Genomic DNA, 57671 nt, shown 5'->3' on the forward strand with positions numbered 1-57671 from the left:
GGCCCCTGGTGGCCGAAGGCAACAATGACCGCCGCCCCATGCCTTATCGGGATGCGCAGGGTCAGGATCGCATCGCGTTCCTGTCGGATCGCGACGGCACCTACAACCTGTGGTCCGTCGCGGCGGATGGGTCGGATCTGCGTCAGCACACCCATCATCAAGGCTGGGACATCCGCCATGCCAGCCTGAGTGGACGGCAGGTGGTGTATGCCGCCGGTGCGGACCTGTACCGGGTGGATCTGGACGCCACCCACAGCACCATCCACAGCACCACGAGCAGCACCCGGCTGTCCTTCACACTGGGCAGCGACCATGACCAGATGCGCCGCCGCTGGGTCTCCAAACCGCAGGATTTCCTGACCGATGTGGCGCTGTCCCCCGATGGCGAGCGGGTGGTGCTGACCAGCCGTGGCCGCCTGGCCACGCAGGGGGTCGGCCCGCTGCGCCGCGCCGAGCTGACAGTCCCTCAAGGCCTGGACCAGGCCGGCCGCTGCCGCGACACCACCTTCAGCGCCGACAACCGGTCGGTGTTCTCACTCTGCGACTTCAGTGGCGAAACCGAGATCTGGCGCCTGGCCGCCAACGGCACCGGACAGCCGGAACAGATCACCCGTGACACCCGCGCCATGCGCCAGCATCTGCTGCCCTCCCCGGACGGGCGCTGGATTGCGCATGACGACAAGGAAGGCCGCCTCTACCTCACCGATCTGCAAGCGCGCGACACAGCCGCCGCCACGCGGGAGATCGACCGCGACAGCACCGGTGACGGCATCCAGCAGATGCGCTGGTCGGCGGACGGCAAGGCGCTGGCCTATGTCCGCAACACGTCGAATGTCTATCGCGCGCAACTGATGCTCTACAACATCCCCGAGCAGCGTGTGGTGCAGCTCAGCAGCGACCGATATGCCGCTGCCGCACCGAGCTTCAGCCCGGACGGCCAGTGGCTGTATTTCCTCTCCCGTCGCAGCTTCGTGGTGACCGCCAATGGCGCGCCCTGGGGCGACCGCAACATGGGCCCGCAGTTTGATCGCGGCTGGAAGGTCTATGCGCTGGCACTGCAGCCGGGCTTGCGCTTCCCCTTCGCGGCGCCAGATGAACTGCAGTCGGCGCGGGCGGACAACAAGCCGGAGGAGAAGCCATCGGACAACAGGCCTGGGGCCAAGGACGGCGCCAACCCCTCGTCCGCTTCGTCCGGGCCCGCTGCCAGGAGCGGCACCACCACCGAGCGCAAGAGCAAGGCGACGCCCGCCATCCAGCTCAACGGACTGGCCCAGCGGCTCTACGAAGTGCCACTGGCCGCCGGCAACTATGACGACCTGCGCGTCGACGCCAAGCGCTTGTATCTGCTGGAGCGCAAGGTGCTCAAGCAGTTGCCCATCGGCCCGCAGGAGCAAAAGGCCGAGACCGTGGCGGAGCAGGTCCAGTCCTTCGACCTCAGCGCGGACGGCCGCAAGCTGATGGTCCAGAAGGTGGCCAGCGCAGGTGCCGCCGCCGAGCTGCTGATCGTGGATGCAGGCCCCAAGCTGCCACCGGACCTGGACAAATCCCGCGTGCTGTGGAGCGACTGGCAGATCGAGATTGATCCCCGTGCCGAGTGGCGGCAGATGTTTGCCGATGGCTGGCGCATGCAGCGCGACTACGTCTACGACAAGGACCTGCACGGTGTGGATTGGCCGGCCATGCGCCGCAAATATGCACCGCTGGTGGACCGCGTGACCGAGCGTGGTGAACTCAATGAGGTGATGGCGCAGATGGTGGGCGAGATCAGCCTGCTGCACAGCGCGGTGCGCCCTGGGGATGTGCGCCAATCCAGCGGCGAACCGGGTTGGGCGGGGCTGGGGGCCCTGCTCACGCGCGAGGCCACAGGTTGGAAGATCAACCGCATCTACAGCGGTGATCCGGAGCTGCCGTCCGAAGCGGGTCCGCTCGCGGCACCGGGCCTGAACATTCCGCTGGGCAGCGTCATCACCGCAATCAACGGCCGCGATGCCACACGGCTGCCGGACCCGACCGAAGGCCTGCGTGGCCAGGCCGGCAAGCAGGTGCTGCTGCAATTGCGTCAACCGGACGGACAGACCCGCAGCGTGGTGGTCACGCCGGTGGATCTGCGCCGCGAGGCGCGCCTGCGCAGTGACGACTGGCGGTATGGCAAGGCCCGCACGGTGGACCAGGCCAGCGGAGGACACATCGGTTATGTGCATCTGCGGGCCATGGGCGGTGAAGACATTGCGGACTTCGCGCGGGAGTTCTATGCACAAAGCGATCGGGATGGACTGATCATCGACGTGCGGCACAACAATGGCGGCAACATCGACAGCTTCATCCTGGAGAAGCTGTCTCGCCGGGCCTGGGCCTTCTGGCAGCCGCGCTCTCCGGCCGATTCCAAGCCCTATCCCAACATGCAGCAGACCTTCCGCGGGCATGTGGTGGTGCTGGCCAATGAAGAAACCTATTCCGACGGTGAGACCTTCACGGAAGGCTTCAAGCGACTTGGGCTGGGGCCGGTGATTGGCACCACCACCTCCGGCGCCGGGGTCTGGCTGTCCGACAACAACTGGCTGATGGACAAAGGCATGATGCGCGCGGCCGAAACCGGCCAGATGTTGATCGACGGCAGCTTCATCGTGGAAGGCAAGGGCGTCACCCCGGACATCCGCGTGGACAACCCGCCTCGCGCCACGGCGGCGGGACAGGATGCGCAGCTGGACGCGGCCTTGGCCTGGCTGAAGAAGCGAATCCAGGAAGCCCCGGTGGTGACCCCCAAGCCGGGGCCGTATCCGCGACCTGTGAAGAACTGATCCTTCCGGTAAGGCGACGTCCGCAGCGACGTCCCGGCGCGCGCCCTCATGCGGACAGAACGCTGGACCTCGGTCCTGCGTTCTGGTTGGCTTGGGTTCGATTCAACGGATCAACGCACGGCAGCACAGTCACCGGCGCCTCAGTACGGCATGCCGATTGCCCAGCGGCGCTGCGCCTGACCCGCGCCAGAACTGATTCCACCCGCTGACACACGGCTCACGCTTGGAAGCAGTTGCTGACCACGCCGCAGCTGCACGCGTCCTAGCATGGTGGGGTCACCTCGCCTGGCAGGCTGCGATCTGCCGTGCCGCATCGTGCCGCGTCGTGCCGCGTCGTGCCGTGTCGTGTCGTGTCGTGCCGTGTCGTGTCGTGCCATGTCCGGAGAATCATGTCCCTGCGCCCTCCTCAAGACCGAGAAATCATCGGCCTGCAAGCCCTGCGAGCGGCGGCTGCGCTCGCGGTGGTGTTGCACCATGCCCTGCGCGCCACCCGTCTGAATGCGCCCGCAGACCTGCATCTGGGCAGCACCGTGGTGCCTGCCTGGCTGATCGAGGCCGGGGCCGGCGGCGTGGATGTGTTTTTCATCCTGAGCGGCTTCCTGATGGTCTACATCTCGGGCAGCTATGTGCAGGGGCGTCGTCCGGTGTCGCATTTTCTGCAGCAACGGGTGCTGCGCGTGTGGCCGATGTATGTGCTGGTGACGCTGTTTGCGTTGAAGCCTGCGCTCATGAAGTGGTGGGCCACCGGCGAGCGAGGGTTTGATCTCTCGGCGGAACGGCTGGGCGGGCTGCTGCTATTGCCTTCCTTCAACGAGCAGCACTACATCCAGCCGATCGTCGGTGTGGGATGGACCCTCAGTTACGAGGCGCTGTTTTACCTCTGCTTTGCGGCCGCCATCCTCGTTGCACGGCATCATCTTTTTGTTGCGCTGTGTGCCATCGTCGCTGCGGCGTTTGCCTTCGGCCATCTGCTGCCGGAATCCAGCGCTTGGCATGGGTTCCTGTCCGACACCATCACGCTGGAGTTTCTCTACGGCGCCGCGATTGCGAGCTTTGTGCAGTGGCGGGGGCGGGGCCGGCTTGGCTCGTACGCGCTGATCGCCGCAGGCGTGCTGGTGTTGGGGGTGTCCAGCCATCTGGGCGTGATGACCACGGCCTGGCGGCCCGTGAGCTACGGAGTCGCCGCAGCGCTGGTGTTTGTGGGCGTGCTACGGCTGGAAGGCCTGGTGACATGGCCTCGCTGGGTGGTGCTGCTCGGCAATGCCTCGTATTCCATCTATCTGGTGCATGTGCTGGTGATCTACCAATGGATGATGCCGTATGCGGAACGCGGGCTGCGCAAGTACGACATCGCCATGCAGGGTGATGTGTTGGCGCTGATTCTGGCGGGCGGTGGCGTGATGGTGGGTGTCGCCTGCTACTTCCTGCTGGAGCGCCCCCTCACGGCGGCCCTGATGCGCAAGCGCCCGGCCCCACGGTCGGTGGTGGCACCGGTGCCTGCTACACCGCCCTGAGACATAGGCCTTCGTGTCAACTTGAGCCGAACGAAGCGGATGCAGGTCGGGCAGGCCTTGACCGTCTTGTGAGCTCCGCGTGGGCTTGCTGAGCTTGTCGGTCATGCCGGAGACGCCCGAATAACTCAGTGGCGGAGGGCTACCCCGACTCTGCCGCGCCGCAGTATGCGGTGCGGGGCTTGCCTTATGAGTACTGCGCCCCGCCTTGGCGCCTGGGACCCTCGAGTACAACGATCGTCGCATATACACGACGATGGGCGATTAAAATCTGCATCCACCTCACTCCAGGTGACCCATGATCCGATTTCGAATACGCGAGCGCATGGCCGACATGTCCTTCCAGACAGGCCGGCGCATCACACTCGAGCATATTGCCGAAGAGACGGGCATCCATAGGGCCACGTTGTCAAAGCTGGCTTCGCCGAAGTCATACAACACAACGACCGACAACCTCGACAAGCTGTGCAAGTTCTTCGGATGTTCGTGGGCGGAGATCGCCGAGTACCTTCCCGATATCGACCCTTCAGCCAAAGATTGACTGCTGCTCTAAGCGCTGAACGTCACGCGCAGCGTCGTAGCGATCAATCCGGAACACTCGCCGAGTCATTCGCTTCGCTGGCGCAACAAGATCCTCCAGGACCCAATCATGAAAATCGAATCGATTCGACTGAAGAACTTCAAGGCATTTCGTGATGTACACCTGAAAGATATCCCTTCTTTTTTAGTCGTCGTGGGTGCTAATGGGTCGGGCAAGTCCACCTTGTTCGACGTCTTTGGTTTTCTGCATGACTGCCTGAAGGGCAATGTGCGCCAAGCACTCGACAAGCGAGGGCGCTTTGCCGAAGTACTTAGTCGCGGTTGTGATCAGGCAACGGACACGATCCTCATCGAGGTGCAGTACCGGATGGAGCTCACGGGTGTCGAACGCTTAGTCACTTACTCGCTGGAGATCGGCGAGCGCAACGGCTCACCCGTCGTGAAAAAGGAGTTGCTCAGATACAAGCGTGGCCGATATGGAAGCCCGTATCACTTCCTCAGCTTTGCCAATGGGGAGGGCTATGCCATCACCAACGAAGAGGAGTTCAACACTGCCGACGAAGAACTCGATCGCGAGACTCAGAAAGTGGCTGCAGATACCTTGGCCATCAAGGGCCTTGGGCAGTTCGAGCGCTTCAAGGCAGCCAATGCGTTCCGGCGGCTGATCGAGAACTGGCATGTGTCGGACTTCCACATCAATGCGGCGCGCGGCCGGAAGGACGCTGCGGGAGATGCCGAGCATCTTTCCGAATCCGGTGAGAACCTACCCTTGGTCGCTCGCTATCTGCACGAGCAGCATTCGGAGGTATTCACCGGAATATTGCAGGCTATGGCGCGACGTGTTCCGGGCGTGGCGTCCGTTGAGCCCAAACTGATGGACGACGGCTACCTCACTTTGCGCTTCCAGGACGGTTCGTTCAAAACGCCGTTCCTTGATCGCTATGTGTCGGATGGCACGATCAAGATGTTTGCCTACCTTGTGCTCTTGCACGACCCCAAGCCACACCCCCTCTTGTGTGTAGAGGAACCTGAGAACCAGCTCTACCCGCAGTTGATGCCCGAGCTGGCCGAAGAGTTCCGCAGCTACGCGACTCGCGGCGGTCAGGTTTTCGTGACGACACACTCCCCAGATTTCCTCAATTCGCTGGAGTTGGACGAGGTCTGCTGGCTCGTCAAGCGGGACGGGTGCACTGAAATCCATCGCGCCAAGGACAACGGGCAGATTGCCGCATATGTCGCCGAGGGTGATCAGCTCGGATACCTGTGGAAGCAGGGTTTCTTCGATGGGGTCGATCCGCAATGAGGGAGCTGGTGTTTTTGCTTGAGGAGCGGTCTGCAAGTGCCATGCTTGACGCGCTGTTGCCGCGTATGCTGGATGAAAGCATCGCTGTCCGCTGCGTTCCGTTCGAGGGAAAGCAAGACCTTGAAAAGCAGTTGACTCGCCGAATTCGTGCTTACCAGAACCCAAGAGCGCGCTTCATCGTGCTCCGCGACCAGGACAGCAACCCGGACTGCGTTGCAGTGAAGCAGCGCTTGCTTGCGCTGTGTGCAGAGTCGGGCAAGGCGAATATGTGCCTGGTTCGAATCGCTTGCCGTGAACTGGAGACGATCTATCTGGCAGACCTGCGAGCGGTCGAGCAGGCTCTTGCGATGCAAGGCCTGACACGCCAGCAACAGGTTGGGAAATTCCGCGACCCGGACAGACTAGGCAGCCCGAGCCAGGAGCTCAGAAAGCTGACAAAAGGCCGATACGAAAAGGTCGCGGGGTCGAGGCTCATTGGACAGCACCTGGATCTCGGAAACGGGCGTTCTCCGAGCTTCCGCAACCTGATCACCGCGATCCGACGCATGGAGCATGAACTGCTCCTCGAGCAAGCATGAATACCTTCGCTCTCGGTCGGAACGTCTGGAGTTTCTGCCACAAGCCGCGCGACGACGGCGTGAGCGATGGCGCCCACCTGTTATTCCTCAGCTCACGGCACTTGAATGCATGGGCGTGCTCAGACCTGACTCGCCACCTCTAGATCTGCGAATCCCACGGCCTGGACAAGCGCATCGCCCCATTGATGATGCCCACCATCGAATAGGTCTGCGGGAAGTTGCCCCACAGTTCCCCAGTGACCGGATGCGTGTCTTCCGACAGCAGGCCCAGAGGGTTGCGGGAGGCCAGCAGCGCTTCAAAAATCTCCCGCGCTTCCTCCGTCCGCCCGATGCGGGCCAGTGCATCAATGCGCCAGAACGCGCAGATGTTGAAAGCCGTTTCGGGTCGCCCGAAGTCATCCGGCGCCTCATAACGACGCATGTGCGGCCCATCGCAGAGTGAGGCCTGCAAAGCATCAACCGTGCTGACGAAGCGCGGGTCCTTGGGGTCGATGAATCCGACTTCGGCCATCAGCAGCACGCTGGCGTCGAGGTCCTTGCCGCCGAAGCTCTCCACAAACGCCTGACGGTGATCGCTCCAGGCATTCTGCAGAATCTTGTTGCGGATGATCTCCGCCCGCTCCCGCCACAGGGCTGCCCTCTGCGGCACTTTCAGCACGGTGGCAATCTTGGCCAGCCTGTCGCAAGCGGCCCAGTTCATCAGCACGGACGAGGTGTGCACCCGGGAGCGGGTCCGCAACTCCCACATGCCGGCATCGGGTTTGTCGTGAATGGCATAGGCCTGCTCACCAATGCGCTCCAGCAGCGCAAACTCATTGAGGCCCGCGCGTTGATGCAGGCGGTGATCAAAGAAGGCCTGGGCCGAGCCCAGCACGATGTTGCCGTAGACATCGTGCTGGAAATGCTCATACGCCTGATTGCCCGCGCGTACCGGACCATTGCCCCGATAGCCGCGCAGATGATCCACCGTCTGCTCGGTCAGGCGATGCTCCAGCCCAATGCCGTAAAGCGGCTGCACATGCCCATCCCGGGATTGCGCCACCACATTGCGCAACCAGCGCAGGTAGTCCTCCATCGTGCCGGTCTCGGAAAGGCTGTTGAGGGCGCGCACCACAAAAAATGCGTCTCGCAGCCAGCAGTAGCGGTAGTCCCAGTTGCGCTGGGTGCCGGGAGCCTCCGGCACGCTGGTCGTCATGGCGGCCACGATGGCGCCGGTCTCCTCATACAGGCACATCTTCAGCGTGATGGCCGCGCGGATCACCGCATCCTGCCATTCCAGCGGAATCGCCAAGCGCCGGGTCCAGTCCCGCCAATAGTTGATCGTCTGCTCCTCCAGGCGGCGGGCGGTGTCTTCCACGCCACCGTCCAGTGTCTCGTCCGGGCCGAAGATGAAGCTCATCGGCATGTCCAGCGAGAACTGCGTTTCGTCGAGGATGTAGGTGAGCGGTGCGTTGGAGGTCAGCCGCACCACAAAGCGTGGGCCGACAAAACGGATGTGATTGCTGCCCCGGGTGCGCACCGGCCGCGCGGCCCCCCAATCCACCACCGGACGCAGCACCACACGGATCTGCGGACGGCCTTCCAGCGGGCGGATGCGCCGCACCAGCATCATCGGGCGGAAGGGCCGGTCGTGCAGGAAGAAGCGCGGCATGAAGTCCGTGACTTCAATCGCATTGCCGTGGGTGTCGTAGAGGCGCGTGCGCAGCACGGCGGTGCCGTGATCGTAGGCCTGCTCGCTGTGGGAGAAGTCTTCCAGCATGATCTGGAAGGTGCCGTCCGGCACCACGCCCTCGGGAGAATCGATGAGCGCATGGAACATCGGGTCGCCATCAAAGCGCGGCGCACAGGCCCAGACCACTCGGGCCTGATCATCAATGAGCGCGCTGACCGCGCAGTTGCCCACCAGACCCAGCTTCAGCGATGCCACATCCATAACCCTATCCCCTTGTCTGCCCGTTCGGATGAAGCACCAGACGGCAGGAAACGTGCCATGGGTACCTGCCCCCCACGGGGCCGCACCGGCGGCGAAGCGTGGGGAGAGGCCTGCGCAGGCCGAGATTGGATGTGTATCGCGTTGTTCGGCCGCTTTCAAGGCGGCGGAACCACGGGAGGACCTGGTGGGGTCAGGTCAGGGTGACACGAGCAAACTTGCGCTTGCCGACTTGCACCACCATCTGGCCTGCGTTGAGCTTCAGGCCCTTGTCGGTGACGGTATCGCCGTCAATCTTGACGCCGTTCTGCTCAATCATGCGGTTGGCCTCACTGGTGGAAGGCACCAGTCCAGCTTGCTTGAGCAGGGCGCCGATACCCAGCGGCGCGCCGCTCAGCGCCACCTCGGGGATGTCGTCGGGAATGCCACCCTTGGCGCGGTTGTTGAAGTCGGCCTCGGCTTCATCGGCCGCCTGCGTGCTGTGGAAGCGGGCCGTGATCTCCTTGGCCAGCAGCACCTTCACTTCCTTCGGATTACGGCCGGCCTCGACCTCGCGCTTCAGCACCGCAATCTCGTCGATGCTGCGGAAGCTCAGCAGGTCATACCACTTCCACATCTGCACATCGCTGATCGACAGGATCTTTGCAAACATGCTGTTGGCCGGCTCGGTGATGCCCACATAGTTGTTCTTGGACTTGGACATCTTCTCGACGCCGTCCAGCCCTTCCAGCAGTGGCATGGTCAGGATGCACTGCGGCTCCTGGCCGTATTCGGCCTGCAGATGGCGGCCCATCAGCAGGTTGAATTTCTGGTCGGTCCCGCCCAGTTCCAGGTCGGACTTCAGCGCCACCGAGTCGTAGCCCTGCATCAGCGGGTAGAGGAATTCATGCACCGAGATCGGTGTGCCGGCGGCAAAACGCTTGGTGAAGTCGTCCCGCTCCATCATGCGAGCCACCGTGTATTTGGCGGCCAGCTGAATCATGCCGCGCGCGCCCAGCGGGTCGCTCCATTCGCTGTTGTAGCGGATCTCGGTACGGGCCGGGTCCAGCACCAGGCTGGCCTGCTTGTAGTAGGTCTCGGCGTTGTGCTTGATCTGCTCGGGCGTGAGCGGCGGGCGGGTGGCGTTGCGGCCGGATGGGTCGCCGATCATCGACGTGAAGTCGCCGATCAGGAAGATCACCTGATGCCCCAGATCCTGCAGCTGGCGCATCTTGTTGAGCACCACGGTGTGGCCGATGTGGATGTCCGGTGCGGTCGGGTCCAGGCCCAGTTTGATGCGCAGGGGCACGCCGGTGGCTTCCGAACGCGCCAGCTTTTTCAGCCACTCGTCTTGTGGCAACAGTTCTTCACAGCCTCGCAGCGATTGCGCCAGGGCCTGCTGAACGCGATCGGTGATCGGAAATTCCGGTTTGCTGGAAGGACTGGACGGCTGGGTTCGGGCATCGGACATGGAGCTACATCACCCGCACGGGGCTTACATAAAGTCTTGATTTAGCGGGTTTTCTAGCATGCTGCGAGAAGCCCCGCCGCTATACTTGCCGCAGTTTTGCAGGGTGGTGCTGGTGGCAATTACCGTTCCCGCGCTGGTCTTGCAAAAGTTGCCGAGAGAAGTTGCCGAGAGAGTTTGCCAAGAGAGGTTGCCGAGAACGGCTGCCGATTCTAGGTCATCCGATCTCTCGGTCAGCCGGCAAACCCGCTGTATTCGACCGCACGCGTCCGGCGCTTTCTGCGCGGTGTGTTGTGTGGATTCCGTCACCCACCGTCTGCAGGATGTCTCGCGCGTGATGAATTGGTCTGAGGAATGGAAGCGCATTCAGCGCTCGCTGGTTCGCGTGGAAGGCTTTGCGGCTCGGCATCCACGTGCCCTGACAGGAACGGTGGTGGGTCTGCTGGGGGGCTTCGCGGTCACCGCGTTCGGCATTGCCCCGCTGGCCCCCGATGCGGCCGACCTGAATCAGCACGAAATCACTGAAGCCATCGTCCCGCAATCGCTGGACGAGCAGCTCGCTCAACTGGCAGCGTTCGATCCCGGCCTGTCGCGCACTGACGTGACCCGCGCCGCCGATACGGCTGACACCCTGCTTAAGCGCATGGGCGCCTTTGACCCTGCCGCCGCACTGTTCCTGCGTCATGACCCCACCGCCAAGCGGCTGCTGCAAGGCCGTGTCGGCAAGCGTGTGCAAGTCGTGGCCACTGCCAGTGGTCAAGTGCAAAGCATCGTGGCCCGCTTCCAGGCCGAGAAGCCTGAACAGCAGGATAGCTTTTTCACGCGGCTGAGCATCACCCGCGAGGGTGATCACTTCGTGTCCAAATGGGAGACCGCTCGTTTGGAAAGCCAGGTGCGCCTGGGCAGCGGCACCATCCGCAGCTCGCTGTTTGCCGCCACCGACGAAGCCAACATCCCGGACGCCATTGCCTCGCAACTGGCGGACATGTTCTCCGGCGACATCGACTTCCATCGCGAACTGCGCAAGGGTGACCGCTTCACCCTGGTGTATGAAGTCCTGACCGCCGACGGCGAACCGATCAACTGGGACGGCCGTGCCGGCCGCCTGCTGGCATCGGAGTTCGTCAACAACGGCAAGAGCTACCAGGCCGTCTGGTTCAAGGACAGCGCCAATGGCAAGGGCAGCTATTACGGGTTTGACGGCGAAAGCAAACGCCGTTCGTTCCTGGCCAGCCCGATGGAGTTTTCGCGTGTGACCTCCGGTTTCGCGATGCGCTTCCATCCCATCCTCAAGACCTGGCGGCAGCATCAAGGCATCGACTACGGTGCCCCGACCGGTACGGCGGTTCGCACCGTCGGCGACGGCACGGTGGCCTTTGCCGGATGGCAAAACGGCTTCGGCAACGTGGTCCAGATCAAGCACAACGGCGACCGCATGACGGTGTATGGGCATCTGAGCCGCATCGACGTCAAGCGCGGTGAGCGGGTGGAACAGGGCGAGAAGATTGGTGCGGTCGGCGCGACCGGCTGGGCCACCGGCCCTCATCTGCATTTTGAATTCCGCGTGAACGGCAAGCAGGTGGACCCGCGTGTGATCGCCCGCGCTTCGGAATCGGTGGCGCTGCCGGCAACGGCCCGTGCCGCCTTCCAGACGCAACTGGCGGCCGCGAAGACCCAGCTGCAGGCAGCCGCCACGCTGGGTGACGGCGTGGTGGGCGAATAAGCCAGCCGGCAGGCTGCCAGCGCTTGATGCTGACCCTGGCGGATGATCGCTTGATCCGCCAGACTGCGACTTTGGCCACCGAGCAATCCGGCGGCGCCTGAGCAGGCACCGCCCCGGATCTTTCACACGACCACACCGCCCCGCCCCTCTCTATGGCCGTCGATCTCTACATCGGCCTGATGTCCGGCACCTCCCTGGATGGGGTGGATGCGGTGCTGCTCAGCGTGGACGGTGCCGGCCACGTCCAGGCCCGGGCGCATGGCCATCATGCTTTTAACCCCGAGCTGAAAACCGAACTGCTGGCGCTCAATACGGCGGGCGACAACGAACTGCAGCGCGCCGCACTGGCCGCCAATGCGGTGGCGCGAGCCTATGCCAGCGTGACCCGCGAGCTGCTGCTGGCACAGGGGCTGGCTCCTCGGGCCATCCGGGCGCTGGGTGCGCACGGTCAGACGGTGCGCCACCGCCCCGGTGAATTTGACGGCGTGGGTTTCACGCTGCAGTTGCTCAATCCAGCCCTGTTGGCCGAACTGACCGGCATCGGTGTGGTGCACGACTTCCGCAGCCGCGACCTCACCATCGGCGGCCAGGGCGCACCCTTGGTGCCAGCCTTTCATCGCGCCGTCTTTGGACAGGCGCACACCGACGTGGTGGTGCTCAACATCGGCGGCATCAGCAATGTGAGCCTGCTGAATGCCGACGGCTACAGCGGTGGATTTGATTGCGGCCCTGGCAACTGCCTGATGGACGGCTGGATGCAGCGACATCAAGGTGAAGCGTACGACGCCGGTGGCCTGTGGGCGGCTCAAGGTCAGGTGCTGCCGGGGCTGTTGACCGATTTGCTGGCCGAGCCCTTTTTTCACCAGCCGCCACCGCGCAGCACAGGACGCGACCTCTTCCATCTGCAATGGCTGGACAACCGTCTGGCCACTCATCCGGGCAGCCGCCCGGTGGATGTGCAGGCCACGCTGCTGGAGCTCAGCGCCCGTTGCGTGGCAGACAGCCTGACGCGTTTTGCCCCGGGACAATGGCAGCAGCTGATGGTGTGTGGCGGGGGCGCCTTTAATGAACGTCTACTGCAGCGGCTGCAGGCCCTGCTGCCCACGCTCAGCGTGACCACCACTGAGAGCCAGGGCCTTCCACCCATGCTGGTGGAAGGGGCCGCCTTCGCCTGGCTGGCGATGCGCTGGGTGCGGCACCTCAGCGGCAATCTGCCGGCCGTCACCGGCGCCAGTGGCGAACGGGTGCTGGGCAGCTATACGCCGGCCTGAATCCCATCAGGTGCGGAGCAGCGCGGAACGACGGCGCGGAACGGCGCGGAACGGCGCGGAGCAACGCGGCATGATGCGGAAGAGCCTGGCAGATCCAGAAGGCACAGCTTCACCCGGCTGACCCAAGTTCGCCTGGGTCTACCAGGTTGCCCAGGCCCACCAGGTCTGCTAGGTCCGCCAAGTCTGCCGGATCTGCCAAGTCTGCCCAGGTGGACAAGATAGCCCCTATAGCCTTGTTCGCGCAGACGGCCTTGGTGGCCCAGAAATGACAAAACCGCCCGGAGGCGGTTTCTCACTTCGGCGCAGGGCCGTGGGGGCGTCGGTCAGACCGAGAAGCTGGAGCCGCAACCGCAGGTGGTCGTGGCATTGGGGTTCTTGATGACGAACTGGGCGCCCTGCAGGTCTTCCTTGTAGTCGATCTCAGCGCCCATCAGGTATTGCAGGCTCATGGCGTCGATCAGCAGCGTGACGTCGTTCTTCGTCATCTGCGTATCGTCGTCATTCACAGCCTCATCAAAGGTGAAGCCGTACTGGAAGCCGGAGCAGCCACCGCCCTGCACAAACACGCGCAGCTTCAGCTCGGGGTTGCCCTCTTCCAGCACCAGCTCGCGCACCTTCTCAGCCGCAGAGTCGGTGAAGACCAGCGGCGCCGGCATGCCGTCGGTGGTGAGAGCGGCGGTGGATTCGAGAACTGCAGTGCTCATGCTGGATCCTGGATGGATAAGTCCGGTGAATTGGAGGGATTATGACAAAGTGGGGCGCCAGGCGGGGTGCCACCTTGCTAAAGCCCTGCTGGCAATGAGGCAGGCCGCACAGTTCGAAGCAGCTCCGAGGCACTTTCGCGAAGCACTTCTCCAGGCTGATGCGGAGGAGGTTCCTCAGCCCGACTCAAGCGGGCGCGCTGCCCCGCCCTGCCCATCAATCACATGGCGCCGCTTGGTTCCAACCAGGCCCAACGGACCCAACGGACCCAACGGACCCAAAGGGGCAAAAGGGGCAAAAGGGGCAAAAGGGACCAAAGGGGCCAAGGGGGCCAAGGGGGCACAAATGAAACCAAGCGCCCAAAAACAAAGGCCGCTGAAACAGCGGCCTTTGTTGAAGTGGAACCTCCGCCAAACGTAGAGTCTGGCAGCGTCTGGCAGAGTCTCGCAGACGTTGCCAGAGGGTTCCAGGAAGTTCGATCAGCGCTTGCTGAACTGCTTCCGACGACGAGCACCGTGCAGACCGACCTTCTTACGCTCGACTTCACGCGCATCACGCGTGACGAAGCCGGCGCGGCTCAGTTCGGGCTTCAGGGCTGCGTCATAGTCGATCAGCGCGCGGGTGATACCCAGACGCACTGCACCGGCTTGACCGGATTCGCCACCGCCGTGCACGTTGACCTTGATGTCGAAGGCCTCGCCGTTGTTCGTCAGCATCAGTGCTTGACGAGCAATCATGATCGAGGTCTGACGGCCAAAGTACTGCTCGATGGAGCGGCCGTTGACGATGATTTGACCCGTGCCCTTCTTGATGAAGACGCGAGCCACCGACGACTTGCGACGGCCGGTACCGTAGTTCCAGTTTCCGATCATCACCGCTCCTTAGATTTCCAGCACTTGGGGCTGCTGGGCGGTGTGCGGATGCGTGTCGCCCGCATACACCTTCAGCTTCTTGATCATCGCGTAGCCCAGAGGACCCTTGGGCAGCATGCCCTTGACAGCCTTTTCCAGGGCACGGCCCGGGAACTTGGCTTGCATGTCCTTGAACTTCGTGGCGCGGATGCCGCCCGGGTAGCCGGTATGACGGTAGTACACCTTGTCATTGGCCTTGTTGCCGGTCACGCGCAGCTTGTCTGCGTTGATGATGACGATGAAATCGCCGGTATCCACGTGAGGCGTGTAGATGGCCTTGTGCTTGCCGCGCAAACGGAGTGCCACTTCGCTGGCAACACGTCCGAGCACCTTGTCGGTGGCGTCAATCACAAACCACTCGTGCTTCACTTCGGCCGGCTTGGCGCTGAAGGTCTTCATGAGAGTCTTTCAAAATCAGGCAAATCAGCAGTGCCGCGCCTACCCGCCTGCCCAAGCCCATCAGCGCTAAAAGATCAGCGCTAAAAGCTCAGAACCCGGCTGCAAACGCGAGCCACCGCACGCTGGGCCAATGCCCCACCCTGTTCGGTGCCGCTTATTGACGTGAGCCCAACCAGTCAAACCAACTGGTAGCGCCACGCGGTGCGACCTCTCACAAAAGTGCCCCACGGCTGCCATGAAACCGGGGAAAGCCCGCGAGTCTAGCAGAAGGCGGCCAAAAACCAAATGGCCCAGACCCCGTCGAAGCGCAGGCGATGAAGATTCCGCACACGACGACCTCGGAATCGTCACACTTGCGGCAACTCGCCCACAGTCGCCCAAGAATCCGCTTGGCGAAATCCGCACTTTGGCTACGATTCGGGTAATTACCTAGAAAGCCATGAACACCACCCCGCCTCCACCGCCTGGCCCCGCCGCTGATCCATCTGCGGAGGGTGCAGCCAAGGGCGTCGCCGTGGCGGGCGGTGTTGTGCCTGGCGTGTCCGCCAGCCCTGTCAAAGCGGGCAAGCCGCCTCGTCCCGCCCAAGCCTCCCGTGGTGCGGGTGCCACCCGCTGGAGCCTGCCGGCGCTGTGGCGCCGCTGGGCGGACTGGGTGCCCATCCGTGCCCTGGGTCGGCGTCACCGCCGACGCATTGCCCAGCATCTGCTGTCGCTGACTGAACGCGACCGTTATCTGCGCTTTGGTTACGCCGCGCGGGACGAACAGATCCAGAAGTATGTGGACGGGCTGAACTTCTCGCGCGACGAGGTGCTGGGCATCTTCAACCGCAAGCTGCAGCTGATCGCGGTCGCCCACCTGGCCTACGAACCCACCCCGCAGATCAAAGGTCGGGCCGCCATGGCCGAATTCGGCGTGTCGGTGCTGAACACCGCGCGGGGCCGCGGCTTCGGAGGCCGCCTGTTCGAGCGCGCTGCGCTGCACGCCCGCAACCGGGGCATCGACACCCTCTTCATCCACGCCCTCAGCGAAAACGGCCCCATGCTGGCCATCGCCCGCAAAGCCGGGGCCAAGGTGGAACGTGACGGCAGCGAATCCGAAGCCTGGCTGCGCCTGCCGCCCGATTCCGTGTCCTCTCACGTGGACGAAGCCATCGAGCGCCACATGGCCGAGGTGGACTTCCAGCTCAAGCGTCATCTGCGCAACTTCGGCTCCTTCATCGACGGGGTGGCCGAAGTGAAGTCCAAGCTGAGCAACAAGGCGGCCGGCAAATCCGCCAAGCAGTAAGAACAGACCTCCCACACCGGTCCCGCCCCGTCCGGGCACGGGCCCACCCGATCCAGGGGGGGGCTGTGGACGCATCTTGTAACGACTTTCAGCTACATTCGCGCCGATCCGGGCACGACTCAGCGGTGCGTTCCGTCACAGCGACGGCGGCAGTGCCCACCAATTGCTCTCCAGGGACATGCACAACACACTGCCGTGGGTGATTGCTGGGCTGTGCGGGCTGGCCGTGCTCAGCCTGCTGCTCGCCACGCTGCTGCGTCGCCCGCAGCGGCGCCGCAAGCCGCTGCCCACCGAATGGTCACTGACCGCCCGGCCGGTCTTCAGCGCGGATGAACGCCGTGTCTTCCGCCTCCTGCGCGAGGCGCTGCCTCATCACGTCCTGATGGCCAAGCTGCCGCTGGTGCGTTTCTGCCAGCCCACAGAAGCCAAGGATGTGCGCTACTGGTACGACCTGCTTGGGGGGATCAGCGTCAATTTCGCCATCTGCAGCCCGAATGGCCGGGTGCTGGCCGCTGTGGACCTGGACACCGAGCGCCCCGGCAGCGCCCGCAGCCTGCAGATCAAGCAGGAAGTGATGGCGGCCTGCCGCATTCGCTACCTGCGCACGTCGGTGAACAACATGCCGACGGTGTCGGAACTGCAACTGCTGGTGCCCTTCAGCAACCAGACCGCCCGCAGCCCGCAACCGCTGCAGCCGCGGAGCCTCTCCCGCGCGGCCGCGCCGTCGCCCGCCCCGGCCACGCCGCTGCGGCGGCCTGCGGCACGCAACACGCTGTGGAACGACTCCCCGGTGTTCAGTGATTCCTTCTTTGCACCCGACAGCCGCCTGGACGGTTTCAGTAGCCCGCCCGATGCAGGGCCGACGCTCAGCGGGGAACAACGCATGCGGGGTTATCGCCCACGCGGGACGTCCGGTGGGGACTCCTCACTGTCGCCGCTGGATTCCCAGTTCGGGGACGAGTCCGACAGCGACATTGCCGGCGTCGTGGTCGATGCGCCGCGCCATTTGCGGCGCTAAGCTAGCGGCTTCTGACTACCGGATCAACGGCGCGTGAGCGCCGTTTGTTTTTTGATGCCCACAACCACGGCCGGTTTCGGTCACCTCACGCCCGAACGGATGCTGGATGCGCTGGAGCATGCCGGCCTGCGTCCCGACGGCCGGCTGCTGCAGCTCAACTCTTACGAAAACCGCGTGCTTCAGGCCTATCTGGAAGATGGCAGTGCGGTGGTGGCCAAGTTCTACCGGGGCGGGCGCTGGAGCGATGCGCAGATCCTGGAGGAGCATCAGTTCGCCCGCGAGCTGGTGGAGGCTGAAGTCCCCGTGGTGGCACCGATGGTGCTGGAGGTCGACGGCCAGCCCACCACGCTGGCGCATGTGCTGGGAGACCGTTTTGCGGTCTCGCCTCGCCAGGGTGGGCGAGCGCCCGAACTGGAAGACCCCGAGGTGCTGCGGTGGATCGGCCGTTTCCTGGCCCGCTTGCATGAGGTCGGCCAGCGCCAGCCCTTTGCGCACCGCGTGTCCTGGAACAGCGCCCAACCGGCACGCGAAGCACGCGACTGGCTGCGCGACCACGACACCCTGGCACCCGACGTGGCCCCCCAATGGCACGACGCCGCCCAGCGTTGCATCGACGCCATCCAGGCGGCCTTCGACCAGCAGCCGCATCTGCGCAGCCTGCGCCTGCACGGCGACTGCCATCCCGGCAATCTGCTGTGGACGCCGGACCGAGGCCCGCATTTTGTGGACCTGGACGACGCCATGCAGGGCCCGGCGGTCCAGGACCTGTGGATGATGCTGTCCGGAGAACCCGATGCCGCCCGTCAGCAGCTGGATGCACTGCTGGACGGTTATGAAAGTGTTCGGGAGTTTGACTGGCGGGAGCTGCGCCTGATCGAGGCGCTGCGCACCCAACGCATGATCCATCACAGCGCCTGGCTGGCGCGGCGTTGGGAAGACCCGGCGTTTCCGATGGCCTTCCCGTGGTTCGGCACGCCCAATTACTGGAGCGACCAGGTCGTCAAGCTGCGAGATCAGCTGGACGCCATGCAGGCCGAGGCCAACAAGGCGTCGGGGCTCCCCGCCTGGGACTGAAGAAGCCCGGCAAGGCCCAGGGCTCGGGACCCGACACCGGCAGTTGGGCTGCCGGTGCCGGGCATCGCTCATCAGGCCAGCAGCAGCGCGTTGACCCGCTTCACATAGGCCGACGGATCTTCCAGCGAGCCGCCTTCGGCCAGCAGCGCCTGATCAAACAGCACCAGGGCCAGATCCTTGAAGCGTTCGTCGGTGCCTTCCTGCTGGCTGATCTCCCCGAGCTTGCGCACCAGCGCATGTTCCGGGTTCACCTCCAGCGTTGGCTGAGACACCGGCGCTGTTTGCCCCGCCTGCTTCAGCATGCGAGCCAGGTGGCCGCTGATGTCGCCCTCTTCCACCACGATACAGGCCGGCGAATCGACCAGACGCGTGGTCACCCGCACATCCTTGGCCTTGCCGTCCAGCGCGGTCTTGAGCTTGTCCAGCATCGGCTTGAACGCTTCGGCGGCTTCTTCGGCCTTCTTCTTCTCTTCTTCGTCCTGCAGCTTGCCCAGGTCCACCGAGCCCTTGGCCACGGATTGAAGCGACTTGCCTTCGAACTCGTAGAGGTGGGAGAGCATCCACTCATCCACACGGTCCACCAGCAGCATCACCTCGATGCCCTTTTTGCGGAAGACTTCCAGCTGCGGGCTGTTCTTGGCGGCTGCCAGGCTGTCGCCGGTGATGTAGTAGATGACCTCCTGGCCTTCCTTCATGCGGCTCACGTAGTCCTGGAAGCTCACCCCTTCATCCGCATGGGTGGAGGCAAAGCGCAGCAGTTTGACCAGGCGCTCCTGGTTGGCGTGGTCTTCGCCCACACCTTCCTTCAGCACCTGGCCGAAGTCCTTCCAGAAGCGGGCGTACTTGTCCTTGTCGGACACATCCTCGCTGTTGGCCAACACTTCCAGCATGGACAGCACCCGCTTGGTCGAACCTTCGCGGATGGCCTTCACATCGCGGCTTTCCTGCAGCAGCTCGCGGCTGACGTTCAGCGGCAGGTCGGCCGAGTCGATGACGCCCTTGACGAAGCGCAGGTACACCGGCATCAGCGCTTCGGCGTCGTCCATGATGAAGACACGCTTCACATAGAGCTTCACGCCACCGCGCTTGTCCCGGTTCCACAGATCGAACGGAGCCTTGGCAGGGATGTAGAGCAGCTGGGTGTATTCGCTGCGGCCCTCCACCCGGTTGTGGGTGAAGGCCAGCGGCGCTTCGGTGTCGTAGCTGATCTGCTTGTAGAAGCTGTCGTATTCGTCCTGGGTGATGTCGCTCTTGCTGCGGGTCCAGAGCGCCGACGCCTTGTTGACCGGCTCCCACTCCTCCTTCAGCACCTGCTCGGCCTTGTCGGCATCCCACTCTTCCTTGCGCATCAGAATCGGCAGGGAGATGTGGTCGGAGTACTTGCTGATGACGGACTTCAGGCGCCAGGTCTTCAGGAACTCATCTTCGCCCTCGCGCAGATGCAGCACCACATCCGTGCCGCGGCCCGGCTTGGTGATGGTCTCGACCTCGAAATCTCCCGTGCCTTCGGAGGTCCAGCGCACCCCTTGCTCGGCCGGCAGACCGGCGCGGCGCGATTCCACCGTGATGCGGTCCGCCACGATGAAACCGGAATAGAAGCCCACACCGAACTGACCGATCAGGTTGGCATCCTTCTTCTGGTCGCCTTCCAGCCGCGCCATGAATTCACGGGTGCCGCTTTTGGCAATCGTGCCCAGATGCGCAATGGCTTCATCGGCGGAAAGGCCAATGCCGTTGTCGCTGATGGTGACGGTCCGAGCTTCCGGGTCAAACGACACCCGGATTTCGAGATTGGGTTGCTCCTCGAACAGGGTGTTGTTGTCCAGGGCCTCGAAACGCAGTTTGTCGCAGGCGTCGGAGGCGTTGCTCACCAGCTCCCGCAGGAAGATTTCCTTGTTGGAGTAGAGCGAATGGGTCACCAGATGCAGGATCTGCTTGACCTCGGCTTGGAAGGAATGGGTCTGTTTGTCCATCTCTCGTCGAATTGCCGTCTAGGGATAGAGGATCGGGGATCCGGGAAGGGAGGCATTCTCCCCGCACGGCAGTGCCGCGCCCCGGTTGGGTCGGCAATTGGGGCGCGGATCGACGATTTCAAGAGCCGGGGCCCGGGTGGGGATGTCCCCACCATGGGGGGCTCGCCGGGGGGGCCGCTTCATGGGCACTTGCCACAGGTGCGCGGGGCCTCCTGGGGCATGTGCCGGGAGACCCCGCGGCTTCAGGCTTCAGCGTTGGCGGGCGGCAGCCACAGCCTGGCTGAGCACCTCCAGCACGTCCAGCGAATCGTCCCAGGCCAGGCAGGCATCGGTGATGCTCTTGCCATATTCCAATTGGGACGGGTCGTCCTTGCCGGGGCTGAACTTCTGCGCCCCGCCGTGCAGGTGGCTTTCCACCATCACACCGAAGATCTGGCGGCTGCCCTCGCGGATCTGGCCGGCGATGTCGCGGGCCACGTCCAGTTGACGCTCATGCTTCTTGCTACTGTTGGCATGCGAGCAGTCCACCATCAGGCGGGTGGGCAGCTTGGCGGCTTCGAGATCAGCACAGGCCACCGCGACGCTCTGGGCGTCGTAGTTGGGCGCCTTGCCGCCGCGCAGGATCACATGGCAGTCCGGATTGCCGCCTGTTTCCACAATCGCCACCTGGCCGTTTTTGTGGACCGACAGGAAGTGGTGGGGGCGGGCGGCCGCCTGGATCGCATCGGTCGCGATCTTGATGTTGCCGTCGGTGCCATTCTTGAAGCCGATCGGGGCGGATAGCCCCGAGGCCAGTTCCCGGTGGACCTGGCTTTCGGTGGTACGGGCGCCGATGGCCCCCCACGAGATCAGGTCGCCGATGTATTGCGGCGAGATCACATCCAGGAATTCCGAGCCGGCCGGCATGCCCAGGCGGTTGATGTCCAGCAGCAACTGGCGGGCGATGCGCAGGCCCTCATCAATCCGGTAACTTTCATCCAGGTAGGGGTCATTGATCAGTCCCTTCCAGCCGACGGTGGTGCGGGGCTTTTCGAAGTAGACCCGCATCACGATTTCCAGCGTGTCGGCGTACTTGTCGCGCTGGCTCATCAGGCGGCGGGCGTATTCCAGCGCGGCCACCGGGTCGTGGATGGAGCAGGGGCCAATGATCACCAGCAGGCGGTCGTCCTGCCCGTCCATGATGCGCCGGATGCGCTGACGGGTGCCCACCACCAGTTGTTCCATGGCCGTGCCACGGATGGGGAAGAAACGGATGAGGTGCTCAGGAGGCGGCAAGGGTGTGATGTCCAGAATGCGTTCGTCGTCGGTTTGGCTGGTCTTGTCCTGCGGCGAATACCAGCGCTCGGCCTCCTGGGAGCTGCCGTAAGGGTGATGGGACTTGGCATTCATGGGTCAGGTCTTCCTGTCTGTGTGAGGGGCCGCGCACAAGGTGTGGAGGCGAAAAAAAACCGCCGGGTGGTGGACCCGGCGGTTTCTTGAGGATTCTTGGCGCTGCTTATGCGTTCGCCTCTCCTCCGCCGGGGCGGTGCGAGAACCAAAAGAAAGCAAAATAAAACTTGCTGACGAAACGCATGGGCTTGATATTGCCTGTGACCTTCATGAGCCGTCAAGAGGGCCGATGAGCCTCGATGAGGGGCCGGTGTGACTGGCGCACCACGTCCACATCCCTCCCCTCGATGCCTTCCGGGCGCTCAGGCGGTGCCACCGACGGTCAGCCCGTCGATGCGCAGCGTGGGCTGGCCCACCCCCACCGGGACGCTCTGGCCTTCCTTGCCACACACGCCCACACCGGTATCCAGCTTCATGTCGTTGCCGATCATGGAGACACGGTTCATGGCGTCCGGGCCGTTGCCGATGAGGGTGGCACCCTTCACCGGATACTGCAGCTTGCCCTTTTCCACCCACCAGGCTTCGCTGGCAGAGAAGACGAACTTGCCGGATGTGATATCCACCTGACCGCCACCGAAGTTGGTGGCGTAGAGCCCCTTGTCGATGCTGGCGATGATTTCTTCCGGAGACTTGTCGCCACCCAGCATGTAGGTGTTGGTCATGCGCGGCATCGGCAGATGGGCATAACTTTCGCGGCGTCCGTTGCCGGTGGGCGCGACCTTCATCAGGCGCGCATTCATGGCGTCCTGGATGTAGCCTTTGAGGATGCCGTCTTCAATCAGCACATTGCGCTGAGAGGCGCAGCCCTCGTCGTCCACGTTCAGCGAGCCCCGGCGGTCGGGGATGGTGCCATCGTCCAGCACGGTCACGCCCTTGGCGGCCACGCGCTGGCCGATGCGGCCGGCGAAGGTGCTGGAGCCCTTGCGGTTGAAGTCGCCCTCCAGGCCGTGGCCCACGGCTTCGTGCAGCAGCACGCCCGGCCAGCCTGGGCCCAGCACCACGGTCATTTCGCCAGCGGGTGCGGGGCGGGATTCGAGATTGGTCAGGGCGGCGGAGACGGCCTGGTCCACATAGGACGCAATCATTTCGTCGGTGAAATAGGCCAGGCCAAAGCGGCCACCGCCGCCACCGGAGCCGACCTCACGCCGGCCATTGCTTTCAGCGATGACGGTCACGGACAGGCGCACCAGCGGGCGCACATCGGCAGCCAGGGTGCCGTCGGCACGGGCGATCAACACCACTTCATGTTCAGCGGCCAGACCGGCCATCACCTGGGCGATGCGCGGGTCCTTGGCACGGGCCAGCCGTTCGGTGCGTTCCAGCAGGGCCACCTTTTCGGTGCTGTCCAGGCTGGCAATGGGGTCGGCGTCTCCATAGAGGGCGCGACTGGCCGCCACCACGGGCTCGCTGGGCACCTTCACGCGCCTGCTCTGACCGGCGCTGGCGATGGCGCGGACGGTGCGGGCGGCGTCGAGCAATGCGGCTTCGGAGATGTCGTCGGAGTAGGCAAAGGCGGTTTTTTCGCCGGCCACGGCGCGGACCCCCACGCCCTGGTCGATGGAGAAGCTGCCGCTTTTGACAATGCCTTCTTCCAGGCTCCAGCCTTCAGCGCGGGTGGTCTGGAAATACAGATCCGCATCATCGACACGATGTTCGGTGATCAGGCGCAGCGCCTGGGACAACGAAGCGTCGGTCAGGCCGAAGGGTTCCAACAGCTGGGCACGGGCAGTGACCAGGCGGGCGAGAGTGGGTTCGCGCGAAATCATGGGTTGATTGTAGGCAGGCGGGCGCCACGGCGCATCGCCCCTTTCGGCTGGAGGGTGGTCGGAACGTGACCGGTTCCTGGCCCGGTGATCACTCGTCCTGGCTGGCGTCTTCTTCGGATTTCCACGCCAATGCCTGCTGGTACAGCGCATTGCGAGGGGAACCACTCAGTTCGGCGGCCAGGCTGACGGCCTGTTTGAGGGGCAGTTCACGCATCAGCACCCGCAAATGGCGCAGCGTCTCGGCCGGAATGTCGCCTTCGCTGTTGTCCACCGGGGCCGCATGCAGCACCAGCACGAACTCCCCGCGCTCACGCTGGGGGTCGGCCGCCATCCAGGCGGGCAGATCGGCACAGCGGGCGGTATGCACCGTCTCGAACTGCTTGGTCAATTCACGGCAGACGGTGAGCAGTTGATCCGGCGCCAATTCGGCCAGCAGTTGCAACAGTTCGCGAATGCGATGGGGGGCCTCGAACAGCACCAGACTATGGGCCTGCCCTGTGAGGGTGGCGGCCATGGCACGGCGTTCTGCCGCCTTGGTGGGCAGAAAGCCGACGAATCGGAACCCTTGAGCGCGGGTGTCGCCGGCCACGCAAACGGCGGTGACGGTACTGCTGGCGCCGGGCAGGGGCAGCACGCGGATACCGGCCTCCCGGGCGGCGGCCACGAGCACAGCGCCGGGGTCGGAGACGGCGGGGGTGCCGGCATCGCTCACATAGGCGATGCGTTCCCCCTGCCGCAGGCGGTTCACCAGCGCCTGCGCGGCTGATTGCTCGTTGTGCTGGTGCAGCGCCACCAGTGGCTTGTGCAGGCCCAGCCAGCGCAGCAGCTGGGCGCTGACGCGGGTGTCCTCGCAGGCCACGGCATCGACCAGGGTTAGCACGTGGATGGCACGCAGGGTGATGTCGGACAAATTTCCGATCGGCGTCGCCACCAGGTAGAGCGTGCCACCGGGATACTGTTGCTGGCTGGCGGCGGCGGCGGCGGTGGTGGTCATCTGGCTCGCCAGAGATGCTGGGGCTGCCGAAGGAGACGACGGGATGTTCAAGGGGCTCTCCACAAAGGCGCTGGGCGATGAAGCCGAGACCCGCGCGCTGGAATATCTTTGCCGCCAGGGTATGCGGCTTGAGGAGCGCAATTATCGAGTGGCGCGCGGGCCGACGGGCCGAGGTGGTGAGATCGACCTGATCCTGCGCGCACTGGATGGCACGCTTGTCTTTGTCGAGGTCCGCACCCGTGCGGGCGGGTCCCACGGTGGGGCGGCGGCCAGCGTCAGCCGCACCAAGCAGCGCCGCCTGATCTATGCTGCCACGCACTACCTCTCCCGCTTCTCCACCAGCCCGCCCTGCCGCTTCGATGTCGTCGCCATCGACGGCGATCACATCGAATGGCTACCCGCCGCCTTCGACGCCACCTGCTGGTGACCCTTCCACCAACCGCCCCCGTCCACAGCCCCCGCAGCAACACCCCAGCCCCTTGACCGCGGGCGCATTCCTTAGCGGCGGCCGGCCACCGCCGGGCCGCCCCAAGGTGGCCGGCATGCCCCCTTGGGGGGCGGACTGACCAAGCGCGTTCAGCGCGACTCAGGCCGGGGCCCCAGTATCATGTAGCCATGTTGGAACAACGCATACAACAACAGTTCTTCGAGAGTGCCGACCTGCTTTATCAGGTCGCCGAAAATCTCTCCCGTCCGCTGGCCGTGGCGGCCCAGATGATGGTGGACGCGCTCACCGCCGGTGGCCGTGTCTGGTGTGCCGGCCTGGGCCTGTCCGCCGCCGATGCCTCTTACGCCGCCTCGCTGTTGGCCGGCCGCTTCGAGCAGGAGCGCCCCGGCCTCGCTGTCATCGCCCTGGACGCGCAAGCCCAGGGTTATCCGGACCCCGCCTCCGCGCTCATGCGTCAGATCCAGACCCTGGGCCACCCGGGTGACCTGCTGCTGCTGTTTGAAAGCCAGGGCAGTGGTGCCGCTGGCGCCCTGCTGCAAGTGGCCCATGCCCAGGACATGAGTGTCATCGCCCTCAGCGGCACACAGGACGACGACTGGCGGTCGACGCTTCTGGATACAGACGTGCAGCTCCGCGTGCCTCACAGTCGCTTCGCGCGCGTGGGTGAGGCACACCGGTTGCTCTCTCACTGCCTGGCGGACGCCATTGATGTGCAGCTGCTGGGTGCGGCGGAGTAGTGCCGCCCTCCCGGTCGGCGTAATCCGTCTTCCATGCTCGCGCGTTCTTGTGGCTGATGTGGCGGGCGTTTCCAGGACGCCCACCGTCATCCGTCCGCAAGCACCCCAACGCTGACACCGTCTCGCCACAGCGGGCGCTGTCCGCCCTGACTGACGAGCTTGCGAGCCCTTTCCTGCTAATTTCCCCGAGGACCCCACATGATCACCAAAACCCGTGCCCTGATCCTGGCCGGTGCTGTTGCCGCCAGCCTGTTGCAGACCGCCTGCGTGCCTCTGGTGCTGGCCGGTGCTGCGGGCAGCGCCCTGGTCGTGACCGACCGCCGCACCTCCGGCACGCAACTGGAAGACCAGAGCATCGAGCTCAAGACCGCCAACCGCATCCGCGAGCAGCTGGGCGACCGTGTGCACATCAGCGTCAACAGCTACAACCGCCTGGTGCTGCTGACCGGCGAAACCCGCAATGACGAGGACCGCGCCGCCATCGAGAACATCGCCCGTGGCGTGGAGAACGTCAACACGGTGCTGAATGAAGTGGGTGTGGGCATGCTCAGCTCGCTGTCCAGCCGTGCCAATGACGTGGCCATCGCCACCAAGGTCAAGGCCAGCCTGTTGGATGCCAAGGACCTGGTCTCCAATGCCTTCTATGTCGTGGTGGAGCGTGGCAACGTCTACATCATGGGCCGCGTGACCGAACGCGAAGCCAGCCGCGCCACCGACATCGCCCGCGGTGTCAGTGGTGTGAAGAAGGTGGTCCGCGCGATGGAAATCATCAGCGAAGCCGAACTGGCCAATCTGCGCCCGTCGGCACCGAAGGAATAAGGCCCCACGCACGAGGCGCCTGCGGGCCCTCAATCGGTTTGAAGCGGCTGCCCGGAGCCATCCGGCCAGCCGCTTCGGCTTCAGGTCAGCCGCTGAATCACTTCAGCCGCTTGATCAGGCTGGAGGTGTCCAGCCGTCCGCTGCCCATCTCCTGCACGTCGCCATAAAACTGGTCGACCAGCGCTGTCAGGGGCAGCCGTGCGCCATTACGGCGGGCTTCATCCAGCACCAGGCCCAGATCCTTGCGCATCCAGTCGACCGCGAAGCCGAAGTCGAACTTGTCGGCCACCATGGTCTTGCCACGGTTGTCCATCTGCCAGCTCTGGGCGGCGCCCTTGCCGATCACGTCCAGCACCAGTTCCATCGGCAGGCCGCTGCGCTGACCAAAGGCGATGGCCTCCGACAGGCCTTGCACGATGCCTGCGATGCAGATCTGGTTGACCATCTTCGCCAGTTGCCCCGCGCCGGCTTCACCCACACGGGTCACGGCCTTGCCCATGTGCAGGGCCAGCGGCTGGATGGCGTCAAAAGGGGCAGCATCACCGCCGCACATGATGGTCAGCGCACCGTTGACGGCGCCGGCCTGTCCGCCGGAAACCGGCGCATCCACAAAATGCAGCCCGCGCGACTTCGCCTGCGCATGCAGCTCCCGCGCGACTTCGGCGGACGCCGTGGTGTGATCCACAAAAATGGCGCCGGGCTTCATGCCGGCAAATGCGCCCTCCTCGCCCAGGACCACCGATCGCAGGTCGGCATCATTGCCGACGCAGGCAAACACCACATCGGCCCCCTGGGCCGCTTCACGCGGTGTGGGCGCGGAGGTGCCGCCGAATTCGGCTACCCAGGCCTGGGCCTTGGCCGGAGAACGGTTATAGACCGTGACGTGCTGCCCGGCTGTCGCCAGATGGCCCGCCATGGGAAAACCCATCACGCCCAGCCCCAGAAAGGCCACACGTTGGGAAGGAGTGGAGGAATAGCTGCGCTGGCCGATGCTGCTCATGGGCGGGGTCCGTCATGAAGAATGGAACCCCGATTGTGGCGCTTCGGCGGGCATCGAAGGGGTCACTGAGCGGCCGGATGGCCGCTTGGTGGTCGCTTGATGGCCGCTTGATGGCCCGATCAGACGATCGACAGATGCTCCGTGCCCGACGACAGATCGCCGCTGCGGGCACGCTCACTGTTGAGCTTGATCTGCAGACGCAGGTCGTTCACCGAGTCGGCGTTGCGCAGGGCGTCTTCGTAGGTGACGCGGCCCCATTCGTACAGGTCGAACAGCGCCTGGTCGAAGGTCTGCATGCCCAGCTCGCGCGAGCGCTTCATGATTTCCTTGATCTCACCCACTTCGCCCTTGAAGATCAGGTCGGAGATCAGCGGGGTGTTGAGCAGGATTTCCACCGCAGCCACCCGGCCCTTGCCCTCCTGGCGCGGCAGCAGGCGCTGCGACACGATGGACTTCAGGTTCAGGGACAAGTCCATCAGCAGTTGCGCCCGGCGCTCTTCAGGGAAGAAGTTGATGATCCGGTCCAGTGCCTGGTTGGCGCTGTTGGCGTGCAGCGTGGCCATGCACAAGTGGCCGGTTTCGGCGAAGGCCACGGCATGTTCCATGGTTTCGCGGTCCCGGATTTCGCCCATGAGGATGACGTCCGGCGCCTGACGCAGCGTGTTCTTGAGAGCCGATTCCCAGCCTTCGGTATCCAGCCCCACTTCGCGCTGGCTGACGATGCAGTTCTTGTGCGGGTGCACGAATTCCACCGGGTCTTCAATCGTGATGATGTGGCCGTGGGTGGTTTCGTTGCGATGGTCGATCATCGCGGCCAGCGAGGTACTCTTGCCCGAGCCGGTGGCGCCCACCAGGATGACCAGACCGCGCTTGGTCTGCACCACTTCCTTGAGGATGGACGGCAGCTCCAGCGATTCGATGGTGGGCAGCGTCGCCGGGATGGTCCGCAGCACCAGCGCCACGCTGCCCTGCTGGATGTAGGCGTTCACCCGGAAGCGGCCAATGCCTTGCGGGGCGATGGCGAAGTTGCATTCCTTGGTGCGCTCGAAGTCGGCCGCCTGCTTGTCGTTCATGATGGAACGGGCCAGCTGCAAGGTGTGCTGTCCGGTGAGCGGCTGGGGAGACACCTTGGTCACCTTGCCGTCCACCTTGATGGCGGGCGGGAAGTCCGCCGTGAGGAACAGGTCTGAGCCCTTGCGCGACACCATCAGGCGCAGAAGGTCGTTGATGAACTTTGTAGCCTGGTCGCGTTCCATAAAAGCGGTCCTGTCGGCCCCTGGCCGGAGCGAGATAAGTCAGTAAGGATAGGCGGCTGAGGCCGTCCGGTCTATCGAGGCGCTTACATTTTCCGCGCTCAGGTGCGCGAACTTCACGCCGCCCGGCTGCGGGTCGGTAACGAGGGGTACGAAGCGACAGTCTGCCCCCGGCGGGGACGTGCCTCTTTCGCCGGGCAGCGCAGCGATCAGCCGGGGAAGTTCTCGGGGAACTTGGCCTTGGCGCGGGCCTCGGCCGGGGAGATGATGTTGCGACGCACCATCTCGGTCAGGTTCTGGTCCAGCGTCTGCATGCCCATGCTGTTGCCGGTCTGGATGGCGGAATACATCTGCGCCACCTTGTTTTCGCGGATCAGGTTGCGGATGGCCGAGGTGCCCAGCATGATCTCGTGCGCGGCCACCCGGCCGTTGCCGTCCTTGGTCTTGCACAGCGTCTGCGAGATCACGGCCACCAGCGATTCGGACAACATGGCGCGGACCATGTCCTTTTCCGCCGCCGGGAACACGTCCACGATCCGGTCGACCGTCTTGGCGGCCGAGGAGGTGTGCAGGGTGCCAAACACCAAGTGACCGGTTTCCGCGGCGGTCAGGGCCAGGCGGATGGTTTCCAGGTCCCGCATTTCACCCACCAGGATCGCGTCCGGGTCTTCACGCAGGGCCGAGCGCAGCGCGTTGGAGAAGCTCATGGTCTGCGGACCCACTTCCCGCTGGTTGACCAGGCACTTCTTGGATTCATGCACGAATTCGATCGGATCCTCAATCGTGAGGATGTGGCCGTATTCGTTTTCGTTGAGGTGGTTGACCATGCCGGCCAGCGTCGTGCTCTTGCCGGAGCCCGTGGGGCCGGTCACCAGCACCATGCCGCGGGGCTTCAACGCCAGTTCCGCAAAGACCTTGGGCGCGTTGAGGTTCTCCAGCGTCAGGATCTTGGACGGAATGGTCCGGAACACCGCACCGGCACCCCGGTTCTGGTTGAAGGCATTGACGCGGAAGCGGGCCAGGCCCTGGATTTCAAAGGAGAAATCACATTCCAAGGTTTCTTCGTAGGCCTTGCGCTGCGCATCACTCATGATGTCGTAGACCATGTCGTGCACCTGGCGGTGCTCGAGCGGCTCGACATTGATGCGGCGCACATCTCCATGCACCCGGATCATGGGCGGCAGTCCGGCCGAGAGGTGGAGGTCAGAGGCCTTGTTCTTGACCGAGAATGCCAGCAGTTGAGTGATGTCCATGGAATAAACAATAGCCTGGTCGATTATGGCGACGATCTCCGAGAACATACAACAGCTGCGGGCTCGCATGGCGCTTGCTTGTGAGCAGGCGTCGCGACCTGTGCACAGCGTCACGCTGCTCGTGGTAACAAAAACTTTTCCGGCCGAAGATGTGCGAGCAGCCTTCGAAGCGGGCGAAACCCGCTTTGGGGAAAACTACGTGCAGGAAGGCGTGGACAAGATCGCTGCGCTGGCCGATCTGCGCTCGCAGGTGCAGTGGCACATGATTGGCCCCTTGCAGAGCAACAAGACCCGGGTGGTGGCCGAACAGTTCGACTGGGTACACAGCGTGGACCGGTTGAAGATTGCGCAGCGTTTGTCCGACCAACGGCCGGAACACCTGCCGCCGCTGCAGATCTGCCTGCAGGTCAACATCAGCGGCGAAGCCAGCAAGAGCGGTCTCACGCCCGCCGAGGTGCCCGACGTGGCACGCGCCGTGGTGGCCCTGCCCCGACTGCACCTGCGCGGGCTGATGGCCATTCCGGAACCGGCCCAGACCCTGGAGGAGCGACGGCAGCCGCACCGCGCGCTGGCGGGGCTGATGCAACAGCTGCAGGCCGAGGGTCTGGCGCTGGACACGCTGAGCATGGGCATGAGCGCGGATCTGGAAGCGGCCATCCAGGAAGGCTCAACGATGGTGCGTGTGGGCTCGGCGATCTTCGGCCAACGTCAACGGCCGGCTGCGGCCCTGCCTCAGGTCTGACGCAGGCCCCCCCCTGCCGCACCTTCACACCTTCACCGAGCGCCCCCATCAGCGCTCGGTTTCAACGCAGCAACAGCCGGCCCCCGGCATTCGCACCCCGCGATTCCCCCTGCTGAAACTGCCCTGTTCAGACCTGCCCCCATCCCGCCGCCGAAGCGGTAACTCGACGAAACTTCACCGTACAGCAGACGGCAAGAACTGACCCCAAAAGTCACGCAGTTCGCCCAGCTTGGTGACGTTTTTGCGACGCTCAGGTAACAACCCTATCAGGGTGAACCCGAGAGGCATGGACACCGATTTTTCAATCAGTTGCAAGTGGCGCGTCAGAATTCACGGCCCTCGAAAACCGGCATGACGCGATGCCATCAAGGCCACCGATGATTTCGCCGAAGCCCAAGCGCTAGGTGAATTGCATCAGTGGTCTCAGCGCGGTTTCACCAGACTCCAAGAACTTATTCCATGCGAGGGAATCAATGTCGTTTCTGTCCCGCCTGCGGATCGGGCAACGCCTGACGCTGAGCTATACCCTGCTCATTCTGTTGCTGATCGTGATTGGTGCCTACGGCGCCCACAACTCCAGCCGCCTGTCCCACGATCTGGACCAGACCGCCAACTCAAGCTTGGTGAACATCGCCGCAGCCAACGCGCTGGAAGGCAACGTGAATGTGATCGCCCGTGCGGCGCGCGACTTGCTGCTGCTGGACGAAGCCAGGCAGATCAAGAAGCAGAAGGCCGCCATCTCTGAGGCCTTGGCCGACAGCGAGAAGCAACTGGCCGACCTGGAAGGCAAGGTGGTCGACCCGAAGGACAAGGAACTGGTCAGCCGTGTGCATGACAACCAGGTCAAGTTCGCCGCCGCCGTATCGAAGTTCCTGAAGATCCAGCAGGACGGCAGCCCGGACGAAGCCCGCGAAAGCCTGATCACCGACGTGCGTCCGGCGCAGCAGGCCTATCAGGAAAACATCAAGGGTCTGGTCGACCTGCAGTTCAGCAATGCCCGCTCGCTGGCCGAGTCCGGCGCCAAGCTGGCCAACCAGTCGATCCTGGTGACCGGTGCCCTGGTGGTGGTGGCCGTGCTGATCGGTGGTGTCGGCGGTCTGACGATTGCCCGCTCCATCGTCGTGCCGGCCCGCAAGGCCAAGGATGCCGCGCAGGCCATCAGCTCCGGCGACCTGTCGCAGAACATCGAGGTGCAAGGCACCGACGAACTGGCTCAGATGCTGCACGCCATGCGTGACATGCAGCAGGCGCTGTCCGGCGTGGTGGCCAGTGTGAGCGCGGCCGCGACTGAAGTGGCCCACAACTCCAACGAGATCGCCGGCAACAACGTCGATCTGTCGGACCGTACCGCCCGCTCCGCTGCCAGCCTGCAGAACACCGCCTCGTCGGTGGAGCAGATTGCCTCCAACCTGAACGGCGCCAGCGAGCTGACCCGCAAGGCGTCCACCATCGCCTCCAAGGCCCGCCAGTCCGCATCGGCCGGTGGCAATGTGGTGAGCCAGGTGGTGTCGACGATGGAAGAGATCAGCGCCAGCTCGCGCAAGATCGGCGACATCATCGGCGTGATCGATGGCATCGCCTTCCAGACCAACATCCTGGCCCTGAATGCCGCTGTGGAAGCCGCACGTGCCGGTGAGCACGGCAAGGGCTTTGCCGTGGTGGCGTCCGAAGTGCGTGCACTGGCTTCCCGCAGTGCCCAGGCCGCCAAGGAAATCAAGGTGCTGATCCAGGAATCGTCCGTCAAGGTCGAGAACGGCACGGCCCTGGTGAACAACGCCGGCGCCACCATCCGCTCGGTGGTGGACGAAGTGAACAACATGGGTCAGTTGATCGAGGAAATCTCGCACTCGGCCCAGGAACAGGCCGCCGGTGTGGGCGTGGTGAACAACGCCATGAACGAACTGGACCGCACCACGCAGCAGAACACAACGCTGGTGGAGGCCCTGTCCCGCTCGACCGACTCGCTGCGTGACAGCTCGACCCGCCTGGTGAATGCGGTCGGCTTCTTCCGGGCCTGATCGGACGGGAGCAGCCCCACAACCATCCAGAACATCCGACACATCCTTCGGATCGACCAAGCTCCAAGACGTACGAGGTCCCCTGATGAGCAATTCCCTGACCCCCAAGTCCCTGTCCCGCAGTTTGCTGGGCCTGGCTGCCGCCCTGCTGCTGGCCGCTGGCGCCCACGCCACACCCAAGATCATCAAGAAGGTGCCGCCGGAGTTCCCGGCTGAAGCGGCCCGTCAGTCGATCAGCTCCGGTTCTGTGCGCGCCAAGATGAACATCGATCCGGACGGCAAGGTGTCTGGCGTGGAAATCCTGGAAGCCGAACCGCGCAAGGTGTTCGACAAGGCCGTGACCCGCGCCCTGATGGACTGGCGCTTCGAGCCCAGCGGCGAAAAGCAGACCCACGAAGTGAAGCTGGTCTTCAAGAACGAAGACTGAGGTCGGAGCGGCCCGCATCGGTCAGATGCCGCAGCGCTTTGCGAACGGTGTGCCGGGCGGGACCATGCCGTGGTCTACACTCGGCACGTCATGCGCTCGCTGCCCGCCCTCACCTCGCGCCGGCTCTCATGGAGCCGCTGGCTGGTGCTCGCCCTGATGGGCTTGTGCCTGCCGCTGCAGGGCGTGCTGGCGGTGACGATGCAGATGAGCATGGCCGCCGAGACGGCGGGTCTGCGGGCCCCGACGGCCGCAGTGGCCGGGCTGCACGCCCACCCCTCTCCGCTCCCTCACACCTCTCACCCCCCTCACCCCGATCGTCATCCGGGCGCTCACAGTGGTCACGCCGCACACGGCGGTCACGCTGCTGACGCGACTGACCCCGATCAGGCCGTTCAGGCCTTTCACACCGCTCACGCCAGCCACGCCTGCGGCGACCCCAGCGCCCAGCACCACGGCTGCAGCTTCTGCGCCCAATGCTGCATCGGCGTGGCCCTGCTCGCGACGCCATTCACAGTCGCCGCCACACTGCCGGCGGGCACACCGCCCACCACCGCCCTGGCGGCCCTGCTGGAGCGCCAGCCGCAGACGCCGGACCGGCCGCCCAAACACCTCCTCGCCTGAGCACGGAAGCGCTACGCCCAGGTCGGGTCGTGGTCGCTTTGGTCGCACGCCCAACGGCGTGCCTTTGCCGACGAGGACGTCATGTCTGTTCCCCATTCCCTGCCCCCTGTGTTGAAGGGGGTGTACACCCTGGCGGCAATCTCCGCCCTGGTGGGCTGCACCAGTCTGCAGCCGGACCAGGCCGTTGCGCCGGTCCAGGCGCTGAGCCAACAGCAGTGGCAGGCCGACCTGCCCTGGCAACGCACCCCACAGGCCCGCGATGCCGCCGCGCAGCGGACCCAGGCGCTGCTGGCGCAGCCGGTTGATGCCCAGGCCGCCGTGCAACTCGCGCTGCTGAACCATCGTGGCCTGCAGGCAACGCTTTACGGCCTCGGCATGGCCGACGCTGACCGGGTCCAGACCCTGCTGTGGCCCAACCCCGCGCTGAGCGTGGGTCGTCTGGTGCGCGGTGAAGAAACCGAAATCGAGCGCGGGCTCTCGATCAATCTGGCCGCCTTGCTGGGCCGGGGGGCGCGTCAGGCCGCCGCAGCCCAGGTGCTGGAGCGACAGCAACTGGAGGCTGCCCAGCAGTTGCTGGGAGTGGCCGGCCAGGCCCGCCGCAGCTGGATCCAGGCGGTGGCCTCGCAGGCGCAATTGCGTCATGCCCAGACCGTGCTGGACTCGGCCGAAGCAGGCGCGGAATTGGCCTTGCGCATGCAGCGCGCCGGCAACATCAGCGCCCTGCGGCTGGCCCGCGAGCAGGCGGTGCAAGCCGACACCCGGCTGTGGGTGGACCAGATGCGGCTGCAGGCGGATCGCGACCGCGTCGCCCTGCTGCGCGCCCTTGGCCTGGACCTCGCCAGCGGCCCCGCGCTGCGCCTGCCAGACCAGCTCCCGGCACTGCCCGAGCAACGCCGCAGCACACCCGTCGTGGCGCAGCAGGCGCTCGACCAGCGGCTGGACATCCAGGCCGCCACTCGCCAGACCCGGCAGTTGGCCGCCCAGCTCGGGCTGACCCGGCAGACCCGGCTGGTGAACGTGCTGCAGCTGGGTTATGAGAACAATCGCAGCAACACCGAGCCCCCCCAGCACGGCCCGAGCCTGAGCCTGGAACTGCCCCTGTTCGATTGGGGCCAGGCCCGCAGCGAACGGGCTCGCCAGTCCTATGAACAATCGCTGGAGCACACCGCTCAGGTGGCCCTGGAGGCTCAAGCCGAAGTGCAGGACGCGCAACTGCGGGCCGATCAAGCCTGGCGCACCGCCCGCCGCTACCACGACGAAGTGCTGCCCCTGGCCCGCCAGATCTCCGACGAAACCCTGCTTCGCTACAACGGCATGCTGATCGGTGTGAACGACCTGTTGGCCGATGCACGGGAGCAGGCGCGGCTGATGGCTGCAAACCTGGCTGCGGAGCGCGACTACTGGCTGGCCGAAGCCGACCTGTCGCAGGCGCTGCTCAGCCCCTTGGAGGCCGGCGGCGCAGGTCGCATGCCGGCCGGCCCTGACAGCCCCGCCGTCGCAACGCCTCGCAGCAGCGCTGCTGCGCATTGACCTCACACCCTGCATCACCACCTGCATCACACCGGTGAAGGCCAGTGCCCATGCGCCTGGCGCCTCCGCCGCAAGGACCCCTCATGATTTCAAGACGACATCTCTTCGCCGGCATGGCCGCCGTCAGTGCCTCCGGCGTGGCGCGGGCGGCGCTCGCAGCCCTGCCGGAGCCGGTCATCCGCACCACCGCCGACACGGCAGCGCCCCTGCTCCCGCCTGACGGACGCCCCTACCAGCCGGTGGTCACCCTCAACGGCTGGACCCTGCCCTGGCGCATGCGCAACGGCATCAAGGAGTTCCATCTGGTGGCCGAGCCGGTCGAGCGCGAGATCGCGCCCGACTGCACGGCCCGGCTGTGGGGCTACAACGGCCAGTCACCAGGCCCCACCATCGAGGTGGTGGAAGGGGACCGGGTGCGCATCTACGTCACCAACCGGCTGCCCGAGCACACCAGCGTGCACTGGCATGGTCAGCGGCTGCCCAACGGCATGGACGGTGTCTCCGGCCTCACCCAGCCGGCCATCAAACCCGGCGAGACCTTTGTGTATGAGTTCGAGGCGCGCCGCCCCGGCACCTTCATGTATCACCCGCATGCCGATGAAATGACCCAGATGGCCATGGGCATGATGGGCCTGTGGATCACACATCCGAAGGGACGGCACCCCCACATCGCCAAGGTGGACCGCGACTTCTGTTTCCTGCTGGCCAGCTACGACATCGACCCGGGCAGCTACACGCCCCGGATCATGACCATGACCGATTTCAACCTGTGGACCTGGAACAGCCGTGCCTTTCCCGGCATCGATCCGCTGCCGGTGCGCCAGGGGGACCGGGTACGCATCCGGGTGGGCAATCTCACCATGACCAACCATCCCATCCATGTGCATGGGCATGAGTTCCAGGTCACGGGCACCGATGGCGGGCCGGTGCCGCCTTCGGCGCGCTGGCCGGAGGTGACCACCGATGTGGCCGTGGGCCAGATGCGGCAGATCGAGTTCGTGGCGGATGAGCCCGGCGACTGGGCCATTCACTGCCACAAGAGCCACCACACGATGAATGCAATGGGCCACAACGTCGACACGCTGATCGGTGTGGACCACCGCGGCCTGGCCAGCCGCATCAACCGCATCATTCCGGACTACATGACCATGGGTGACCGCGGCATGGCCGACATGGGCGCGATGTCCATGCCGCTGCCGGAGAACACCGCACCGATGATGACCGGTGCCGGGCCGTACGGGTCGTTGGAGATGGGCGGCATGTTCAGCGTGCTGAAGGTGCGCGCAGACCAGAAGCCCGGCAACTACAGCGACCCAGGCTGGTACCGCCCACCGTCGGGCACCGTGGCCCAGCGCGTAGCCGCTGCAGAAGCACCGCCGCCCCCCACTGCACCGCAGCCATCGGGGACCACGGCTCCCGCCACACCACAACCGGCCTCCGCACCGCCGTTGCAGGTTCGCAAGCCTGGGGCGCACGAAGGTCATCAGCATTGATGGGGGGCATCGAGCGCCACCATGAATTGCAGCGTCTCGAACCGCCTGGCCAGGAACATCGCCCCACTGATCCACCCGATAGACCCGATCGATCCGATCAATCCGATCGACCCCATAGACCCGATAGACCCGATAGTCCCGATCCCCTCGATCCGCCCCATTCGCCACATTCAGCCCATTCAGCCCATTCAGCCGATTCACCGAACTCACCGAATTCAGCGAATTCCACCCGTTCACCCGACCCACTCAGCAAGGACATTCATGACCTCGACCTCCAACTCCTCTCATCAACGCCCGATCGCAGCGGCCCTGCTGACGCTGGCCGCCGCTCTCGCCGGCATGGCCTCTGCATCCCCTGCCATGGCGCAGAGCCGCGCCGCCCCGGCGGCGGACAGCGCCGCCATGCCCCCTGCCACCGCTCCGGCCCAGACCTGGGTGGCCGGTGAAGTGCGCCGCGTGGATATCGCGCTGAACCGCCTGACCGTGCGCCATGCCGACATCCCTTACCTCGACATGGGGGCCATGACCATGGTGTTCCGCCTGCAACCGGGTGCGCTGAGCGCGGATCAGGTCAAGGCCCTCAAAGCGGGTGACCGGATCGAATTCCAGGCCGAGGCTCCGCTCGGGCAGCTCACCATCACCGCGCTGCGTCGGGTGACGGGCAAGGCGGCGGGCGGGTCGGCATCGGCGGCCTCGTCTTCGACAGCTGCACCGACCACAGCGGCGTCAGCGCCCGCCTCCGAGCACCATCACCATTGATCCTGGCCGGGCGATGCCGCGATCGCGGACAATCGCCCCATGGCTATCCAATGGTTTCCCGGGCACATGCACAAGACCCGGGGCGCAATCCGTGAGCGCATGAAAAGCGGGATCGACGTGGTGGTGGAACTGCTGGACGCGCGTGTGCCCGCCAGCAGCGCCAATCCCCTGCTGGCGCAGCTCACCGCCGGCCGTGCCGCACTGAAGCTGCTCAACAAGCAGGACCTGGCAGACCCCGCCCGCACCGACGCCTGGCTGGCGCACTACCGTGCCCAGCCGGACACGCGCGCCATCGGCATCCACCAGGGCATGCCCGGCCTGGCCAAGGCGCTGGCGCAGGAATGCCGGGCGGCGGCGCCCAACCGGGGCGGCCTGAACAAGCCGCTGCGGGTGCTGGTGTGCGGCATTCCCAACGTGGGCAAGTCCACGCTGATCAACACGCTGGTGGGCAAGCGCATGGCCAAGACCGGGGATGAGCCCGGCATCACCAAAACCGAACAGAAGATCGTGCTGGACAAGGACGTTTATCTGTTCGACACCCCCGGCATGCTCTGGCCGAAGATCGAGATTCCGCAGGCCGGCATCAACCTGGCCGCCAGCGGCGCCATCGGACGCAACGCGTTCGAAGAGGAGGTGGTGGCCCTGGACCTGCTGGCCTATCTGCGGCGCCACTATCCGCAGTCCCTTCAGGCGCGTTATCAGGTCACGGTGCGGGAGGAACTGAGCGAAACCGAACTGCTGGAGGCCATCGGCAAGCGCCGAGGGGCGGTACTCGGGGGCGGCCGCATCAACATGCAAAAGGCCGCCGAGGTGCTGCTGTACGACCTGCGCCAAGGCCAGTTGGGCCGCATCACGCTGGAGACGCCGGACGAATACGCGGCCTGGGTCGCACAGGCCGACGCCGAACACGAAGCCCGACGGCTGGAGAAGGAAGCGCAGAAAGCGCTGGCCCAGCGTGGCACGCGGGATGCGGAACGGCAGCGGCTGGCGATGGAGGCAAGCGAGGCGGAGGCGGATGAGCTTGACGGCGATGGCGATGGCGACGTGGACGTGGACGCGGCCGAGGACGAGCACGAAATCGACAACGTTGCAGACGATGCCGCCCACGAGGAGGGGGACGCCAACAGCGGCCGCCATTCACCGTCCGACGATGTCACCCTTCCGGGGTCCCGGCGCCCCCGCTGAGCCCACCCAGGACCGCCAGGCGGTCCATGGGAGATGACCTGCGTCAGAGGTGGGTCCGTCCGATTTCCACCTGCGCCCGCTGCGCCCAGGCATCCTCGTCTGCGAGCGAGCGCGGGCCATTGCCAGTCGGGCGCTCCGCCTGAGATTCACCGGCCGCCGCATTGATGGGGTGCAACCACTGAATGCTGTCGGTCAACTCACTGGGAGCCAGTTCCGACCCTTCAATGGTGATGCTGCTGGCGGAGCTGTCCAAGGCATCGTCACGTTCCGCTGCGTTGCCCGCTCGGTTCAATGGGGCGCTGCGGATGAAATTCCAGACCTCGGTGTCCTCCTCACTCAAGGGGTAGAAGTCGTCGGAGTCGCTTTCGGCGTTCATTTGCCGGATCGCTTCCAGGGGAATCAGCGCGCTCCGCGTGTCTGGGGCTGTCTCAGGGCGGACATGGACCGCAGGCAGTGAATCCGCCCGCAGCGGCAGTGCCATCCCGGTGGGACGCTGCGAAGAGAAGGTCCGGTCGATCAGGTCCATCAAGGCTTTGGGATTGGTCTGCACCGCCTCCTGCTGGTCGATGAGCGCCGCACAGGCACGTCGCACATCGGCGTCCACAGCTGCTCGGGTCAACATGTTCAGCAGTTGCTGTCCCGCTCTCGACTCGATGCCCGCCTGACCCAGCGTCGTGGCAAAGCGCAACAGGCGGGCGGACTCCGGTGTGCTCGCCGTGTGGCGAATGGCCATGCGGGTACCCAGGTAGTAGCCCTTCCATTGGCTGACCGCCTGGTCCAACAATGCGAGGCCATCGGGCCGGTCCTTGCGAGTGAATCGAAGACCGCCGGAACTCGGCGTGGTTTTCCAGTGCGCGCCCAGCGCCAGATCGGAGGTGGTGTCAGGCAGCAAGATCTGATGGAGATTGGGGAAGGTGTCGGCGGCGTGGCGGATGAGGGCCAGATCCTCTTCCGACAGAGGACTTCCCACTTCCGTCAGGTCCAGGGTTCGGAGATTGGCGCGTGCCGGATCGATCAGACTCTCCAGCGCAATGAGGTGGGTCAATCGCCATGTGCGCAGCGGCAGAGCGTTCAGCGAGTCTTCCAGATGCATGAACTGGGCGGGTACTCCCTGCAAGGTCACATGGACCCGGGTACGCGCCGCCAGCAGCTGATGCAGCGTGTGTCCTGGTGGCAGTTGCGGAAGGCACAGATCGCTGCCGATATGAAACTCGTGACGAAGGCCGGCGGACTGACTCAACAGCAGGCGACCGATCTCCGACCGTGAACCCAGGTCGGCTCTGGTGCCTAGGGTCATCCTCATCCAGTCGGCCAGTTCTCGCACGGGTCGAAGATCTTCTTCCGTTCGCGGGCCCCATTCATCCTGCTCCAGCTGCCCATAGGCCGACATCACCACATCGAGCAGGGACGTGAGGAGGGACAGTTGCTCGGGCATCACGGTGGTGGCGCCGGTGGCAGGCTTTGCAAAGACCTCGACCTGTTGTTCAAGCAGGTGCTGTTGGTCCGGTGGCAGGATCTGAGGGTCCACCTCGGAGAGGACCGAGCCCAGCAGGGCTTGCTCACCGGCATTCAACACCACGAATTGTTGCCGGTTCTGATGCTCGTGAAGCCGCTGGGACAAGGCCGCAAGCGGCTGCCAGATGCCTTGGCTCGCCAGCGCCGAGGGCATGGAGCTGCGACCGCTGGGCGCTGTGGCCGCCGTGGCGTGGGCTGCGCAAGAGGCCTGCAAGGGAGAGGTGGAGAGGAGGGAATGCATGAGCGCGTCCAGGAGAAGCGGGTTGGAGCGCTTCTAGTGCGCCATTGGGGCCCACTTGTTCTGGCGCGCAGCAGCGGCCGGTGATGGCGCCGAAAGGGCGGATCAGGCCTTGACGTTCAGCAGTTGCCCCACGCCACCCCGTTCCACGTGGTTCCAGAGCAGGGGCCCCAGATCCACCGAAATGCTGATGTCGTGCCCGCTCACCGGGGTATAGGTGCCGCGGGAGTAGGTGGGGGTGTTGACGGAGGACACGGGGGCCGCTGGCGCGGCCAGCGGATGGTCGCCGCTGGTCACGTCGGCCCACTGGCGGGCGGTGTAGTCCTGCTGAGGGGTGCTGCCGATGAAGGGCGACAGACGCAGCACCACGGAAGGTGTGGGGCCGTCCAGCATGGCCTGCTGTTGCTGGGCCTGGTACTGCCGCAAGGGGCTCACGTCGAACGGTGAAGTCCGCAAGGGCGTGGTGATGATCTCCATCAGCGTCAATCCCGTCTGCGGCGGCGGTGGGGGCGCCTGCCGTCTCCCTCTTGATTTGGTGGTGAACCGATCCGGGTGTCCTGGCTACGCTGACGCTCAAGTGTCCCGGCCGAATGCCGATAACGCGAATTGTCCGGGGTCGGGTCTTGCGTCCGGGCTGCTGACGCGCACACCGCGCGCCAATCGCCCGACCGCCGTTGAAATGTCGCGGCGGCCGGATGTACGTGGGGGCGGTGCCTGGCGAATGTCCATCCCTGGGGAATCGATCGAATCGATTCCTTACTTGTCGGCCGCTCTTGAAATCGACCGACGGGCCACGCATGTGGTGACACGGCGCCTGGCCTGTGTGCTTCATTGCGAAGCGACGTCACTGCGCCGGCCGAAGGGCCGAGTCATGAGGCGGATGTCATGGGGCTGATCCTGCTGGTGCTGGTGGCGGTGGGGCTGTGCGCCTGGTGGGCGAGCCAGCCGTGGCGGGTGGCATGGCGTCGTGCTCGGGTGCGAGCGCGGGCCTTCCCGGCGCCCTGGCGAACGATCCTGCGGCGCAACGTCCCGCAGGTGGCCCGCTTGCCGACCGACATGCAGCTACGCCTCAAGCGCCAGATGCAGGTGTTCCTGGCGGAAAAACAGTTCATTGGCTGCGCGGGCCAGACCATCACCGACGAGGTTCGCGTAACGATCGCGGCATTGGCTTGTATGCCGTTGCTGGGGCGGTCGCGGGGTTACTACCCGCGCCTGCACAGTGTGCTGGTGTATCCCGGCCCGTTCATGGTGGACCGTGTGCGGCAGCAGGGGCCGCTGCAGATGCATCAGCGGCAGGTGCTGAGCGGCGAGAGTTGGGGGGAAGGTCAGGTGGTGCTGTCGTGGGAGCATGTGCAGCGTGAAGCGGCCGAGCCTGAAGGTGGCCACAGCGTGGTGGTGCATGAATTTGCGCACCAGTTGGACCAGGACAAGGGATATGCCAATGGTGCGCCGCTGCTGGGGGACCGAGGGCGTCAGGCCCGTTGGGCGCGGGTCATGCAGGACAGCTTTGCGCTGCTGCGTGCTCGTCTGGACTCAGGCGAGCCGGACCCGCTGGGCGAATACGCCTCCACCGAACCTGCGGAGTTTTTTGCTGTGGCCAGCGAACGCTTCTTCTGCCAACCCGGTGCCCTTGCCCAATCTCACCCGGCCGTCTATGCCGAGCTCAGCCGCTTCTACGAAGTCGACCCGCTCGTCTGGACCTAACCCGGCCTCACCAAGCCCCTCCGCTGCGACTCAGTCCGGGGCCCTAAGGTTGGCAGGGCTCCTCCCTCCAGCGCAGGAGCACCCTCCACGCGGAAGCGGCATCCACGTAGGAGCGCCATCTACATGGGAGCATCACTCACGCAGGAGCGTCATCTACGCAGGAGCGTCATCTACGCAGGAGCATCATCCACGTGGGAGGGTCATCTACGTGGGAGCGTCATCTACGTGGAAGCGTCATCCACGTGGGAGCTTCATCCATGTGGGAGCTTCATCCATGTGGGAGCTTCATCCACGTGGGAGCGTCATCCACGTGGGAGCGTCATCCACGTGGGAGCGTCATCCACGTGGGAGCGTCATCTACGTGGGAGCATCACCCGCGCAGGAGTGTCATCCATGTGGGAGCTTCATCCAGCGCGGGAGCGTTACTTAGCGGCGGCCGGCCACCGCCGGGCCGCCCCAAGGTGGCCGGCATGCCCCCTTGGGGGGCGGACTGACCAAGCGCGTTCAGCGCGACTCAGGCCGGGGGCCAACATCACTGCCGGCATGCCCCCTCGGGGGGCGGACTGACCAAGCGCGTTCAGCGCGACTCAGGCCGGGGGCTTCAGCTTGCCGTCACTTAGCGGCGGCCGGCCACCGCCGGGCCGCCCCAAGGTGGCCGGCATGCCCCCTTGGGGGGCGGACTGACCAAGCGCGTTCAGCGCGACTCAGGCCGGGGGCTCTAGAACCCCATTTCGGCCAGCAACGCATCGACGTCATCCTGCTGGAGGGCCTTGTCGGGGGTCTGGACGCCGGCAAGCTGTTCTTCCGCCGCCGGCTCAGCCGCCTCGAACTGCGCCAGCAGCTCCTGCAGCGGCGCCTCGGCCGGGCGCAGCATGCCGAGCACCTTGTTGATCACCTGGCCGGACAGATCCTGGAAGTCCTGCGCCATCATGATTTCGGTCTGCAGCCCCTTCACCCGCTCCGCGAACCCCGCCGCGCTGGCGGCATAGGCCGCGCACAGCCGCATCATCGCCCGCGCGCGTTCCACACTCAGGTCCTGCGACACCGCCAGCCGCTGCAAAGACTCGGACAGCTCACTGCCTTGTCGTCGCACCGCCTCCGCATCGTCCTGCGCAGCATCCACCAGCGTCAGCACCTTGCTGGCCGCTTGATCGGTCATGCGCTTGACGTAATCCAGACGCTCGCAGGCATCCGGCAATTCCTGCGACAGCTTGTGCAGCGCCTGATGAGCACCCGCGACGGAAGGTAAAGCTTCGGATTGAGACATGGTTCGCACCAAAAAATGCGGTTCTGGAGCGGCAAAATCTTAATTGTGCAAGCGGTGTAACCAACGGCAAGCACCCCCGCCACTCGTGCATTTTTGGGGATCGACCCTGCATTTAAGTGATTGCCAAGCCCAGTCGCCTTGTAGGCTTAGCTCGTTCGTTCGACCCACCGCTGCGCCCCCGTCGCTGCCGCGACCGGTGTCAGATGTTTCGATCGCTAGATGAACATGGCTTACACCCGCTCCTCTCCCAGCTACTCCCGCACACCCCCTCGGGCTGCCCCTGCAGCGGGCACCGTCGAGGCGGTGAGCTTTGCTTCGGGCCAACGTTTCTCTCCGACCACGGTGGCGCCGCCATCGGCGATGCGCGATGTGATGGACATCGTGGGCGGCGTGGTGTTGCTGATGGGCTTGCTGATCGGCCTGGCCAGCCTGGCGCTGTTCACCCGGGACAGCATGGCCGTGGGCAAGGCCCTCTCGGAACAATCCACCACCCAGAGCAGCATGGTCTGCAAGGATGGGCGGATGGCGCACGGGGACGGCTCATTGCCGGACATCGTGTTTGAGGACGGTGTGTTTGTCTGCACCGACTGGCGCACCCAGCAGGCCCTGGAGCTGGAAGCGGCGCAGAAGTACAACCGCCGCTACTGAAGCGTCCGAAGCGCCTGAAGCGGCCTCAGGACCACAGATCCAGTGGCGGCTCGTGCGTCAAAGCGCGTAGCAGGTCGCTGCGGGACACAAACGCGAGTGCATGACCGGTGTCGTCCACCACCGGCAGGCCGGGCAGGCCCAGGTCGAGCATCAACTGGGCCGCTTCCCGCACCGGCGTGTCCTCCGTCGCGGCCGGCACCGGGGTCCACATCACCTCATCCACCGGTTGATCCAGGCGCAGTGTCACCTCCCCGGCCTGGCTCAGGTCGTCCGACAAACCGCGCAGCAGATCGGCCCGTGTGATCAAGCCGACCACCTCCCCCTGCGGCCCCAGCACCGGGGCCTGGCCGACACCGGCACGGGCCAGCACGCCCCAGGCGCGGCGCAGCGACAGCCCGACCCGCACACTCACCAAGCGCCGGCTCATCAGTTGCCGCACCAGGGACAGCGGCTGTCGGACCGTCGGACCGCCATAGGCCGCAAGCGCCTCATGGGCGGCATAGGTCTGGGAAGGATGCTTCGGGCCGGCAGGCGCCGCACCACCACCACCGGCACCACCACCGGCGCCCCGGCCGTTCCCCTGGCCCAGTTGCACTGCCACGGAAGACGGTTCGTCCGGCTCCTGCCGGGCAATCGGCGCCACCGCCCGCGTGCGCGCCACGGCCTGCACCGGGGCCAGGTCACGGACCTGCTCCAGCGGGCCGGTATAGATCTTTCCGGAGGTGCCGTAGACGGTGAACATGCGGGCAGCATGACACAGGCCTTCAGGCCCGCCAATCCGCACACACGGCGGACTCACAGCGGAATCCCGGCAAATTCACGGCACGGGCAGCGCGGTTTCGTACTTCACTTCACGCAGCACTACATTGCTGCGCACGCTGTGCACCCCGGCCACCTTGAAGATCTTGGTCTGCAGGAATTGATCGTAGGCCTTCATGTCCGGCGCCACGACCTTGATGACGTAATCCGCCTCACCGGTGATGGCCTGGCACTCCACGATCTCCGGGCTGGCGGCGACCATCGCCTCAAAGGCTTCCACCGCCCCCTCGCTGTGGCGCACCAGGCTGACATTGGCCAGCACGCAGATCGACAGGCCCAGTTGCTCGCGATCCACCAACACCACCTGGCGGCGGATGACACCCCGCTCTTCCAGTTCCCGCACACGGCGCCAGACCGGCGTGGCGGACAAGCCCACCCGCTCCGCCAGTTGCTGGGTGCTGAGGCTGGCGTCCTGCTGCAGCGCTTCCAGGATGAGGCGGGTGGCGCGATCGAAGGACGAATCCACAGTTTCTTTTGCCATTCCAGCCACTTTTGAGAATTTTCTACTCAAGATCGTAGGGCTTGAGAGTGAAGCGAGCAAGTTTGACGCCCCGTGCTCATCAAAAATGCCCCTCTCCCCATCAGCGGGCCCTGGGCCCGGAGACAGGCCATGCATTCACAAGACGTCCCGACGACGCAAGCCGGCACCCTTCCCAGCCCGCTGCCCCTTGCAGCGGACGACTCCTCCGACATCTCCTCCGACATCTCCTCCGGGGTTCCCACCGACGTTTCCGCCGCTGTGTCCCCCACCAGGACGGCCCCGGCGCTGCGTCCCTACAGACTCTCCGACAACCTCGCCGCCACCAGCGGGCAGGTCTTCCTGACCGGCACCCAGGCGCTGGTGCGTCTGCTGCTGATGCAAAAGCGGGTGGACGAACGCCAGGGTTGGAAGACGGCGGGATTTGTCTCGGGCTATCGCGGCAGCCCGCTGGGCATGGTCGACCAGCAGTTGTGGAAGGCGAAGACATTCCTCGACGACGCGCAGGTGAACTTCCTGCCCGCCATCAATGAAGACCTGGCCGCCACCGCCTGCCTGGGCGTGCAGCGCGTGGCGCTGGACCCCAAGCGCACCGTCGATGGCGTGTTTGCCATGTGGTACGGCAAAGGGCCGGGGGTGGACCGCTCCGGGGACGCCCTCAAGCATGGCAATGTCTACGGCACATCGCCGCTGGGGGGGGTGCTGGTGGTGTGCGGCGACGACCATGGCTGCGTGTCCTCCAGCACCCCGCATCAGAGCGATCTGGCCCTGCAAGCCTGGTCGATGCCGCTGGTGCATCCGGCCAACGTGGCGGAATACCTGGAGTTCGGCCTGTACGGCTGGGCGCTGTCGCGCTTCTCCGGCGCCTGGGTCGGCTTCAAGGCCATCTCGGAAGTGGTCGAGTCCGGCATGACGGTGGATCTGGATGCCGTGCCGCTGGACTTCGAACTGCCCGTGCAGCACACACCGCCCACCTCGCTGCACATCCGCCCGGTGGACTTGCCCTCGCTGGAGCTCGAATCCCGCCTGGCCCACAAGCTGGACGCCGTGCTGGCCTTTGCGCGGGTCAACGCCATCGACAAGCATGTGGTGGTGAGCCCGCGGGCCACGCTGGGCATCGTCACCATCGGCAAGGCGCACTACGACTTCATGGAAGTGCTGCGCCGCCTGGATCTGGACCCCAATGCCCTGGCGGCTGCCGGTGTGCGCGTCTACAAGGTGGGCCTGGTGTATCCGCTGGAGCCGACCCGCCTGCGCGAGTTCGCACACGGGCTGACCGACATGCTGGTGATCGAGGAAAAGGCCCCTGTGGTGGAGCGGCAGATCAAGGAACTGCTGTTCCACCTGCCGGACAGCCAGCGCCCGCGTGTCGTGGGCAAGACCGATGAACAGGGCCGCCCCGTGCTGAGCGCACTCGGAGAGCTGCGGCCCTCGCGCATCATGCCCACCTTGGCCGACTGGCTGGCCCGGCTGAACCCGGCGCTGGACCGCCGCCATCTGGTGGTGGATTTCCTCACCCCGTGCCTGCTGTCCAACAGCGCCGACGGCGTGCGTCGCCAGCCCTACTTCTGCTCGGGTTGCCCGCACAACACCTCCACCCAACTGCCGGAAGGCTCACGCGCACTGGCCGGCATTGGCTGCCACTTCATGGCCAGCTGGATGGAGCGCGGCACCTCCGGCCTCATCCAGATGGGCGCCGAAGGTGTGGACTGGGCCGCCCATTCGCGTTTCACCACCGAGCGCCATGTATTCCAGAACCTGGGCGACGGCACGTATTACCACTCCGGGTATCTCGCCATCCGCCAGGCCATCGCTGCGCGTGCCAACATCACCTACAAGATCCTCTACAACGACGCCGTCGCCATGACCGGCGGGCAGCCGGTGGACGGACAGACCAGCGTGCCGCAGATTGCGCGGCAGGTGGAAGCGGAAGGCGTGAAGCGCCTGGTCGTGGTGTCCGACGACATCGGCAAGTACCAGGGGCATGAAGGGCTGTTCCCCGCCGGCACCACCTTCCACGACCGCTCGCAGCTCGATCAGGTGCAGCGGGAACTGCGCGAGATCGAAGGCGTGACGGTGCTGATCTACGACCAGACCTGCGCCGCTGAAAAACGCCGTCGCCGCAAGAAGGGCGAATTCCCCGACCCGCCTCGCCGCATCTTCATCAATGAAGCCGTCTGCGAAGGCTGCGGCGACTGCGGCCAGGCCAGCAACTGCCTGTCAGTGGTGCCGGTGGAAACCGACTGGGGCCGCAAGCGCGCCATCGAGCAGACCAGCTGCAACAAGGACTTCAGCTGCGTCAACGGCTTCTGCCCGAGCTTTGTGTCGGTGCATGGGGCCAAGCTCAAGAAGCGCGCGGGCGGCGGCTTCGGTCCGGACGACCTCGCCCGTGAGATCCGCGCCCTGCCCGCCCCTGCCGCCTGGCAGTGGACCGGCCCGTTCGACATGCTGGTCACCGGCGTGGGCGGCACGGGCGTGGTCACCGTGGGGGCCCTGGTGACCATGGCCGCACACCTGGAAGGCAAGCAGGGCTCGGTGCTGGACTTCATGGGCTTTGCGCAGAAGGGCGGTGCGGTGCTGTCGTTTGTGCGGGTCGCGCCGACGCAGGACCTGCTCAACCAGGTCCGCATCGACACGCAGCAGGCGGACGTGCTGCTGGCCTGCGACATGGTGGTGGGTGCCAGTGCCGATGCGCTGGCCACCGTCAAAGCAGGCCGTACCGTCATTGTGGCCAACACGCATGAGCTGCCCACGGCCGCCTTTGTCCGCCAACCGGATGCCTCGCTGCAGCCCGACGCGCTGCTGGCCAAGATGCAGCATGCGGTGGGCGGCCACGCGGAGCTGATCAACAGCATTGATGCGCAGGACATTGCCCAGCGCCTGATGGGTGACACCATGCCCAGCAACATCATCATGCTGGGGGCCTGCTGGCAGCGTGGTCTGGTGCCGCTGAGCCTGGATGCCTTGATGCGGGCGATTGAACTCAACGGCGTGGCGGTGGAGAACAACAAGACCGCCTTTGCGCTGGGCCGTCTGGCCATTGCCGCGCCCGAGGCGCTGCAGCGCCTGGCCGGTAACTCGGCCACCCCGGTGCAGTTCTTCAACTTCGACCAGCTCGATGGCGAGCAGGGCCTGATTGCCCGCCGCAAGGCTTTCCTGACGCTTTATCAGGACCGCGCTTATGCCGAGCGCTATGAACAGCTCGTGCAACGCGTCCGTGCGGCAGAAACCGCTCTGGGCGAGGCCGGCAAGGGCTTGCGCCTGACCCGCGCCGTCGCCCGCTATTACGCCAAGCTGCTGGCCATCAAGGACGAATACGAAGTAGCCCGGCTCTATACCGATGGCCGTTTCGAGCAGGCGCTGAAGGCGCAATTCGAGGACTGGGACCAGCTCAGCTTCCATCTCGCCCCGCCCCTGCTGGCACGGCCCGGTCCTGACGGGCGTGTACGCAAGCTCACCCTGGGCGGATGGACCTTCCAGGCGATGAAGGTGCTGGCCCGCTTCAAGAGGCTGCGCGGCTCGGTGCTGGATGTGTTCGGCAAGACGCAAGAGCGCCGCATGGAGCGCCAGCTGATCCAGGACTACGAAGCCCTGGTGGACGAACTGCTGCGCCATCTCACCGCCGAGCGGCTGGATGTGGCGGTACGTCTGGCCCGGCTGCCGGAGGGCATCCGCGGTTATGGCCACGTGAAGCTGGCCCATGTGGTCACGGTGCGGGCCCAATGGAAGGATCTGCTGGATCGCTTTCACGGGCGGGCCGCCGCCGCGCCGGTCGCGGTGGTGCCGGTGCAGGCTGTGCGTGTCAAGGGTGTGGCCGAGTTGTGAACGACGGGGGCCGTAGCTGCGCGAGTGGTCGCGTGGCGATGGCGATGGCGATGGCGATGGCGATGGCAGTCAAGACGCTAAGAACCACCGGTCCCACGTGAAATTTCGCAAAGGCCGTGGACAGGCGGCGGGTGGGCGCGGCATGCTGTGCCCATCATGTCAAAGCTGACACTGTCCCGCCGCCGTTCGTTGCAGTGGCTCACCAGCCTGGCCGGCATGGCTGCGGCGGGCGTGCCGCCCGCGCTGTTGCTGTCGGGTTGCGTCACGCCACCTCCCACCGCTCCGATGGATGCGGCACAACGCCAGCGCGCTGCGGACCGCATCGGCTGGGGGGCGACCCAGGCGCAGTTGTCGGTGATCGAACGGGTGGGCTGGCCACGATATGTGGAGCACCAGCTCAAGGCGGATCCGGCTCTGCCGCTGCCCGCCCCCTATCAGGCCGCCATCACCGCGCTTCAGATCAGCCGCACCGACCCCATCACTCGCGTGCGTGAGGCCGAGGCGCTGCGCCGCAACGCCGACAAGGACCCTTCGGAGGCGAACCGCGTGGCGCTGCGGCAGTCCTATCAGGCGGCGCGTCAATCGGCCGTGCGGGAAGCGGGCGAGCGCCAGTTGATCCGGCAGTGGTATTCGGACCAGCAACTGCTGGAGCAGATGGCCTGGTTCTGGTTCAACCATTTCAATGTCCACCAGGCCAAGCGGGACGTGGCCCTGCTGCTGCCCGACTATGAAGACCGGGCGTTGCGTCCGCAGACGCTCGGTTCCTTCCGTCTCATGCTCGGTGCGGTGGCGCGGCATCCGGCCATGCTGCGCTATCTGGACAACGACCAGAATGCCGCCCGCGCCATCAACGAAAACTACGCGCGAGAACTGCTGGAGCTGCACACCATGGGAGTGGACGGCGGCTACACGCAGCGTGATGTGCAGGAATTGGCGCGGGTGCTCACCGGCTTTGGCGTGCGGCTGGAAGAAGACGCGCCGCGTGTGAATCCCAAGCAGGCGGCGCTGTATCAACGCGACGGCTTCTTCGAATTCCATCCGGCCCGCCATGACTTCGGCGACAAGCAGGTGCTGGGCCGCACCATTCGAGGCCGCGGCGCCGAGGAACTTGACGAGGTGCTGGACCTGCTGGTGGCCCAGCCGGCAACGGCGCGCCACATCAGCCGCAAGCTGGCCATCTTTTTCCTCAGCGACCAACCACCGCCCGCACTGGTGGACGAGATGGCCCGTACCTTCGAACGCAGCCGGGGCGATGTGAAGGCCACGCTACGGCCGCTGCTGCTGTCGCCCGCCTTCATCGCTCCGGGCACGCCGCCCAAGTTCAAAGACCCGCAGCACTATCTGCTCTCCGGACTACGCGCCGGTTTCGAGGGGCGTCCGATGGTGAACAGCCAGCCCCTGCAGAATTGGCTGAAGCGGCTGGGCCAGGGCCTCTACGACAAGCAGACGCCGGACGGCTATCCACTGACCGCCGAAGCCTGGAACAGCCCCGGCCAGATGACCACGCGCTTCGAGCTGGCGCGGCAGATGGGTGGCGGCGCGGCCGCCCTGTTCCGCCCGGAAGGCAGCAATGCCCCGGTGCCGCTGCCGGACCTGCAGCCGCTCAAGACCCGCACCGAAACCATGCTGGCGCCCGCCACACGGGACGCGCTGGCACAGGCGGGTTCGGCCCAGCAGTGGCTCAGCCTGTTTTTGTCGAGCCCGGATTTCATGTACCGCTGACCGCCAGGAGCCCTCCGATGACCCTGATGCATCGCCGCCAACTGCTGCAGGCCGCTACCGCCGGTGCGCTGGGCCTGTCCGGTGCACGGCTGTTTGCCGCCGGCCAGGACCGTCCGCGCTTCCTGCTGGTCTTTCTGCGCGGCGGCTACGACGCCACGCATCTGCTGGTGCCCATCTCCAGCAGCTTCTATTACGAGCAGCGCCCCCGCATTGCCATTGCCCGCCCGGGGGATGGCGCGGACACGGCGCTGCCGGTAAACACCGACTGGGGCCTGCATCCCGCCCTGCGCAAAAGCATTCATCCGCTGATGCTGGCGGGCCAGGCACGTTTCATCCCGTTCGCCGGGACCGACGACCTCACCCGCAGCCACTTCGAAACGCAGGACAGCATCGAGATGGGCCAGCCGCTCACCGGCTCGCGGGACTACAACTCCGGCTTCCTCAACCGGCTGGCCTCCGAGCTGGACGCTCAGCAGGCCCTGTCCTTCACCGACCAGTTGCCGATCGCCTTCCGGGGACCGGCGCGGATTGCCAATGCCGCCCTGCGCAACACCGCCAAACCGGCGGTGGACCCGCGCAGCCGGGACCTCATCAGCCGCATGTATCAAGGCCAGGCGCTGGCCGGCAATGTGGAGGAAGGGCTCACCCTGCGGGAAGAACTGGCGCGCGACCTCTCTCCCGAGCGGCTGAAGCAGGACATGGATGCCGCCGGCCGCAATGCCATCCCGGCCAAGGGCTTTGAACTGGAGGCGCGCCGCATTGCGGCCTTGATGCGAGGCCGGTTCAGCCTTGGTTTCATCGACGTGGGGGGGTGGGACACCCATGTCAATCAGGGCGGTGCCACCGGTGCGTTGGCGTCCCGGTTCGAGGAACTCGGGCGCGGCCTGGCGGCCATTGCCGACGAGTTGGGCCCCCACCTGTGGCAGCAGACCACCGTGATGGTGATCAGTGAATTCGGACGTACCTTCCGGGAGAACGGCAACCGGGGCACTGACCATGGCCATGGCAGCGTCTACTGGCTGCTGGGCGGTGGCCTGGCGCGCCAGGGCGGGCCCGTGGTGGGTGAGCAGGTCGCCCTGACCGCCACCACCCTCTTCCAGAACCGCGACTATCCGGTACTCAACGACTACCGGGCGGTGCTCGGCGGCCTCTGGCAGCGGCAATTTGGTCTGTCCAATGCGGCACTGGCCCGCGTGTTCCCATCGGCCGCCCCGCGCGATCTGGCGCTGATCTGAGCGTCCTCGCCCGCTGGCGGCTGCTTCCCTGGAACTCCCGGGCACCGCTCCGTTTGCCTGTCAGCGTGCCCGCAGCCCGCCAGGGCCTCCCTTGATAAAAGCCAAAAGCCGCTTGCAGATGCGAGCAATTCTCATCTAGTATGCTCATCACCCCACCGGGTCGGCGGGCGCGTCAACTGCCCTGAAGCAGCACAACGCCCTCCGACCGGTGGTCTTCCCAGCCAGCGCTCCGCCAGCCTTGCCCGCCGGAACCATCCGGGTCTGTCTTTGCCAGGAGTCGCCATGCCGTCGATGATCCCCACCCCGACAACACCCCTCTTCCATTCGGGAGGGTTTCCGGCCGGTCCACGGGCGGATGACGGCACCTGCACGGCGGCGGACCATCCCGGCGTCGAGTGCCTGCGCTGGATGGGGCTGAAGATTGCCTGCGGCCTGACGCCCGACGACCCCGCACTGCTGCGGCAGCATCAGCTGGCCACGGAGCAATTGATCGGTGCCGGCGTGCTGACGCCTGCCCCCGCTCAGGAGCAGGCCTTGCGGCTGCTGTACGGCGCGGCCCACAACCCCTTGCTACCCTGGCACTGGCGTTGGGCCTGCCTTGACCAGCTCCAGCGGCCCCTGGCCGCCCTGGTGGCCTTGGCCCGCACCGATGAGGCCCTGGCAGCGCGTGTACAGCGCTTCCAGTGGTGCCTGAGCCACAGTCCGTTGAAGGAATCCTGATGAAGCCAACCACCCGCATTGAACGTGACAGCATGGGCGAGATCGAAGTGCCGGTCGAAGCCCTGTATGGCGCCCAGACCCAGCGTGCAGTCAACAACTTCGCCATCAGCCGCCAGCCGATGCCGGAGCGATTTGTGCGGGCGCTGCTGCAGCAGAAAGCCGCCGCCGCGCGCGCCAATCTGAGCCTGGGTCAACTGCCGGAAGACATCGCGCAGGCGATCGACCGCGCCAGCGCGCAATTGCTGCAATCCGCTGATCTGATGAGCCATTTCCCGGTGGAGGTCTACCAGACCGGCTCCGGCACCAGCAGCAACATGAATGCCAATGAAGTGCTGGCCACGCTGGCGACTCGGCTGCTGTCCAACAGCACCACGGTCAGCCCGAACGACCATGTGAATGCCGGCCAGAGCAGCAACGACAGCATCCCGACCGTGCTGCACATCAGCGCCGCGCAGACACTGCAGGGCGAACTGCTACCTGCGCTCGACCATCTGGCTCAGGTGCTGCAGGAGAAGATCACCAGCGACGGCCATCACGTCAAGACGGGCCGCACCCACCTGATGGACGCCATGCCGTTGCGCCTGGGTCAGGAACTCGGCGGCTGGCTGGCGCAGATCGATGCACGCCGGGCGCAGTTGCGGTCGCTGCTGCCCAGCGTGTGCGAACTCGCGCAGGGGGGGACGGCGGTCGGCACCGGCATCAATGCCCATCCGGAGTTTGCACAGCGCTTCTGTGAGGAGTTGTCCGGGCTGACCGGGCTCACGTTCCGGCCGGCGCCGGACTTCTTCGCCGCGTTGTCGGCGCAGGACACGGCGGTGGCACTGTCCGGTGCGCTCAAGGGCGTGGCCGTGACGCTGATGAAGATCGCCAACGATCTGCGCTGGATGAATTCCGGCCCGCTGGCCGGCCTGGCGGAGATCGAACTGCATGCGCTGCAGCCGGGCTCCAGCATCATGCCGGGCAAGGTGAATCCGGTGATTCCGGAGGCGGTGACCATGGTCTGCGCGCAGGTGATCGGCCACGACGCGGCCATCACCATCGCGGGCCAGTCGGGCAATTTCCAGCTCAATGTGATGCTGCCGCTGATTGCGCAGAACCTGCTGGACAGCCTCGCCCTGCTGGCCACCGCTTCGCGGGCACTGGCTGATCAGGCGATCAAGGATTTCCGGGTCAACACCGCCAGCCTGCAGGATGCCCTGGCGCGCAACCCGATCCTTGTGACGGCGCTCAATCGCGAGATTGGCTATTTGAAGGCCGCCGCCATCGCCAAGCGAGCCTATGCGGAAAACCGGCCCGTCCTGGACGTGGCGGCGGAGATGACCGAGATCGACCGCAGTACGCTCCAGCAGATGCTGGACCCATCCAAGCTGACCCATGGCGGACTCTGACAGCGCCACCGCCGCTCCGTCCGGGGGGAGTCCGGAGGTGACGGCAGTCCGGCCCGTACGGCCTGCGCGGTGGCCGTCGGCGCCAGCGGCGCGGTCAGGACCGGATGAGCCGAATGCGCTGGATGGCCTGGCCGCACCGGGCCGCCTGAACCGGCTCAGCGGGCAGAGCCGGTGGCTCATGGCTGGCGGTCCGAACGCGCTGAACGTGCGCCGACTGTTCGGAGCCATCATTTTGCTGGGCGGGGCGTGGCTGCTGTTTCACCAGGGCTGGCGGGCGCTGTCACCGGGCGGTGGTGGCAGTTCGGTCATCGGCATGGCGCTCCAGGCGGGTCTGCTGGCGGCTGCGGCCACCGCACTGGGCACCTTGCCGGCGCTTGGCACGCGCAGCCTCAGCGACCGCGCGCAGGATGGCCTGATGGGTTTTGGCGCCGGTGTGATGCTGGCCGCCTGTGCCTTCTCTTTGATCCTGCCGGGTCTGGCGGCGGCACGTGAGGCCGTGCTGCCCAGCGGTGGCGGGCCTACCGCCGCAGCGCTGATGGTGGCCCTGGCCGTGTTGGCGGGCGCCTGGGCGCTGATGGCCCTGGACCGATGGTTGCCTCATGAGCACTTCATCAAGGGGCGCGAAGGGATGGATACGCAGCGGCTGCGCCGTACCACGCTGTTCGTGATTGCCGTGACGCTGCACAACCTGCCCGAAGGGCTGGCCATGGGCGTGGCCTTTGCGGCCAATGATGCCGTGGCCGCCGCCGGGCTGAGCCTGGCCATTGCCATCCAGGATCTGCCGGAGGGATTTGTCATTGCCGTCGCGTTGATGAGCGTGGGATATGCACGTGCAAAGGCGCTGGCTCTGGGCGCGGCCTCCGGACTGATCGAGCCGGTGGGCGCGGTGCTGGGGGCCTGGGTGGTGTCGGAATGGCCGCTACTGCTCCCGTGGGCCCTGGGCTTTGCGGCAGGGGCGATGCTGTTTGTGATCAGCCACGAGATCATTCCCGAGTCGCATCGCAAGGGCCATGAACGCTGGGCCACCCAGGGGCTGATGCTCGGCTTCGCCATGATGATGGTGCTGGACACCGCGCTCGGCTGAACGCGTTCGACAGGCGGGAATCCGCTGCGCTCAGCGGCGGTGAGACAAGCAGGCCGGCCGGCGCGCATGGGCCCATCGGATGAATCACTCGCCCTCCGCGCGCATCACTTCACAGCTCCTTCGCTGTTGTGGCGGTGGCCGCCGCGCACAAGCGCCTGCCGGGCTTCACCATCAAGGCTCGCACCACAGATGCAGGTCGAGCCGCGATGAAGATGTTCTCCACGCCAGTCCGGGGCACCGCGCACCCATCCGCCTTGGGGCGATGGCCGCTGTGTGCGCAGCGCCTATCGAGCCTGTTGAGCCCCTTGAAGGTTCTCAACGTTCTCAACGTTCCTAACGCTCCGAACGTACCGAATGCTCCGACCGTATCGAGCGTCTGGCGCGCATCCAGGACATCCATCGCGCCACAAGCGCTGTGCCGGTCCGGTGGCGCCCCCTTCCGCATTCTCCAGGCCGCGTCTGGTGTGTGCCTGGCGGCAGCGGCCCTGATGATGACCCTGTCGCAGCCGGTGACAGCCGCCGGACTGAGCCCGTTGGAGCAGCGATGGGTGAACGGCATGGGCCCTGTCATTCACCAGGCTCGCCAGAGCGGCCTGCCCCTGGACATTGCCGTGCGTGCCGAAGAGACGCCGGACGCCTCCCCGCTGGCGCTGGGGTTTGTGAATGGTCGCTGCAAGCTGGTGCTGAGCCTGCGGGGCAATCCGGAAGGTGAAGCCACGCTGGCGCGTATCCCAGAGGGGCTGGAGAAACCCGCACTGGAGCTGATGGCGGCGCATGAACTGGGCCATTGCCGCCGTTATCTGGATGGGGCCTGGTTCGGTCTGCCGGCCGGCTTCAGCGCCAGTGGAATTCCTGAAGGGCTGAGCCCCGAACTGCAGGAAGCCTATCGTTCGATGAAGTCCACCCGCCGTGAAGAGGGCTACGGGGATTTGGTGGCACTGGCCTGGACCCGCCAGCAGCATGCGGAGTTGTATGCGCCGCTGCACGCATGGCTGATGTCCGAACGCAGCCGCGACCACATCCCTGGCGACCATCACGACACGCTGGCCTGGTTGCGACTGGCCAGCAACCCGTCCGCCTTGGGCTCCGGCTCGATCTTTGAGGCCGCACGGCCGTTATGGGAGCAAGCCCTGCAGTCGGAGCACTGAACGGCTCAGGTCCCCTTGGGGCGCGTGATGGCCCCATCAGGTCCGTGCTCCCTTCGGACGCAGGATGTCCGCCCCAGCATTGCGCGCCAGGCGCCGGAACTGCAAGAGCGCCAGCGCATTCAAGGCCGCCACCACCAGGAAGGCGGCCGAGAAGTCACTCACCGCCAGTTGCTCCCGTCCGCCCAGATGGGCCATCACGGCCAGCACCAGCGCACCCACCGCCACACCCATGGCACCCGCCACCTGGCTGGAAATGGCGGCCAGGGTGGAGCTCGCGCCCAACTGATGCTGAGGCAATTCCGACACTGCCAGCGTGTTGATGGCCGTCATCGACATGGAGCGAGAGGCACCGCTCACGATCAGCAGGCCGATCAACAGCGCCCAGGGCGTCTGCGCATCAACCAGCGCAAACGCCGCAATGCTCAATGCGCTGATCAGCCCGGCGCCGATCATCACGCGGCGAAATCCAAAGCGATGCAGGATGGGCGTGGTGACTGTCTTCATGCCCAGATTGGCCGCAAAGTAGGGAAGCAGCATGGCCCCGGCACTGACGGCGTCCTTGCCCATGCCCAGCTGGAACAGCAAGGGCAGCAGAAAGGGTGTGGATTGGATGGCGGTGGACGCCAGGGTGCCACCGGTGGTGGCGATGGCAAAGCTGTGTTGCTCAAACGGCGAGAGGCTCACCACCGGATGCTTCGCCCGGCTCAGATGGCGCACCGTCCAGACCAGCACCGCCAGACCGGCCAGCCCACAAGCCCACGGTGCCAGCCGCCCCTGTGCCGCGCCGACGTCGTGTGACACCCATTCAACGCCACCGATGAACAGCGTCAGACCGCCGGCAGCCCCGATGAAGCCGATCAGGTCGAAGGGGCGTGGCGTGCCGGGCGTATCACGCGGCACCCAGCGCGAGAGCAGCAGCATGCCGATCAAGCCGATGGGCACGTTCAACAGGAAGTTCCAACGCCAGGACGCATAGGTGCTCA

Annotated in this window: 47 protein-coding genes and 1 pseudogene (2 of these 48 running past the window's edge); 30 read left to right on the forward strand and 18 right to left on the reverse strand. The window is 65.4% G+C overall.

All coding sequences use genetic code 11. The features are described 5' to 3' along the window. The 5 genes from OU995_RS00635 to OU995_RS00655 all read left to right on the forward strand — a co-directional run. Positions 1–2798: the 3' portion of a S41 family peptidase gene (locus OU995_RS00635; RefSeq protein WP_267833422.1), read on the forward strand. Its footprint begins 871 nt before the window's first position; 2798 of the gene's 3669 nt are visible here — the last part of the coding sequence; its start codon lies off the left edge, out of view; it ends in the stop codon at positions 2796–2798. Between the two features lie 389 nt (positions 2799–3187). Then, entirely contained in the window at positions 3188–4312 is a 1125-nt protein-coding gene (locus OU995_RS00640) for an acyltransferase family protein (protein WP_267833423.1), read from the forward strand. Between the two features lie 322 nt (positions 4313–4634). Further along, positions 4635–4850 carry a helix-turn-helix transcriptional regulator gene (locus tag OU995_RS00645; protein WP_324288685.1) on the forward strand — a complete coding sequence of 72 codons (216 nt, stop codon included), beginning with the start codon at positions 4635–4637 and terminating at the stop codon, positions 4848–4850. A gap of 108 nt (positions 4851–4958) precedes the next feature. Next, entirely contained in the window at positions 4959–6152 is a 1194-nt protein-coding gene (locus OU995_RS00650) for an AAA family ATPase (RefSeq protein WP_267833425.1), read from the forward strand. Further along, a complete protein-coding gene (locus OU995_RS00655; protein WP_267833426.1) occupies positions 6149–6730 on the forward strand; it encodes a DUF4276 family protein in 582 nt (193 codons plus the stop codon). Before OU995_RS00650 ends, OU995_RS00655 begins: the two co-directional genes overlap by 4 nt. Positions 6731–6869: 139 nt before the next feature. Here OU995_RS00655 and OU995_RS00660 read toward each other — a convergent pair whose 3' ends face one another. Next, positions 6870–8663 (reverse strand): glycoside hydrolase family 15 protein, encoded by a 1794-nt coding sequence (locus OU995_RS00660; protein ID WP_267833427.1) that lies wholly within the window; start codon positions 8661–8663, stop codon positions 6870–6872. Between the two features lie 190 nt (positions 8664–8853). Continuing rightward, positions 8854–10110 carry a tyrosine--tRNA ligase gene (gene tyrS / locus OU995_RS00665; protein WP_267833428.1) on the reverse strand — a complete coding sequence of 419 codons (1257 nt, stop codon included), beginning with the start codon at positions 10108–10110 and terminating at the stop codon, positions 8854–8856. A 334-nt stretch (positions 10111–10444) separates the two neighbouring features. Between tyrS and OU995_RS00670 the strand changes: the two genes are divergently transcribed. After that, positions 10445–11830, forward strand: a complete 1386-nt coding sequence (locus OU995_RS00670) for a M23 family metallopeptidase (protein ID WP_267833429.1) — start codon at positions 10445–10447, stop codon at positions 11828–11830. Between the two features lie 152 nt (positions 11831–11982). Next, positions 11983–13101: an anhydro-N-acetylmuramic acid kinase gene (locus OU995_RS00675; RefSeq protein WP_267833430.1), complete on the forward strand. Its 1119-nt coding sequence runs from the start codon at positions 11983–11985 to the stop codon at positions 13099–13101. A gap of 323 nt (positions 13102–13424) precedes the next feature. On the opposite strand, the gene erpA is transcribed toward OU995_RS00675, so the two are convergent. The 3 genes from erpA to rplM all read right to left on the reverse strand — a co-directional run bounded on the left by erpA (position 13425) and on the right by rplM (position 15113). Beyond that, positions 13425–13805, reverse strand: a complete 381-nt coding sequence (gene erpA / locus OU995_RS00680; RefSeq protein ID WP_420714789.1) for an iron-sulfur cluster insertion protein ErpA — start codon at positions 13803–13805, stop codon at positions 13425–13427. Positions 13806–14282: 477 nt separating this feature from the next. Continuing rightward, positions 14283–14675: a 30S ribosomal protein S9 gene (gene rpsI, locus OU995_RS00685; protein WP_058933898.1), complete on the reverse strand. Its 393-nt coding sequence runs from the start codon at positions 14673–14675 to the stop codon at positions 14283–14285. Between the two features lie 9 nt (positions 14676–14684). Next, on the reverse strand, positions 14685–15113 hold the full coding sequence (gene rplM / locus OU995_RS00690) for a 50S ribosomal protein L13 (RefSeq protein WP_058933897.1): 429 nt from the start codon (positions 15111–15113) through the stop codon (positions 14685–14687). Between the two features lie 439 nt (positions 15114–15552). Between rplM and OU995_RS00695 the strand changes: the two genes are divergently transcribed. The 3 genes from OU995_RS00695 (at position 15553) to OU995_RS00705 (ending at position 18490) form a co-directional block, all read left to right on the forward strand. Beyond that, positions 15553–16398: a GNAT family N-acetyltransferase gene (locus tag OU995_RS00695; protein ID WP_267833431.1), complete on the forward strand. Its 846-nt coding sequence runs from the start codon at positions 15553–15555 to the stop codon at positions 16396–16398. 178 nt (positions 16399–16576) lie between these two features. Beyond that, a complete protein-coding gene (locus OU995_RS00700; protein WP_267833432.1) occupies positions 16577–17416 on the forward strand; it encodes a DUF2726 domain-containing protein in 840 nt (279 codons plus the stop codon). A 54-nt stretch (positions 17417–17470) separates the two neighbouring features. After that, positions 17471–18490 (forward strand): serine/threonine protein kinase, encoded by a 1020-nt coding sequence (locus OU995_RS00705; protein ID WP_267833433.1) that lies wholly within the window; start codon positions 17471–17473, stop codon positions 18488–18490. Between the two features lie 71 nt (positions 18491–18561). On the opposite strand, the gene htpG is transcribed toward OU995_RS00705, so the two are convergent. The 4 genes from htpG to rsmI form a co-directional block, all read right to left on the reverse strand. Beyond that, on the reverse strand, positions 18562–20463 hold the full coding sequence (gene htpG / locus OU995_RS00710; RefSeq protein ID WP_267833434.1) for a molecular chaperone HtpG: 1902 nt from the start codon (positions 20461–20463) through the stop codon (positions 18562–18564). A 249-nt stretch (positions 20464–20712) separates the two neighbouring features. Next, the gene (locus tag OU995_RS00715; protein ID WP_267833435.1) at positions 20713–21852 is read right to left on the reverse strand and encodes a 3-deoxy-7-phosphoheptulonate synthase; all 1140 of its coding nucleotides are present in this window, start codon (positions 21850–21852) and stop codon (positions 20713–20715) included. A 302-nt stretch (positions 21853–22154) separates the two neighbouring features. Next, entirely contained in the window at positions 22155–23618 is a 1464-nt protein-coding gene (gene tldD, locus OU995_RS00720; RefSeq protein ID WP_267833436.1) for a metalloprotease TldD, read from the reverse strand. 88 nt (positions 23619–23706) lie between these two features. Then, on the reverse strand, positions 23707–24612 hold the full coding sequence (gene rsmI / locus OU995_RS00725) for a 16S rRNA (cytidine(1402)-2'-O)-methyltransferase (protein WP_267833437.1): 906 nt from the start codon (positions 24610–24612) through the stop codon (positions 23707–23709). A 43-nt stretch (positions 24613–24655) separates the two neighbouring features. Between rsmI and OU995_RS00730 the strand changes: the two genes are divergently transcribed. From OU995_RS00730 to OU995_RS00740, 3 genes are all read left to right on the forward strand, one after another. Then, complete coding sequence (locus tag OU995_RS00730) at positions 24656–25039, forward strand: YraN family protein (protein WP_267833438.1); 384 nt, start codon at positions 24656–24658, stop codon at positions 25037–25039. A 188-nt stretch (positions 25040–25227) separates the two neighbouring features. After that, positions 25228–25797 carry an SIS domain-containing protein gene (locus tag OU995_RS00735; RefSeq protein WP_267833439.1) on the forward strand — a complete coding sequence of 190 codons (570 nt, stop codon included), beginning with the start codon at positions 25228–25230 and terminating at the stop codon, positions 25795–25797. 198 nt (positions 25798–25995) lie between these two features. Next, entirely contained in the window at positions 25996–26616 is a 621-nt protein-coding gene (locus tag OU995_RS00740; RefSeq protein ID WP_267833440.1) for a BON domain-containing protein, read from the forward strand. A 97-nt stretch (positions 26617–26713) separates the two neighbouring features. Here OU995_RS00740 and OU995_RS00745 read toward each other — a convergent pair whose 3' ends face one another. The 3 genes from OU995_RS00745 to OU995_RS00755 form a co-directional block, all read right to left on the reverse strand. Then, positions 26714–27616 carry an NAD(P)-dependent oxidoreductase gene (locus tag OU995_RS00745; protein WP_267833441.1) on the reverse strand — a complete coding sequence of 301 codons (903 nt, stop codon included), beginning with the start codon at positions 27614–27616 and terminating at the stop codon, positions 26714–26716. Positions 27617–27735: 119 nt separating this feature from the next. After that, entirely contained in the window at positions 27736–28872 is a 1137-nt protein-coding gene (locus tag OU995_RS00750) for a PilT/PilU family type 4a pilus ATPase (RefSeq protein WP_267833442.1), read from the reverse strand. Positions 28873–29078: 206 nt separating this feature from the next. Continuing rightward, positions 29079–30122 (reverse strand): type IV pilus twitching motility protein PilT, encoded by a 1044-nt coding sequence (locus tag OU995_RS00755; protein ID WP_267836415.1) that lies wholly within the window; start codon positions 30120–30122, stop codon positions 29079–29081. Between the two features lie 25 nt (positions 30123–30147). Here OU995_RS00755 and OU995_RS00760 point away from each other — a divergent pair, with 25 nt between their 5' ends. From OU995_RS00760 to ylqF, 8 genes and pseudogenes are all read left to right on the forward strand, one after another. Further along, on the forward strand, positions 30148–30864 hold the full coding sequence (locus OU995_RS00760; RefSeq protein WP_267833443.1) for a YggS family pyridoxal phosphate-dependent enzyme: 717 nt from the start codon (positions 30148–30150) through the stop codon (positions 30862–30864). Positions 30865–31337: 473 nt separating this feature from the next. Beyond that, positions 31338–32882, forward strand: coding sequence for a methyl-accepting chemotaxis protein (locus tag OU995_RS00765; RefSeq protein ID WP_267833444.1), 1545 nt, complete (start codon positions 31338–31340; stop codon positions 32880–32882). Positions 32883–32967: 85 nt separating this feature from the next. Further along, entirely contained in the window at positions 32968–33309 is a 342-nt protein-coding gene (locus OU995_RS00770; protein WP_267833445.1) for an energy transducer TonB, read from the forward strand. Between the two features lie 69 nt (positions 33310–33378). Further along, a complete protein-coding gene (locus OU995_RS00775) occupies positions 33379–33930 on the forward strand; it encodes a hypothetical protein (protein WP_267833446.1) in 552 nt (183 codons plus the stop codon). Between the two features lie 81 nt (positions 33931–34011). Then, positions 34012–35460 carry a TolC family protein gene (locus OU995_RS00780; RefSeq protein WP_267833447.1) on the forward strand — a complete coding sequence of 483 codons (1449 nt, stop codon included), beginning with the start codon at positions 34012–34014 and terminating at the stop codon, positions 35458–35460. Positions 35461–35543: 83 nt separating this feature from the next. Next, complete coding sequence (locus tag OU995_RS00785) at positions 35544–36953, forward strand: multicopper oxidase family protein (protein WP_267833448.1); 1410 nt, start codon at positions 35544–35546, stop codon at positions 36951–36953. 261 nt (positions 36954–37214) lie between these two features. After that, positions 37215–37712: a copper-binding protein gene (locus OU995_RS00790; protein ID WP_267833449.1), complete on the forward strand. Its 498-nt coding sequence runs from the start codon at positions 37215–37217 to the stop codon at positions 37710–37712. Positions 37713–37751: 39 nt separating this feature from the next. Continuing rightward, positions 37752–38690: pseudogene (gene ylqF, locus OU995_RS00795) on the forward strand (ribosome biogenesis GTPase YlqF); the annotation flags it as partial. A 250-nt stretch (positions 38691–38940) separates the two neighbouring features. Here the strand turns inward: ylqF and OU995_RS00800 are convergent. Next, complete coding sequence (locus tag OU995_RS00800; protein WP_267833450.1) at positions 38941–40653, reverse strand: hypothetical protein; 1713 nt, start codon at positions 40651–40653, stop codon at positions 38941–38943. Between the two features lie 102 nt (positions 40654–40755). Next, on the reverse strand, positions 40756–41127 hold the full coding sequence (locus OU995_RS00805; protein ID WP_267833451.1) for a hypothetical protein: 372 nt from the start codon (positions 41125–41127) through the stop codon (positions 40756–40758). Between the two features lie 408 nt (positions 41128–41535). Here OU995_RS00805 and OU995_RS00810 point away from each other — a divergent pair, with 408 nt between their 5' ends. Beyond that, positions 41536–42354, forward strand: a complete 819-nt coding sequence (locus OU995_RS00810; protein ID WP_267833452.1) for a zinc-dependent peptidase — start codon at positions 41536–41538, stop codon at positions 42352–42354. A gap of 718 nt (positions 42355–43072) precedes the next feature. Here the strand turns inward: OU995_RS00810 and OU995_RS00815 are convergent. Further along, the gene (locus tag OU995_RS00815; RefSeq protein ID WP_267833453.1) at positions 43073–43621 is read right to left on the reverse strand and encodes a protein phosphatase CheZ; all 549 of its coding nucleotides are present in this window, start codon (positions 43619–43621) and stop codon (positions 43073–43075) included. A gap of 219 nt (positions 43622–43840) precedes the next feature. Here OU995_RS00815 and OU995_RS00820 point away from each other — a divergent pair, with 219 nt between their 5' ends. Then, positions 43841–44269 carry a hypothetical protein gene (locus tag OU995_RS00820; protein WP_267833454.1) on the forward strand — a complete coding sequence of 143 codons (429 nt, stop codon included), beginning with the start codon at positions 43841–43843 and terminating at the stop codon, positions 44267–44269. Positions 44270–44294: 25 nt separating this feature from the next. On the opposite strand, the gene OU995_RS00825 is transcribed toward OU995_RS00820, so the two are convergent. Both OU995_RS00825 and OU995_RS00830 read right to left on the reverse strand, forming a co-directional pair. After that, positions 44295–45011 carry an HPP family protein gene (locus tag OU995_RS00825; RefSeq protein ID WP_267833455.1) on the reverse strand — a complete coding sequence of 239 codons (717 nt, stop codon included), beginning with the start codon at positions 45009–45011 and terminating at the stop codon, positions 44295–44297. A 75-nt stretch (positions 45012–45086) separates the two neighbouring features. Then, complete coding sequence (locus OU995_RS00830; RefSeq protein ID WP_267833456.1) at positions 45087–45569, reverse strand: Lrp/AsnC family transcriptional regulator; 483 nt, start codon at positions 45567–45569, stop codon at positions 45087–45089. A gap of 129 nt (positions 45570–45698) precedes the next feature. Between OU995_RS00830 and OU995_RS00835 the strand changes: the two genes are divergently transcribed. The 7 genes from OU995_RS00835 to OU995_RS00865 all read left to right on the forward strand — a co-directional run bounded on the left by OU995_RS00835 (position 45699) and on the right by OU995_RS00865 (position 56688). Beyond that, positions 45699–49391 (forward strand): indolepyruvate ferredoxin oxidoreductase family protein, encoded by a 3693-nt coding sequence (locus OU995_RS00835; protein ID WP_267833457.1) that lies wholly within the window; start codon positions 45699–45701, stop codon positions 49389–49391. Positions 49392–49547: 156 nt separating this feature from the next. Beyond that, the gene (locus OU995_RS00840) at positions 49548–51113 is read left to right on the forward strand and encodes a DUF1800 domain-containing protein (RefSeq protein ID WP_267833458.1); all 1566 of its coding nucleotides are present in this window, start codon (positions 49548–49550) and stop codon (positions 51111–51113) included. Between the two features lie 26 nt (positions 51114–51139). Next, positions 51140–52348, forward strand: coding sequence for a DUF1501 domain-containing protein (locus OU995_RS00845; protein WP_267836416.1), 1209 nt, complete (start codon positions 51140–51142; stop codon positions 52346–52348). Positions 52349–52630: 282 nt separating this feature from the next. Beyond that, entirely contained in the window at positions 52631–53068 is a 438-nt protein-coding gene (locus OU995_RS00850) for a hypothetical protein (protein WP_267833459.1), read from the forward strand. Continuing rightward, complete coding sequence (locus OU995_RS00855; RefSeq protein ID WP_267833460.1) at positions 53068–54456, forward strand: class II fumarate hydratase; 1389 nt, start codon at positions 53068–53070, stop codon at positions 54454–54456. The genes OU995_RS00850 and OU995_RS00855 overlap by 1 nt, the downstream gene beginning before the upstream one ends. A gap of 178 nt (positions 54457–54634) precedes the next feature. Then, positions 54635–55540: a ZIP family metal transporter gene (locus tag OU995_RS00860; protein ID WP_420714911.1), complete on the forward strand. Its 906-nt coding sequence runs from the start codon at positions 54635–54637 to the stop codon at positions 55538–55540. A 488-nt stretch (positions 55541–56028) separates the two neighbouring features. Next, on the forward strand, positions 56029–56688 hold the full coding sequence (locus OU995_RS00865; protein ID WP_267833462.1) for a hypothetical protein: 660 nt from the start codon (positions 56029–56031) through the stop codon (positions 56686–56688). 36 nt (positions 56689–56724) lie between these two features. Here the strand turns inward: OU995_RS00865 and OU995_RS00870 are convergent, their stop codons facing one another. Then, on the reverse strand, positions 56725–57671 hold the 3' portion of the coding sequence (locus OU995_RS00870; RefSeq protein ID WP_267833463.1) for an MFS transporter. The gene runs 439 nt beyond the window's last position; 947 of the gene's 1386 nt are visible here — the last part of the coding sequence; its start codon lies beyond the right edge, outside the window — the gene reads right to left on this strand; its stop codon occupies positions 56725–56727.

This window comes from Roseateles sp. SL47, assembly GCF_026625885.1.
GTDB lineage: Bacteria > Pseudomonadota > Gammaproteobacteria > Burkholderiales > Burkholderiaceae_C > Roseateles.

Coding starts and splice junctions, on each gene's coding strand:
- OU995_RS00640 (WP_267833423.1), top strand. CDS start 3,188: ATGTCCCTGCGCCCTCCTCAAGACCGAGAAATCATCGGCCTGCAAGCC.
- OU995_RS00645 (WP_324288685.1), top strand. CDS start 4,635: ATGGCCGACATGTCCTTCCAGACAGGCCGGCGCATCACACTCGAGCAT.
- OU995_RS00650 (WP_267833425.1), top strand. CDS start 4,959: ATGAAAATCGAATCGATTCGACTGAAGAACTTCAAGGCATTTCGTGAT.
- OU995_RS00655 (WP_267833426.1), top strand. CDS start 6,149: ATGAGGGAGCTGGTGTTTTTGCTTGAGGAGCGGTCTGCAAGTGCCATG.
- OU995_RS00660 (WP_267833427.1), bottom strand. CDS start 8,663: ATGGATGTGGCATCGCTGAAGCTGGGTCTGGTGGGCAACTGCGCGGTC.
- tyrS (WP_267833428.1), bottom strand. CDS start 10,110: ATGTCCGATGCCCGAACCCAGCCGTCCAGTCCTTCCAGCAAACCGGAA.
- OU995_RS00670 (WP_267833429.1), top strand. CDS start 10,445: ATGAATTGGTCTGAGGAATGGAAGCGCATTCAGCGCTCGCTGGTTCGC.
- OU995_RS00675 (WP_267833430.1), top strand. CDS start 11,983: ATGGCCGTCGATCTCTACATCGGCCTGATGTCCGGCACCTCCCTGGAT.
- erpA (WP_420714789.1), bottom strand. CDS start 13,805: ATGAGCACTGCAGTTCTCGAATCCACCGCCGCTCTCACCACCGACGGC.
- rpsI (WP_058933898.1), bottom strand. CDS start 14,675: ATGATCGGAAACTGGAACTACGGTACCGGCCGTCGCAAGTCGTCGGTG.
- rplM (WP_058933897.1), bottom strand. CDS start 15,113: ATGAAGACCTTCAGCGCCAAGCCGGCCGAAGTGAAGCACGAGTGGTTT.
- OU995_RS00695 (WP_267833431.1), top strand. CDS start 15,553: ATGAACACCACCCCGCCTCCACCGCCTGGCCCCGCCGCTGATCCATCT.
- OU995_RS00700 (WP_267833432.1), top strand. CDS start 16,577: ATGCACAACACACTGCCGTGGGTGATTGCTGGGCTGTGCGGGCTGGCC.
- OU995_RS00705 (WP_267833433.1), top strand. CDS start 17,471: ATGCCCACAACCACGGCCGGTTTCGGTCACCTCACGCCCGAACGGATG.
- htpG (WP_267833434.1), bottom strand. CDS start 20,463: ATGGACAAACAGACCCATTCCTTCCAAGCCGAGGTCAAGCAGATCCTG.
- OU995_RS00715 (WP_267833435.1), bottom strand. CDS start 21,852: ATGAATGCCAAGTCCCATCACCCTTACGGCAGCTCCCAGGAGGCCGAG.
- tldD (WP_267833436.1), bottom strand. CDS start 23,618: ATGATTTCGCGCGAACCCACTCTCGCCCGCCTGGTCACTGCCCGTGCC.
- rsmI (WP_267833437.1), bottom strand. CDS start 24,612: ATGACCACCACCGCCGCCGCCGCCGCCAGCCAGCAACAGTATCCCGGT.
- OU995_RS00730 (WP_267833438.1), top strand. CDS start 24,656: ATGTTCAAGGGGCTCTCCACAAAGGCGCTGGGCGATGAAGCCGAGACC.
- OU995_RS00735 (WP_267833439.1), top strand. CDS start 25,228: ATGTTGGAACAACGCATACAACAACAGTTCTTCGAGAGTGCCGACCTG.
- OU995_RS00740 (WP_267833440.1), top strand. CDS start 25,996: ATGATCACCAAAACCCGTGCCCTGATCCTGGCCGGTGCTGTTGCCGCC.
- OU995_RS00745 (WP_267833441.1), bottom strand. CDS start 27,616: ATGAGCAGCATCGGCCAGCGCAGCTATTCCTCCACTCCTTCCCAACGT.
- OU995_RS00750 (WP_267833442.1), bottom strand. CDS start 28,872: ATGGAACGCGACCAGGCTACAAAGTTCATCAACGACCTTCTGCGCCTG.
- OU995_RS00755 (WP_267836415.1), bottom strand. CDS start 30,122: ATGGACATCACTCAACTGCTGGCATTCTCGGTCAAGAACAAGGCCTCT.
- OU995_RS00760 (WP_267833443.1), top strand. CDS start 30,148: ATGGCGACGATCTCCGAGAACATACAACAGCTGCGGGCTCGCATGGCG.
- OU995_RS00765 (WP_267833444.1), top strand. CDS start 31,338: ATGTCGTTTCTGTCCCGCCTGCGGATCGGGCAACGCCTGACGCTGAGC.
- OU995_RS00770 (WP_267833445.1), top strand. CDS start 32,968: ATGAGCAATTCCCTGACCCCCAAGTCCCTGTCCCGCAGTTTGCTGGGC.
- OU995_RS00780 (WP_267833447.1), top strand. CDS start 34,012: ATGTCTGTTCCCCATTCCCTGCCCCCTGTGTTGAAGGGGGTGTACACC.
- OU995_RS00785 (WP_267833448.1), top strand. CDS start 35,544: ATGATTTCAAGACGACATCTCTTCGCCGGCATGGCCGCCGTCAGTGCC.
- OU995_RS00790 (WP_267833449.1), top strand. CDS start 37,215: ATGACCTCGACCTCCAACTCCTCTCATCAACGCCCGATCGCAGCGGCC.
- OU995_RS00800 (WP_267833450.1), bottom strand. CDS start 40,653: ATGCATTCCCTCCTCTCCACCTCTCCCTTGCAGGCCTCTTGCGCAGCC.
- OU995_RS00805 (WP_267833451.1), bottom strand. CDS start 41,127: ATGGAGATCATCACCACGCCCTTGCGGACTTCACCGTTCGACGTGAGC.
- OU995_RS00810 (WP_267833452.1), top strand. CDS start 41,536: ATGGGGCTGATCCTGCTGGTGCTGGTGGCGGTGGGGCTGTGCGCCTGG.
- OU995_RS00815 (WP_267833453.1), bottom strand. CDS start 43,621: ATGTCTCAATCCGAAGCTTTACCTTCCGTCGCGGGTGCTCATCAGGCG.
- OU995_RS00820 (WP_267833454.1), top strand. CDS start 43,841: ATGAACATGGCTTACACCCGCTCCTCTCCCAGCTACTCCCGCACACCC.
- OU995_RS00825 (WP_267833455.1), bottom strand. CDS start 45,011: ATGTTCACCGTCTACGGCACCTCCGGAAAGATCTATACCGGCCCGCTG.
- OU995_RS00830 (WP_267833456.1), bottom strand. CDS start 45,569: ATGGCAAAAGAAACTGTGGATTCGTCCTTCGATCGCGCCACCCGCCTC.
- OU995_RS00835 (WP_267833457.1), top strand. CDS start 45,699: ATGCATTCACAAGACGTCCCGACGACGCAAGCCGGCACCCTTCCCAGC.
- OU995_RS00840 (WP_267833458.1), top strand. CDS start 49,548: ATGTCAAAGCTGACACTGTCCCGCCGCCGTTCGTTGCAGTGGCTCACC.
- OU995_RS00845 (WP_267836416.1), top strand. CDS start 51,140: ATGCATCGCCGCCAACTGCTGCAGGCCGCTACCGCCGGTGCGCTGGGC.
- OU995_RS00850 (WP_267833459.1), top strand. CDS start 52,631: ATGCCGTCGATGATCCCCACCCCGACAACACCCCTCTTCCATTCGGGA.
- OU995_RS00855 (WP_267833460.1), top strand. CDS start 53,068: ATGAAGCCAACCACCCGCATTGAACGTGACAGCATGGGCGAGATCGAA.
- OU995_RS00860 (WP_420714911.1), top strand. CDS start 54,635: ATGGCTGGCGGTCCGAACGCGCTGAACGTGCGCCGACTGTTCGGAGCC.
- OU995_RS00865 (WP_267833462.1), top strand. CDS start 56,029: ATGATGACCCTGTCGCAGCCGGTGACAGCCGCCGGACTGAGCCCGTTG.